This is a genomic window from Marinagarivorans algicola, assembly GCF_001292705.1.
Taxonomy (GTDB): domain Bacteria; phylum Pseudomonadota; class Gammaproteobacteria; order Pseudomonadales; family Cellvibrionaceae; genus Marinagarivorans; species Marinagarivorans algicola.
Genome location: NZ_LGAK01000024.1, coordinates 1 through 57,671, shown reverse-complemented (window position 1 = coordinate 57,671; position 57,671 = coordinate 1). Strand labels below are relative to the sequence as shown.

Genomic DNA, 57,671 nt, shown 5'->3' with positions numbered 1-57,671 from the left:
AATTGCTGTTAATAATGAGAGATATTGCTCATTATTTAATAGAACGTCAGAGCTTATGACACATCTCAAAAATAAGCGTAAGATAGATACATAGTAGTGGATATATTATTCACTTATAAGATCAAAGGTTATTGAATAACGTTTGATTACACGACAAAATATGACGTAAGACATGAGGTTAAAGCGTGTCAAGTTGCGCTCTTATTTTAAACAAATGATGCTGTATATTGGGATAAGTCGTTTGCTTATAGTTAAACATAGCGAGCTCTAATAATTATTTAGGTATTTATGCTGTATAAAAAATTATCATTTTGACGTATATAAAATTTATTTTTCAAAAACCTGCGGTATCTTAAACTCAATAAATTTCAAACTGAAAAAATAAAATTATCTTTACTTTAAATAATCAGTTCGAATTGCGATAAAAACCAACTAAATAATCTTTTAAAAATATCATCGACATAATTTATTTTTAAATACTATTAACTTATAGATAAAAGCCATAATTGTTACTGTTTTTTATATTAATTGTTACAGTTTTTTATAAGCAATTAATATAGGGTACACCGCTAACATGCGAATACTTACAGCTATACAATCAGCTTATTTGGCTAAGGATACAATAATGAAATTTACTAAAACTTTAATCGCTGCCTCATTTGCACTGACTTCGACACACAGCTTTGCTGCCGCCTTTCAATTGGCCGAACAAAATGCCTCAGGCCTAGGCCGCGCTTATGCTGGTGAAGCCTCTTCTGCAGACGACGCTTCTGTTGTTGCTCGCAACCCAGCACTAATGACATTATTCACCGATAAGCAATTTAGTATCGCCGCCAGTAGTGTTATGCCTGATGTTAGCCTAAAAGGTACGGGCACCAATAACGGCATGGATGCAAGCGTATTAAACGATAGCAGTATTGCACCTAGTGCTATTATTCCTGCGGCGTATTTTACTATGCCTCTAAATGAGCGAGTTGCATTGGGCTTTGGAGCATTTTCTAATTTTGGCTTAGCCACTAAGTTTGATAGTGATTATGCAGCAGGTCAAATTGCTGGCGAAACTGAAATTGTCACTATCAATATTAATACGAGCGTTGCCTACAAAGCCACTGAGCAATTAAGTGTTGCTCTTGGCTTAAACTATATTTATGCCGACGCGAAAATTATTCGTAAATTTGGTGCGACCAATACTGGTATTCCGGCATCTGCAGATGCCGTCAACTTGCAAGGTGATGACACAGGCTATGGCTTTAATGTAGGTTTAATGTATCAACTAGACGACAATAGTCGCTTTGGTTTTCATTACCGCTCAGAAACAGATATCACCTTTACAGGCGATTACTCAAATCAATTGCCCACAGCTGTAACGCCACTCGGCCTCAACGGCATGGCTGTATTACCCGGCCTTGTCAATCTATCATTACCCGCTATTGCTGAAGTATCTGGCTCTCACCAGCTTAATGAAGCGATAGGCGTGCACTACAGTGCCCTATGGACAGGCTGGAGCAGCTTTAAAACATTAGAATCAGAAATCACACTACCTTCTGGCGCTAAAGCTATCGCATTCAGTAAAGACGAAAGCTTTTCTAATGCTATGCGTTATTCAATTGGTGCAGATTACCAATACAGCCCTAAACTATTATTGCGCACCGGTATTGCTTTTGACGAATCACCGGTCTCGCAAGAGCACCTATCTATCTCAATCCCTGATACAGATCGTTTTTGGCTATCATTTGGCGGTAACTATGCAATCACCGAGCATTCAAACTTTGATTTAGGCTTGAGCATAATACGCGGAAAAACACAAAGATTTAGTGAAGAGGATAACATCGGTAACGAATGGTCCTTCCAGTCAAAAGGCCATGCATTACTGTTTGCCGCACAATATAACTATAAGTTTTAGGCTATCACATAGACGCTCCTAGCGGGCGTCATAAAAATTGTATTGCACCTCTATACCCCACGCATGACCCAAGGAGCGTTAACCTATTAACGGTTTAACGCTCTTAATTGTCTTCTATTTTATCGTCATCCTCATTATGCTCTACGTAGCACGCCTAGCATTCCGCACTACACGCCGCTATGCTGACAGGTAAATACTCACAGCTATAGCCACCGATTTTAGCGGCAGGCTCAATTGAGCCGAACGACACAAGACACCGAATAACCCACTCAAAAAGCAGCCCACCGCCGGGTCAGTAGATGCCAAATAAACAATGATATAGCTCAAGATCGATAAAGGTCATACAATGAAATGCATCATCGTACAGCTTCATATAGACAAAAATACTCGCTACACACTGAAAAACTGCCTGCAGGCTATTCGCGCCATTGGCCGATACCCTGAAGTAGAGCCTGAAGAAGACAACCCTAGTATTATCAATCTCAACTTTTTTACCGAAGATGCTGTCATTTTTTGGGCTGATTTCCAACAAAAAATACTCAATAGTACGCCTTGCGGTGATTGGCTCAAAGAAGTCGCCATTGTGGTGTGCGAAGGCGAATATGGCTGGAACGATGCACTATTATTGGCGCACTATGATGACAGTGAAAAACTCGACCTACTCTAACATTATACGCTGCACACCCGCTAGCTACTCACCCGCTAACTCCCCACCTAATACCCGCAGCGGCCATCGCGTGTAAAAGCCAGAGCAGGTATACACTAGAAGCGCCTCTCACTTGGCGCTAAACTGACGCACTAGAGGTCACTATTCAAGTTACCGCAATATTTTTATTCATTATTTGGAGTACGCTTTATGTCATCTGCTGTTCGCTCTTTTAGAGGTATAAGCCCTGTTCTCAAGACGGGTGTCTTTATTGACCCGAGTGCCGTGGTAATAGGCGACGTGGAGCTCGGCGAAGACTGCTCTGTATGGCCTTGCGCTGTCATTAGAGGCGATATGCACCACATTCGCATAGGTGCGCGCACCAGTGTGCAAGATAACGCCATTTTACATATTACCCATGCCAGCGATTTTAACCACAAAGGCTGGCCATTAGTAATTGGAGATGACGTTACCATCGGTCATGGCGCTTGCCTGCATGGCTGTACAATCGGAAATCGAGTATTAATTGGTATTGGTGCAACAGTACTCGATGGCGCCGAAATACCCGACGAAGTTATGATTGGTGCCGGCAGTTTAGTACCACCAGGCAAAAAATTAGACAGTGGCTTTTTATATATGGGTAGCCCTTGCAAAAAAAGCCGCCCACTAAAAGATAGCGAGCGTGCCTTTTTTAAATATTCGGCACAAAACTACATTACCCTAAAAAATGAATATTTAGCCGAAGATAAAAGCTAGTTGCACCATGCTTACATTATTTGCCCGTAAGCACAGAGCAGCGCATAATATAAAGCTAAAGCATAATGAAAAATATTGAACAAACGATGATAACCGTCAATATTCATAGCTTTTAAATTATGCCGCTATTTTATAGGCGGCATAATTTTCTCTAAAAAGAATAACCCAAAGTTAGCGCAATATTATTAACGGTATAGGCTTGCTCTCGATTACCACCAAACGTAACATCAGCCTCCATCATGGTATATTCAATGGCCACACTCATTTCATTGCTAACCATAAACTCGCCACCAAAACCAAAGTAAAAGCTATTGTCCTCATCACTCGCGTATAGAGTATTGTTCATATATTGAGCTTCAGCATCCCAAAACATGACGCCTACTTTGGCATAAATACTCGCTGTATCACCAACAGGTATTCCACCTAACACACCCACTGAATATCCCTCAAGGCTTAACCCATCGGTGTGCGACCCCGTATTGTCTGCAAATAGTTGCTCGATTTCGCCTAAATTATCATAGCGAAATTCTGCTGCAAAATTTTGATTAAAGCGCAGTAAGCCACCTAGACCATAACTTGTCGCCGAGTCATCAAAAGCATAATTGCCATCACCAAATTCATGGCTAGCACTACCAACGCTAGCAAATACCTTGAGCTGTTGCTCGGCGTAAGAGGTTGCAGCCATAACACTCATAGTGGATAGCGCTACACTTAAACAAAGTACTTTTTTCAATTTCATTATTTGAGATCTCATTAATAAATTCACCTGTTATCAAGCACTAACAGCTTACACATGAGCGCTCAATTACGCTCAGCAAGACTGCTCTGTATAACGGCATCATCTACTAGTAAAACTTAACCTTAGCTTAATTTAATACTAAGCAGTGCTTACGCAAACGCTTGACCACTTCAGTTATACTCATCAGTGAGTATTTGAGCGCTCACTTGTAAGCGCGTGAGCTAACTGGGTATACATGAACGTAATTTAGGCGCTCGTATAAATGAATTTACCGTAGAGTATCTGAGCGCCTTTATGATCATCGCCAAAATATTGGCCTACATCAACCGTAATATAAAATCGCGGGTGTATCAGTATTTAAAATGGCTATTTATTACGTGGAGGATTGCCATAAATCTTTTCAGCTCGATTAAACAATACCCAAGAGGTAAGAATATATTTATCGTTAGATTTAGGAATGCAACCTCGATGCGTATGAGTAAAGTAAGCGGGTGCTATCACCATATTGCCCTTTTTCGGCTCAATTTTTCGCTGTTGATAAAAAAATTCTGTCTCACCGCCGTCTTCAACATCATTGAGATAAAACATAAAAAGTAATATGCGATGTAAAGCTTCATTATGACCAGCTTGTGGATACACTTCACTATGCCAATAGGGATAACCGCCCTGATCGATGGTATATTTTTGCGCTTGAATATCGCCCAAACGCAATAACTGACCCATCAGTATACGCAATTGTGGCTTACCCACTTCAGCAAAGTTATCTACGGTTAAATCAACTGGGGCTCCCGTATTAGGATGATAAACTTTTAACCCAAAAGCACCAATTAGAATAAAAAAATGCTCTTCAAGATAGTTTAATAAATGATGGGCAGTAACAGTTTGGATATGCCTAAGTGGTTTTGCATAATTAGCATGCGTATTCAAGTAGAGGTCTTTGCTATTTTTTTTTGCGAGGTCGATACCACCGCTGGTGAGCCCCTGCTTTAAATGAGGGCTTTGCTCAAACATATCGATAAAATCATCACAAAATTCAGAACTCAAAGCACCATTATACACTCGGATAAAGTCCGTCATTTTTACTACCACTCATAATTATTCTACATCAAATTTATTATCAATGAGCCATCCAAAAGATGCATTATATAATTTTTTTTATGATGGTAAGCGTCACACAATCTACCACAATCCGCACCTTCAAAAATGCTGCATCACTGGGTACTCAGTAATGATGCCAACAATACTTGTAATACTAGCGCCATATACTAGCGAACAAGCCGTAGCATCGCATACCAGTGACTCTGACGACCACACTTTGATTTTTAGCCCGTCTCAAAAATCGCAAACATCAACACTGGCACACCATAAAATAGTAGAATACCCCCTCAACCATGGACTCTATAAAGGAGAGTAACCAATGAACACCCAAGTATTAGTGGGCTTACTCGCATGTGCTGCTCTGGCCGGTTGCGACGGCGCTGAAGCGCTATGTGATGACCAAAAATTTGATTGCACGCCAAAATGTGATACGCAAAAATTTGACTGTACTCCTCTTGGCAGCAGCCAAATCAGCATAAGCAGTGATGCCTCTATCAGTAGTACTGCTGCTGCCAGTAGCGTCGATAATATCGACCCTTACACGGCAAATAGCAGCTCTGAGAGTGCATCGAAGGTTTCAAGTGAAGCGAATAGCAGTGCAAGCTTGCCCAGCCCCCCCTTATCTATTGCCTCGGAATGTTTTATCGAATTTTCACCAGGCGACAGTACTTATGCGCAATGGAATAGCAACTGCACATCGTATAGCCGCGAAGCCTATGACGACCCTTACTCGCCAGAGCCTATTGCGTTTTATAGCCGCTATGTAGAATTCACCCTAGATAGCATCGAAGACCTTGGCTTTAGTGCTTTTGGTGGTAACTCTACCTACCTCTACCTTTTAGATGCCGTAACCGGCGATGTCTTAAAATCGGACTATAGAGAGCTAGATGTATCCGCGATAGAAGCAGGTCACTATGTGTTAGAAATTTCTGGCGCCAATGTAACAAGCTTTACTCTAGATTCGACAAAAATTGATTTTGGTACCCCTGAGTGTTATTTACCTCTCACTGTAAACCAAAGCGTTGCCACGAGTTGGCGCCCAGAATGCACCTCTAATATTCGGGATTATATAGACCCTTACCAAGAGTCAAATGCAATCGCTCACCGTGCACGCTTTTTTAACTTTGAAATAGAAGATAACGGTGATGTAGAAATACAAGTCGATAGCGCAGCACAGTATTACATGTACCTTTACAGCGGCACTAACGATGCCACGATCCCGCTTTATTCTGGCTCAAATGATAAAGCAGTTAGCCTGGAACCGGGCTCTTATACATTAGAAGTAGCCACCTATAGTAAAGATGATGTGGGTGAATTTAACGTACGCGTTGAGCAACTTGATTCAAACCAACAATGCGAGCAAGCCGCTATATTTAACAGCACACTAGCTGGTGGATGGATTGGCAATTGCCTCAAAAAATCAACATTCACTAATAATGACCCCTATGCGCCGAGCAATGATAGCTATGCCCGCTATTACGCAATAGATTTAGACTCCCCCAGTGATATGCAGTTATCTCTGAAAACCGAGAGCTTTGGTGCTAAAGCTTTAGCCATCTATAACAAAGGTGATCTCCATACACCTATTGAGTTTAATTCATCTGATTTTTTACGTACATTAAATATCGACATTCGCCTAGAGGCCGGTGAATATATTATTGAGACCCTAAGCAATGATCTTAAGCAATATCAAATACGTATTGATCAACTAGATTCAACAACAAGCTGTGAGCAATCAATAGAGCTAAACGTACCTTATCAGGGCTTAAGCGACTCAGGCTGCCCAATGGCTCTGCCGGTCACCGATAACATCGACCCGTACGCACTAAATCCCAATGGTTATGTGAGTAATCGCTTTAACTTTTCACTGATGGAGCCACAGGCTTTATCGGTCAGTACACGAGGCGATCTAAGCTCCAATCCGTTTGCGCTCTATCGTAGCCTTCCGGGTAGCGAACCCTTAATTATTGCTGCTAGGCCAACAGATTATTTTAGCTCTCCATCCACTGTGAAAAAAGCTCTCGGTAAAGGTGATTATTTTGTAGATATTTGGGTTGACAATAACAGCGCGCCCCGTAATTTCGAGCTGAATGTTAATACAACAAATAACTCAGAATGTGAAAGCTTTTTACCTTTATCAAAAAATATTAGCACTCAATTATTTCGCTTTTGTAACAGCATTCAAAAGCCGCGTGACACCTCAAATGACGACCCTTATACCTTCAATAATACTGGGTACTTTTATAGTCAGCGCTTTACCTTTGCGGTATTAGAAGAGGGTGAATATCAGCTCGATATTAATGGCAGCTTTAGGCCTGAAGTCTATTATTGGCCAAGTAATAAAAATGAAGACGTGACTCGTGTGACCGGATCGCAAATTTTAATGGATTTAACGACTGGCTATTACACTATTGAAGTGACCTCTGAAAGCTCAGATGTGCTCGGTTCGTTTACTATTAAAGCCACTAAACCTTAGCTTAAAAGGTTATGACAATAAAAAGGGCCACCCTAGGGTGGCCCTTTTTATTGTCGGCTTGCTTGTCTATATAGATTTTTTGCTGCTTTATATTTTGGGTAATACCTGAGTATATTTTGTAACTCCGCCTTGCAGCGATCATATTCTTTTTGCTGATACAACCATTGCGCTAATTTAAAGCGAGCCCCGATATGATAGGGGTTAATCATTAAAAACTGCTGTATATTATCTATTGCGCTTTGCGTATCTCGATTTTGCTCATAAGTAATAACAGCATAGTCGTACCGAGCGCGCTCATTATAGGCATTAATGTTTATCGCTCGCTCTAGCTTTAGCGGGTCATATTCTTTCTTCCCTTGATAAGCCAAGCGCTGTGATACAAAGCTTGCACAACTGAGCGCCATTAAAAAAATAGCAGTTACACACATAAGGCATCTAACACTCGAAACTAACGGCAAGACACATAAAGGCCTTGCTGGCACTTGAGCTAAGGCGCCTATAGCCGCAAGCAATATTAAGCCAAACCATAAGCTACCTGGGTTTGAAAATACCGCCGAAAATAATGCATTAAACAATAAAGCCAGTATTGCTATGCAATAGGCTGGCGCCCAATAATTACCCCTAGCGGTATCACCATTAGATACCCACACAGATCGCACTGCAATAACGCCAACCCAAATACCTAATATTAAAAAGAGTACGCCACCTAACCAACCTATTTCACTGGTTATTTTTAATAAAAAATTATGCGGCGTTCTTAATATTCTACGCTCACTAACAAACGCAGAAGCTTGAGAGGTGCCCGCCTTAGCGTACAAGGGGTGGATATATTCAAAATTATTTAAACCAACACCTAGAGGGTTATCGGCAATCATGATTGCTGTATTTTTAAACATACCCACACGGTTACTAGTAGCCCTATTAAAGCTACTCGCACTCACCGTTCGCTCTAATTTTTTCGCTAAATAATCACCTTTAACCCCAAAATATTGCACAATAAACACCGCACAAAGCAAAACACCTAGTAATGCTACAGCCTGCCAAGCCTTTTGCTTATGCTTTAACAAAAAGACAATAGCAAGCAATACAATTGCCCCAGTCAAGCCCAGCAAAGAGGCACGCACGGCAGATTCGGCCAAAATAAGGGCGCTCGCCATTAATAAAATAAGGCTGCCGTACCTAATCCATCCAGTATATTTTATGGTGCCCAAAAATAATAAAGGAATCCAGAATATGTACACTTGCCCTGCATGATTGATAAACCCTAAAGGCGTATAAGCGCCATGACTATAAGGCAAGCCCAAAAGATATCGCTCAATAACAAGTACTACAAAAAAACTACACGATGATGTAAAAGCCACCCAAAAAGGAAGATCGCTATAAGACTCTAGTTGAATATCTTTAATCAAAAAATACAACGCCACTGCCAACACGCTATATCTCAAAAAAAGCTCAATAGCAGCGCCAAAATTAGGCGCCCAAAAAACACTCAAACCACAGAGTATTAATACACTCAAGCATAAGCAGCCTTTGATATGGAGTGTAATATTGGCTCGCTCAATCACTATACGTACAGTAACAAATATCGACAACGCGACATCTAGTAACCACCACTTAGGTGCATCATGCTGATAGTACAGCTGGCTATGGTGTACCGTACTCACCAAAGCACTAAAAAAACACCAATAAAGCAACCAAGGCTTTGTAAAGCACAATGATTTCATACCAGCCATAACCTTCGACATAACTTTTCCTTTTTAAATAATTGGCCTGGCCTTAATGGCTACCCAGTAAAACATAGATAAGTGAGTATATAAAAAGAGCTAGCAACTCTTTTTTACGCATACCTCACAAATGCAAGCCTGCGGCTGGCCAAAATCATTAGCATTAGGCACTTGCAATAATAAAGCGGTTGAGAATTTTAACTCAGGGTTAAAACACCAGCAACTTGCATCATTTTTACCGCAAGCAACTTCGGTCATTTGGGCGCAATGATTATTATTGCCGCATAATGGGCACTGACTAGGCGTTTTTGATGGTACTGATGTGATTTTCATGCGAGGGCTTATACTTTTGCAATAGCTGCTGATAGAGGGAGTATTATTGATCAGTACTCATGCAGCAACGTTTATATTTTCTGCCGCTACCACACAGGCATGGAGCATTTTTATAGGGTTTTATAGCCTGCTCAATAGCAGCAGTATCTTGTGCATAAAATGCAGATAGTGCGGCATATACTTGCGGGTGCTTTTCTTTAAGGAGCTTAGGTCGCTCAAAAAAATACTCAGAGGCAACAGCAAAAAATTCTGCTCGATTGGTCGCCCCATAATCGGGAATATTGCTTGTACCTTGTATTATTTCTTCTACTTTAATTTTGACCAGCTCAAACCAAGGAATCGAAAACGCATGCGCTTTTAAGCGCTCGGGGAAGCCATCACATTCACCATCGGCCATATCAATAAGGTGTACAAATTCGTGAATGCCTACATTTTGTTTATCTTGGGCATTGGCAAAACCGGCGTGTAAATCGGGCCGGCTAAGCACTAATTTACCCGCCATAACGCCAGTACCTACCATACCTGTAATACAAGAATCTGGCTGATTAAACTCTAAATTAGCATTAAAAGCCTGCGGTAATAAATAGACCGAAACTAAATTAAAATAATGCCATTTGGGATAAGCCCATACGGGGATAATGGCACTCGCCGCCACCAATAAACAATCTTCATTGGTGACGGTCAAACCGCCACCTTCAACGCGGATCGTTTGCAAAAACAGCAACACACGGTGCTCAAATATTTTTTTATCACAGTCTTTTAAAGTACGATAAAAGTCAACATTATTGTGTAAATAATCACTCCAATCACTGTGCCATTGCATTGTGATAGGCTTGCTAGATAGCCCTAAAAAGCTCGCTATTTTTTGCCAAAGGCTTCGCCACATACGTCTACCGCACTATTGATACCGGTTTTGCGCTATTAGGGTTCACATAATAACGCCACATCTTAGTGAGCATATCGCTTATCACACCCTTAAACCCAGTATAAAATATTAAGTACAGCCTATACGCGCTTACCCACTAATAAACCGCCCCACACTACCGCACGATCACCGTTGCCGTCTTTCACCTCTGAACTATGACCGCGCACACTGTAACTGACGTAATAGCCACTGGCAAAAGCTTTTGTAAAGCCTAGCCAACCCTCAACAATCACATGGTGCAATTCACTCCCGCCATAAGTCACAACAGAGTCTCTAAATTGCCCTTGCAAAAAGACGTTGTAAGCACGTGCCTTAACCGTGGCGCCGCCCCAAAAAAACCATTCGCTATGGCTGCGATTAATGCTGGCTGATGATTCGGCGTAGCTCGCAATTTCGGGACTAAAGGTTTGCCATTGCGAATTGATTTTGCCTGTTCTAAAACTTAAGCCCCAGCTCGCCTCGGTGATATAACCTACCGATGCGGTTTGAGTTTGACGAAATTCAGTATTGGGAGTGCCTACCTTTAACAAGCGCTGGCGTGATACTAAGTAACGTAACGTAGGCTCACCACCCGAAGATATTTGATGATCCCAGCCCCCAGGCGTATCGCCATTTAAGATATCGTGGGTTGTACGCTGCACTTGGCCCACCGCTTGTAAACCTAAAATGCCGTAAGTCAACTGTGTACGCAATAATCCGCGACCATCGGCGCTCATTTTTTGCATATTCGTACTCATATAAACCAAGCTCGCAAAAGGCCGGTCATCGTGGTTGGGTGCGCTCTGGGTAATATTTTCGGGCGTAAAACCATACAAACCAAATTCAACACCACCACAATCGCCTTTTTTATTAGCACCGTCTAAACCTACCTGACGATTAAACCAAGCCAACGGGGTATGACTATTGCGCTTTAACAAACTGGGTTTGGCGTAACTAAAACTCAAGCCATAGGTATAATCTTGGTCGCGTCCAATAGGGACAAATAAATCGTTCTCATACGTAAACCCCCAACGCGCAGTATCAGTCGGCATTTGAGTTGGCAAGGCTTCTGGTGTTGCGATTCTTGCCTCTTGCGCTTGCGCGGTATGACTTAACACTACCCACATAAACAACATAGCCGCAAGCACTAGACGCGCAATAATGACCGATGCCGCTGTAGGAGTAACGTTGGCGGTTGAGTGAGGGGTTGAAAAGTACATCATTTACATCCATTACTGTTGATTTAAAATATGACCAGTCGTCTTTATTTATTACGTAAAAAATGACCAGTCGTCTTTAAAAAATATGGCATAGAATAGTGGTGACTTTAGCTATCATCTTATGTCACTCATCGAATGCGTATTACTTGTAACCTTGTCCATCGTAATTATTTGCAGCTTGCAGCGAAACCAGAGGCACCTAAGCATAGCGCTATGAGCACTGACTGGGCTGCAGACCCACTATATACACCTATGAGCAAGCCAATACCGCAGCTTGCATCACCAAAAATGCCTGCAAAGGCTTACAGGATTGCGCCGCTTTTGCGCGCATTAAAGCGCCTTCCCAGCCATTAAACAAGAACTCAGCCATTGTGTTGGCATCATGCAACGCATTAATTGTGCCGTCTTGCTGACCTGCCTTAATAGCCTCGGCTAGCATAGCAGTTAGGCGGTTAAGCGCTAAGTCCAGCGCCACTCTTATATCATCAGAAGCATCGGCCATTTCTTGGCACATGTTACCCAAAAAACAACCCTGCTTAAATTCATTATCTGTTGCGCAATCTAAATTGCCGTTAAAAAAATGGGTCAAGCGCTCTGTTGGCAAGAGGCTAGTATCTTCTAAAATCATCGCGGCATGCTCACGCTCTTCAGCACTGGCATACTCAATCGCCTCTATGGCAAATTGCTCTTTACTCTCAAAATAATTATAAAAAGAACCTTTAGGCACGCCCGCAGCATCAACAATATGTTTTACGCTAGTGCCGTTATAGCCTGTTGCTTTCATAACCTCCATGCCGGCCAATAATATGGCTTCTTTTTTATCTTCACGCTTATTCATCGTATAGCCCTCTCGCTATCGCGTTGAGCCTTCACTGGCTATTTTAGCGACAGTGTTGGCTTTTATATACCCACTATAATATGACCGGTCGTCTTAAATTGCAACTGCTATTATTGCCTTTATGTGCACGCACATCACAAATAATAATATACTGGTTACTCACTGCCAGCTAGGTGGCATATAAAATTAGCTCATCACTATTTAATTAAGGCGCCCTCATGGACTACCAAGGCACTATTCGCTTCACCCTCCTCAGTCAAAGTAACGACGAAGTCACCTCAAAGATGCCCGTAGAAAAGGGCATCCTCAACCCTTTTGGTATTGTTAACGCAGGCGCTATCATCTGGTTTGCCGATGTCACTGCGTCGGTTCTACTACTTGAAAATAGCAATCCCCAAGAGGGAATGAAGGGCTTTCCACTAGCGATAAACATCAACGCCAATCTTATTGGAAACGCCAAAAGCGGCAACTTTTTTGCCACTTCTACCTACGTAAAGAAAGGCCGTACCGTGAGTGTTGTACACACGGTTGTCACCGATGAAAAACAAAATATTATTGCCGATGTCACCACCAATCATGTGTTGACACAATAGCCCATAATATCGCACGCAAAGCAAGGCTTGGACTGCGCACATTGAAAAGCGCTGAAGATTATTGTAAAAGCCGCACATCATATGGTGTGCGGCTTTTACATAACGCATTAATACTACGCTATTTTCGAATACCTTCTACCGATAAAAATAACTCAACCTCAGAAGCCGAAGCACCTAAGCTTTTCGTTAAGTCCATACCAAAATCTTGAGGTTTAATAGTAATACTGCCTTCAAAGCCATGACGATATCCACCCCAAGGGTCACTACCACCGCCAATATGCTCAACAGCAATTGTAATTGGCTTGGTTACACCGTGTAAGGTTAAGTTACCGCTTAAATCGGCTGTTTTTTCGCCTGTTGGTTTATAGCTCGTACTTACAAATTTAGCACTGGGGAAGGTACCAGTATCTAAAAACTTTTTGCCACGTAAGTGCTTATCGCGCTCAGCATGCATACTATCGATACTGGCAACATTAATATCTACAGTGACTTTATTTTTAGTGGGATCTTTAGCATCATAAGTAAATTCACCACCAAACTCATTAAAGCGGCCATACAACCAGCTATAACCTAAATGCTTAATCCTAAATTGTACAAAGGCATGCGCACCTTTTGTATCAATCACATAGTCATCCGCGAGTGCACTAGGCATTATTGCACTGGTAGCTACCGCGAATGCCAATGAAGCCGCGACAGCTTTGACTTTGTTATTGCTCTTTTTAGCTAGCGTTGATACTTGATTATTATTTAAAAAATTAAACATAACGTCTCCTCAGTATAATTAAAAAATCAGTAACTATTTAGCCAAAGCGATAATTAGTTACAACACGTTTTACCTATTTATTACAAAATCATATTTTATCGATTGGTGCCCAGCATTCGTTTTAGCGTATCATCTTTATCATAAAAATGATGCTTAAGGGCACCTAGCGCATGCACACTCGCTAAACCAATAAGACTAAAACCTGCAATAGCATGTACTTCACCTGCATAGTCTTCAAGATTGGTAATGCCACTCAGCGTAGCAGGAATCGCTAACACATTAAAAACATACAGCGGATCCCCCTGGGCAGTTGTAATAAGATAACCACTCACAAACATTACAAATAATACAAGTAGCATAGCGTGATGTACTACTTTCGCCATAACCTTTTCTTGACGCGAATGCTGAGCTAGCGCCAAAGGCTTAGCTGACACTGCGTACCAACTCATACGCACTAGTGTGAGTAGCATTAACATAACACCAAAGCTGCGATGTAAATCGGGGGCGGTTTTGTACCACTCATGATAATAGTCCAACTCAACCATCCACACTCCTACCACAAAGAGCCCAATAACGGCTAACGCACTCAGCCAATGAATAGTGCGACTCAACCAGCCGTAGTGCGTTGTGCTGTTTTTTAGTTGAGCTTTATGGCTTGGCTGGGGTTGATTGTTTAGCACGGCAGCACTCCAATATTTAAAATTAACCTGCAAACTATAACGCACATATTAAAAATGGCTAACGGCTTGCTGAATCTGTAAAGCGATATCTTTATTCGTGACTGTTTGAGTGGCTGCATCAAAGTGATCAAAAAATGACGCAACACTCACACTCGCTTTCACATCAGCCGCAAAGTAAGTCGCTGATGCCAACGCTTGAGCCAATACATTTTTAGCGCCGCCAGGGCCTGGCGACGTCGCTAATAGCACCGTAGGCTTATTATGAAACACCGCACGATCAATGCGTGACACCCAGTCAAATAAATTTTTATACGCTGCCGTGTAAGTTCCGTTATGCTCGGCATAAGAGACAATAATCGCATCGGCACTTGCCAATTTTTGCGAAAAAGCCTTGGCCAAATCAGGCTGACCCAAAGCCGCTTCACGCTCTACACTAAACAGCGGCAGCTCATAATCGTTGAGATCCAACACCTCTACCTCAGCATTCGACACTAAACCGGCGGCATAGGTGGCTAGCTGCTTATTAATAGACTGCTGACTAGAGCTGGCAGCAAATGCAATGACTTTCATAATAAACCTTATCTGTGAAGAGGAAGTTGGGTTGCGGGCTGCGTACACCCAGTGAACATTACCTAACCCTTGACTAGTCTACTGTGACTATGGATCATGGAATTGTGTTGTTGACCATATTATGCCCCTAAAGATTCATCCAAATGGTCAATATTTTTGCTCAAACGTATCAAAAATTTAAACCTTTCAGCTCACTCAAGCTTTTTATAATGGCTACCTACATTCAAACATCCACAATAGATTAACATCAATAATAGGTGCACTATGGGCTTACTGGTTAACGGGCAATGGCAAGACAAATGGTATGAGAGCAAACACGGTGCGTTTGAACGAGAAGATGCCATATTTCGGCATTGGGTAAGCGCAACAGGGGAAGCCGGGCCAACAGGCGCCGCCGGCTTTAAAGCAGAGTCAGGACGATATCACCTGTTTGTATCACTGGCCTGCCCTTGGGCACATCGCACGCTTATTTTCCGCGAACTCAAGCAACTGCAAAAACACATCGGCGTTACCGTGGTTGACCCTAAAATGCTAGAGCATGGCTGGGTTTTTTCTGAGGTTTCAAAAGATAACCCCCTACCCAACTTACACTATTGCCATCAGGTCTATACTGCCGCCAAAGTCGATTATACCGGCCGCGTCACTGTTCCTATTTTATGGGACAAGCAGCAACAAACAATTGTTAGTAATGAATCATCCGAAATTATTCGCATGCTTAATAGCGCCTTCAATGATGTAACAGGTAACTACGATGATTACTATCCAAAGGCACTACAGCCTAGTATCAATCGTATAAATACCTTGGTCTATAACAATATTAACAATGGTGTTTATCGCGCAGGTTTTGCCACCACGCAGGCTGCCTATAGCCAAGCCTACCATCAAGTTTTTGAGGCGCTTGATTACATTGAAAGCCTTCTAGCAAATCAGCGTTACTTAGCTGGCCAGCAAATTACCGAAGCCGACTGGCGACTATTTACTACGCTGATTCGTTTTGATAGCGTTTATTTTGGTCACTTTAAAACTAACAAACGATCAATAGAAAGCTATCCTAACCTTACCCATTACGTTCGTGAGTTGTATCAGTACCCAGGCATAGCCGGTACGGTCAATTTTGACCATATCAAAACCCATTATTACTTTAGCCATAGCCACATTAATCCAACGCACATTGTGCCCGAAGGGCCGTTGATTGATTATACGCAAGCCCACAATAGAGCGGGCCAGATCAACTAAGGACGAGACAGAAATACATTAGCCAATAATACTTGTTTTATTGTAACTATTCAGAGGTCCAGAGATCGGGTCAGAGGTCAGGAAATCGCGCGCCAATGAATCATTTACTGGACCGCTCAAGCCATCCGTAGACGCTATATAAGCGCTCCCGGCGCTTATATAGCCAGAAAATATCCTATCAGGTGAATTTTTTCAACTTAGCTGAATAGTGACGTTTTCTGCTTCCTCGACTGCGTTGCTCAAAGCATCACATGCTCGGTCATACATCCCTTCGAGCACCTCCCAGAGACAATAGAACTCTACGCTTGGGCAAGCTATTATTATCTACCCCCTAAAACTGCACTAGGCGTTCGAGGTAACAATTAGATGTCAATGCAGCAACAAATCAACATTGAGAAGTAGGCTGCGTCTGTGTGTATTCTTCAATAATTAGCCACTGACCAGAAGGAGACTTTTTTACCATCATATAATATCCGGCATCCCAGTAGCATTTACGCTCAACATAACGATTGGCTTTAATCTTAAACGCATTATCTTGGGCTATCACTTCAACTTCTTGATAGCGGCTAATATCTTGAGTCAATTTTGCGACTGGCATTATTTTTGATATTAAGCTTTTCCACTCATAACCCGATACTGCCATTTGACGCTCTAAGCCATGAGGGTGTTGCCTAAAAAAAACTATTTTTGCATCGTCGGCGTAGAGGTTCGCCACTGCTGGGTCAAAATTTTCACCCAATTCAACAAATCGTTTGAACAGCGCTTCAGGCGTACTAAGCTCAGCTGAGAGAGCATGACAAGACAGTAAGCTTAAAGTCATCATTCGTAAAAAAAATTTCATCACAAAATTCATCCTTTTTATAGCGTTAAATGAATAGCGGCCCTTTGATTAAAGTTAAGCGCAACGTATGCGCTTTTTGATTAACCAGCTATTTTAGGACCTCCCTGCAACAGCAAAATCCCATACAGGTATGGCATATTGACGCAGGAGTCAACCCTTTATAGCATCTACTGCGTCACAGTAAGGTCATCGCCATATTAAACACTTTGACGCCAAAAATATACTGCCTTATAAAACCAAAAGGGGAGCTAAAAGCTCCCCTTTCACAAGAGATTAACGATCTAGGCCTTAGGCTCGGTACGGTCAAGCAAATAAATACCGTCATTTTCAATACGAATTATTTTTTGCTTGTACAACCCCCCGATGGTTTTTTTAAATGCTTTTTTACTCATTTTAAACATTAAGCTAATTTGCTCAGGATCTGACTTGTCATGTACAGGCGCATAACCATTGTGCCGCTTTAAATAATTGAGAATAATGTGAGTGTATTTATCGCGTGTTTCTTGGCCGCCTTGTAGTGTTAAATCTATTTTACCGTCAGGGCGAATGAATTTAATGTATCCCTTAATGGCTTGACCAAAACTTAATCGCTGAAAAACCTCTTCTTTATACAAAACGCCCCAGTGATGATGATTAATAATCGCCTTAAAGCCTAAATCGGTTGTATTGGCGACAATTAAATTCACTGCCTGCTTAACGCTATAACCATGCGGCTTATCTTCCTCTACAAACTTATCCACTTTAGAGGAGGCCACAATACGACCATCGGTATGATCGATATAGGCACGCACCAAATATGAGCGACCTACTTCCATCGGTCTATGCTGCTCAGCAAAAGGAACCAACAAATCTTTATCTAAACCCCAATCTAAAAAAGCACCCACACTATTGCTGTCAATAACCCTTAGCAATGCAAATTCACCTACACGTATTTTAGGCTTTTGTAATGTGCAAATAGGGCGATCATCAGAATCTAAATAGATAAAAACCGCCTGCGTATCACCAACCGCCAGCCCTTTAGCGCCATGCTTATTGGGCATGAGTACCTCACCTAAATCATCGGCATCAAAAAAGGCGCCAAAGGGTGTTATTTTGGTGACGCGAAGTGTGTGATGCTGGCCAATAGTGATCATACAAAGTTCTCAAATTTTATGAATGTAGTCCCAAACATTATGTAACGCAACGACATAAACCGTTTAGCATCGTATAGCTAATGCAAACAATTCATCGCTAATCCATACTGATTAACTGGACATAGATTTGTGGATTAAATATTTTAGCGATAAAAGTATGGTAAGGCGGTGCATCCATTGCTAGTACAGCAATCACTATCGCTAATGCCAGTGCCGTTTTGATATTATTGTAATCAAATAATTTAATCGCTGTACCAAACGAGCGCTTAACTGAGACGTTCATAAAATCTACCGAATAGATTTCATCCAATAGTAAATGCAATAGAAAGCCAAAACTTAAAAAAGCGCCTAAAAACCAACTCGTGGTGGCCGTATAGCCTAGTTTATAGCTCGCCCAGGTTAATAAAAGGCCAGCAGCAATGCCAGCTAATAATGAATGGCAAACACCGCGGTGTATTGTAAAGTGTTTGAATAGGTTACGCACAACAAATTGCATGGCGCAATACACCAAAAAACACAGCCCCCATACCCATACAATGGGAATTTTGTACACGCTATAAGCAATCGTGCTAGCACACGCGAGTAACGTTAAAATACCAAATAATATACCTAAACTGTACGAATTATCGGAGTCGATATCGGGCAAAATGCCGCCAATAGTGCCAGCTAGCCAGCACATAAAAGCCTCTTTAAAACTGAGTGTCTGAGTCGCTAGTAAAGCCGTACTCGCCAAACCGCTCCCAACAGTCGCAAACTGGATATGAGTTTTGAAATTGGCCATTATTACCTCTAGGTAGCCATAAAATACATGGCTAAGTGTACAGGTATTTTAAAGCCATTACCTTAATCTACAGGCCCATAACGATACAAAAAGACACTGGCAATATAGACACTTAGGGTGTTCCGAATGTATTGTTATCCCGAATGTATTGCAATCACTGACTCAGGCTTATATCCCTTAGAGGCTATATCAAAAATACCCCATCCGCAGTAGCTCAAAATACTCTGCGATAGCACCCGCACTCTATGACCAAAACAAATTATAAGGCCATCAAAGTCATCAGGGGCTTGAATGCGGCGAATTCAGCACCAGTGTAATAACGGCAGTATCTTTATCACCAACCCCGCAAGGCTTGGTGATATCCTTATTAGCGTACTCTGAACAATGTTATTCTGAGCAATGTAAAGGGCGTATAATAAACAAGAACACCCATAGCGCAACGCATACATAGTACAACGCATACAGCCATCCGCTGGCGAGCGTTTACACAGTTGGAGCATTCCGTCTTCGAGGTTGCCAAGTCATCGATATTGCCAAGATCATTAAGCCCTAGTTTTTCTCGGTATTTGCCGGCCAAAAACCTGCAATATACAAATCAATTAACTTCGCCAGCTTCTATCAAATACTGGCGTTATTTATTATAAAAGGTGAATAATCATGGCCAAAACAGCCCTTAAAGGTAACCCCGTTAATACCAACAGTGACCTTCCTTCTGTAGGTTCACAAGCCCCTATGTTTAGTCTCACCAAAGTCGATTTAAGCGAACTCAGTAGCAGTGAGCTACAAGGCAAGCGCGTGATACTCAACGTATTTCCCAGTGTTGATACCCCCACCTGCGCACAATCGGTACGCACCTTTAATGAAGAGGTCAGTCATTTAGCCAATACCGTTGTTTTATGCATATCGCAAGATCTACCCTTTGCGCTAGCGCGCTTTTGTGGGGCTGAAGGCCTAGATAACGTTGTATCAGCTTCTGCCTTCCGCTCTAGCTTTGCTGAAGACTTTGGTCTAAAGCTCCTCGAAAGCCCGCTAGCCGGTCTTACTGCTCGCGCTGTCATTGTACTCGATGAAAAAGGGAGTGTGTTACACGCCGAGCTCGTTTCAGAGATCGCCGAAGAACCCAATTATGAAGCGGCAAAAGCCGTGCTTTAAGTATTCATGCACTCGCCTGTTTAACCTTAACACACCGGTATAAACAGCCGAGCCCAATACGCATAAGCTTTAGATGTATACACAAGCCAAAACACCCGTAAAATAGGTGTTTTGGTTGGTTATTGCCCTACAGACTAAACAATGCTTAAGTTGGATGCTTTTTTTTGGCAAAATGACCGCTATATTCATAAGGTGTTTTACACCACTGGGCACCATACTCCATGTCTTCAGATTCCCACTCAAAAGCTATACCTCTCAAAGCCAGAGCCACTGCACTCTTTGTTCGCTTGGCTATTACCCTTGTAGGACACCTACCTTTAAGCTGGGTCCGAAGCTTAGGTGCTGTATTAGGCCGTATTTCACTGCTATCCAAGAGCCGAATGGCAGTAGCTACCCGGCAAAATATTGCATATTGTTTACCTGACTTAAGCCCGCAAGAGCAGCAAGCTTTAATCGCTGCCAGCCTAAAAGAGACCGGTAAGCTAGCCCTTGAAACCGCTGTAGTGTGGGCGCGCGGCAATGACTGGGTATGTCGCCATATATTAAACGTGGAAGGCCGCGAGCACTTAACAAGTGCTATAGAGCGCAAGCAGGGTGTACTCGTACTGGCTCCGCATATTGGTAATTGGGAGGTCGTTAACTATTTTTTAGCCAGCTGCGGTGACGTCACGAACATGTATCAAGAACCCAAAACTGCAGGGATGAACGACATACTACAAGACTACCGCACCCGCTGCGGCGCCACCTTAGTCCCCACCGACCGCAAAGGTTTAATGACAATACTCAAGGTATTAAAAACAGGCGGAATTTCAGGTATTTTACCCGATCAAACCCCTAAAGAGGATAACTCAGGTATATTTGCACCGTTTATGGCTCAACATGCCTTTACCATGACCCTGGCACACAAGCTAATCCAAAAAAGTGGCTGCTTACCATTATTTGTTTATGCCGAGCGTGTCAAAGGTGGCTTTAATATTACGATTCGCCCAGCACCCAGTCATATAACCAGTGACGATGAGCAAACAGCCGTCAATGCGCTAAGCGAAGGTATAGAGCAGTGTGTACGCGCCATACCCGCGCAGTACCAGTGGGAATACAAGCGCTTTAGAAAACGCCTAAACGATTCACCCAACCCCTATTCAACCTAGCACGTAAAACCCGTTTAAATTTGAGATGTACTATGGAACAACTGTTTGAAACTTTGCTATACCGCTCACGCTGGTTTTTGGCGCCCATTTACTTTGGCTTAACACTCGCTGTTGTTGCCTTGGGTATTAAATTTTTCCAAGAGGTTTTTCACCTGCTATTACATATATTAACCATGAAAGAGGCCGATATGATTTTGGTAATTCTCTCGTTAATTGATATAGCAATGGTAGGCGGGTTACTGATTATGGTGATGATGAGTGGCTATGAAAACTTTGTTAGCCGCATTGATATCAACGACGACGAAGAAAAGCTCAGCTGGCTAGGCAAAATGGATTCATCATCATTAAAGGCCAAAATTGCTGCCAGTATTGTTGCTATCTCATCTATTCATTTACTCAAGATTTTTATGGCATCAGAAAGCATAGATAGCGAAAAACTCAAGTGGTACGTCATTATTCATCTAACGTTTGTGGTATCGGCCTTTTTGATGGGCTACCTCGACAAAATTGGCCGTCATGAACCGCCACACACCACTGACATTGCTCCTATGCCAAACAAGCCCAAACCACATAGCAATACGACTGATTAACATGAATAAAGCAGCCCTCTCGCGGGCTGCTTACTCAAGTCAAACACCCTGCTGAGCCAGCCATTGCTTGAGCTGAGCCAAAGGTACAGCACCGGCTAATCTTGCCTTTTCTTTAGCACCCACAAATAAAATCAATGTAGGAATAGAACGAATATTCCAGCGCCCAGCAATGCTTTGCGCTTGCTCGGTATTGAGCTTAGCCAATCGCAACTTAGGCTCCAGCTCGGCTGCCGCTTGCTCAAAAGTCGGCGCAAAGGTTTTGCACGGCCCACACCAAGGGGCCCAACAATCGACCAACACTGGTACATCATTGTGGTTAAGCACCGCCGCTACGTTAGACGACGACAACTCAATAGGCTTCCCCTTAAAAACCGGCGTCTTGCACTTACCACATTTGGGTTTATCATCTAAGCGGTCGGTGGGTATTCTGTTTTTGCCATTACATTTTGCACAGGTAACGTGCGTCATTTGAACCATAGTAAACCTCTCATTAAAGCATTATTTTATCAGAGGCTACGCGCTTATTAAGCACGCTTACTCAACAAAAGCCCGCTCAATGACATAATGACCCGCATCGCCGTGGCGTACCTCTTTAAAGCCGCGCTCATCCAAAATGCCGCAAAAGTCTTTTAGCATACTAGGGCTACCGCACAACATAAAGCGATCATTCTCGGTATTAATCGGGGGTAAACCTAGGTTTTTTTCTAAGGCTCCTGTGGTTAATAAATCGGTTAGGCGGCCTTGATTTTTGTAGTGCTCACGCGTCACGGTGGGGTAATACAATAATTTTTGCTTAACCTCATCACCAAAAAATTCATTGTTTGGCAACTCATCAGTAATAAAATCGGCATAAGCCAGCTCATCGACATAGCGCACGCCATGGGTCAGTATAATTTTATCGTATTGCTCATACACCTCAGGGTCCTTAATGATACTCAGAAAAGGTGCTAAGCCCGTGCCTGTGGCCAATAAATACAAATGCTTACCCGGCAATAAGTGATCTGTCACCAAAGTCCCGGTCGACTTACTATTCACAAATATCTCATCGCCAGGCTTAATTTTTTGCAACTGCGAGGTTAGCGGGCCATCGGGCACTTTGATGCTAAAAAATTCAAGCTTATCTTCATAGTTAGCGCTAGCAATAGAATAAGCGCGCAACAGTGGCCGGCCGTTTTCTTGCGGCAAACCAATCATTGTAAAATGCCCATTTCTAAAGCGAAAATCTTGCTGACGCGTGGTGCTAAAGCTAAACAGCGTATCGTTCCAGTGGTGTACTTCGGTCACAGTTTCAGTTAATAATTTAGTCATAATAGGCCTCGGCCTTCGTCAATAAGAGATATTCAATAGCGTTAGATTAAAGGTGTTTTTGTTAGTGGTAAAGCGGGATATTCCGGTTATAGTTATTGGTAAAACCAATAATGGGGAGCCTTATGCACTTCACACTGCGCCAACTTCAAGTCTTTACTACCATTGCCAAGCACCAAAACGTAAGCCGCGCAGCAGAAGCTTTAGCAATGTCGCAATCGGCATGCAGTGGCGCGCTTAAAGACTTAGAGCGGCAATATGATGCCCAGCTATTTGAGCGTATAGGCAAAAAATTATCGCTCAACAGCTTAGGTGCGCGTTTGCGCCCACAAGCCGAGGCATTATTAGATCGCGCAACAGAGCTAGAGCGTGAATTTATTAGCCACAAAGAGGCCGCCCATGTAAAGCTTGGTGCCACTCTCACTATTGGCAACTACTTGGCCGTACCCTTAATCCAACAATTTATGGCGCAATACCAAGGCAGCGCCACATTACAAGTCGCCAACACTCAGCATATTGCCAGTAAGCTATTAAGCTTTGAGCTGGATATTGGTTTGATAGAAGGTGAAATAAACCATCCCGATTTACACATTATTCCATGGCAACACGATGAACTGTGTTGCTTTAGTAGCCCCAACCACGCTTTAGCACACAAAAAAAACATCACCGATAACGACCTAATTCATGCACAATGGATATTACGCGAAAGCGGCTCAGGCACCCGCCAAACCTTCGAACGCGCCATGCAAGGCTTACTGCCCAACCTCAATATCCTATTAGAACTACAGCATACCGAAGCCATTAAACGCGCGGTCAAAGGGGGCTTAGGTATTGCCTGTTTATCTAAAATTTCATTAGAAGAGGCATTCCATCATAAAACTCTCGTACCGCTCAACGTAAAACACCGCAACTTTTCACGCCGGTTGTATGTCGTGGTCCATAAACACAAATATCAAAGTATGGGAATAAAGCAATGGCTGGAGATGTGTGGGGTTGGGTGATGTGTTTCTTGACAGTTAACTCGCGCCCAATACTCAAAACCGATTATTGTGTCATGATGCAAGCGTAACTATTTGGCCAAGCTGACAAACCTCACCTAATAGAGCGCTGATAGATAATTTCTGAGAATCTAAACACCTATGTAGCGCCCATGGAGCGCTAGATAACGCTGTCATTGCGCCTTGGCATCACTGATCAGGCAACTATGGCCTTTCACTAAGGCCACAAACGCCAAAAAAATTAATTTTTAATGCGTTTTAGCTATATCGCTGATGGCTTAAATCATAGGGCCACAGGATATAGCATGCTGTAAGGTTGATGAAAACGTTTCGCTGGTTAAACAAAGGGCTCTATATAAGCTAATCTTTAATAAGCAGGCAATGTAACGCAATTTTAACCATGGCGGTTTGTTTGATTATCTGGCACTGCTAGCTAAGCTAGAAAAATCATGACGAGATGGCAGGTTTTTCGATGCTCGCTACCTGCAAACACACCTTATAAGTAAGCCATATTACTTAGTAAGCTGTGTTTATGAATGTACTCATCAGTGAACCCTGTTGATCAGTGGACTATGTTGGTAAGTGGACTATGTTAATCGGCTGGCGAATCAGTAGGCGCGGGTTTTTGGATCGTTATATGTATGGTGTCGGTATCGCCGTATTACGGCCATTGCTCTTGATGCTGATTTGCATCGGCCCCCATCAGGCTGTGGCTTTGGCCACGCAAGCGGCCTTGGATACTGCCATTGAGCAACATATGGCACCGTATGCCGAATTTAAACATATTCAAATTTCTAACTATACCAGCGACCAAACAAATATTGGCTCCATCACCGCTATGGTACAAGATACCAAGGGGTTTTTATGGGTGGGTGGCGAAAACGGTTTAGCACGTTACGATGGCCATAATGTCTTGCTGTATCGTGCTGATAACCACAACAGTATTGCCGGCAATTATGTACAAAGCCTTGCTGTAGATGAGCGCTATGTGTGGGTAGCTACGGTGACAGGTATTAGCCGCTTTGACCTCAATAGTGGTGTATTCACGAACATATCATCGGCGACCAATACCCTACCAAGCAACGACGTCACCTCAATAACACGTTACAAAAATTGGATCTTCGCCGGCACAACCGAGGGCCTTTCGGTATTGGATGCAGATACCTTAAAGCAACAAACACCCGCATTTATACGCAAGCTACCGGCATTAATTCATATTCGCTACGTGTATGTATACGGTGATGAACTGTGGCTGGGAACCAGCCATTTAGGCCTTATTCGCGTGAACTTATTAACCGATGAGGTCAGCTATTATAGTCCCGACCCTAAAGATCCAAAGGCGATTGCCCACCAAGATGTGCGTGGTATTTACTCGCCAGATGGTGTGCATTATTGGCTAGCCTCTCTCGGTGGTGGCTTAATACTATTTGATAGCATACAGAAAAAATTTACCCAATATGCAGCGCATGCCAGTGCCGATAAACCTTTTGTCACTAATGACGTATGGGGGGTATTTGGCGATAGCAAAGGCTATATTTGGGTGGGTACAGACAGCGCAGGCTTGTGGCGTGTGAATTTAAAAACACAAAAAATAGAAGGCTACATTCACGATTCTAGTGTTCCAGCATCTATCGATAGCAATAAAGCACGGCTGGCTTTTGAAGATAAAGATCATAATATTTGGGTGGGTAGCTTTTCGGGTACTTTGAATTATTACTATCGCGGTTTTGATCAAATTAAACATTTTCGCAAGCGTAATCGCTTTCACAAAGGTCTGAATGATAATGCAATATTATCGATTCATCCTGCGCAAAATGGCCTGTATTGGGTCGGTACCGAAGGCGGACTTGACTTACTCGATCCACACCAAGGTAGCGTCACAAGCTTTAGTGCTGATACCGGTGCCACACTAAAGGCCAACCCCGTATTAGCACTAGAAACAGATAGCCAAGGCTATTTATGGGTAGGTACATGGGGCGGAGGGGTTCAGCGCTATAACCCCAAAAATGGGCAATGGCTGAGCTTAATGAATCACCCCGATCCCACCAAAAGAATCAGCAACGCTTATATCTGGGCACTCAAAGATGATGGCAAAGGAAATTTATGGGTAGGCACTCAAAAGCGAGGCCTGTTCAAGCTTCATTTAGCTACCGGCAACATTAAGCACTACCCCTTTAATGCCATGGATGCCGGCGGTATTGTCGGAGAGTTTGTTAGGGATATTACCTTAGATAAACATGGCAATGTGTGGGTGGCGAGTCTTCACGGGTTGTCGCGTTATCGCCCAGAAAGTGACGATTTTGATATCACCACACATGATCCCAATAACACTAACAGCTTAAGCAGCAATCAGTTAATTGCTATTACAGCACACTCTAATGGTGATATGTGGTTTGCCTCTCGCTCATCAGGTATTAGTGTATACAGCCCCAGCACCAAAACTTACCGCCACCTAAGCGTCAAAGAGGGCTTGCCTAGCCCAGCGGTGAGCTGCATCGTTGAAGATACCCTGGGTGATGTATGGGCCGGTACCCCTTCGGGATTAGTGCGTATTAGCGCTGATTTTTCACAGGTGCATGTTTATCGACAAGCGAATGGCTTAGCTGGCTCTAATTACAATCGCAACGCCTGCTATGTCGACCCGCAAGGTCAAGTATGGGCTGGTAGCAAAGAAGGTCTAAGTATTTTTGAGCCTGTTATATTAGAGCAAACGCAAAAAGCCAGTCATACTGTGTTGTCGGGTTTGCGCATTAACTATAGCCAAGCTCAAGCCAATACCTATTGGCAAACGCAAACGCAGTTACCTCAAGCACTGCACTATCAGCAAAATTCAGTGAGCTTTGAGTTTTCGCTCAATCAATTTCACTTACCGCAGTTTAATGAGTATCGCTACCGACTACAGGGTTTTGACACGGCTTGGCAAAATATTAATCGAGGCAACTCAGCCATTTATACCAATTTGGACCCTGGGCAATATACCTTTGAGGTCAAAGGTAAAAGCGCCAATGGCCAATGGGGCGATACGACAACGGCTATTCGTTTTAGTATTAACCCACCACCTTGGCGGCAGTGGTGGGCTTATTTACTGTATGCTAGTTTTATAACGGTTGCTTTTGCGGCGTACCGTAACTATATGGCCGTGCGTGCGCGCAGCCTAGTATATCAACAGCTCTCACAACAAGATCAACTGACTGAACTCCCTAACCGCTTAGCTTTAAATCACCGTATTGACGATTGGCTCAAAGCCGGAAAATCATTTAGCGTGATTATTATTGACTTGGATTTTTTTAAAAAAATTAATGATACTTATGGACATGAGGCAGGCGATGTCATTCTGAAGGCATTCGCAAAAATCGCACAATCAGAAATTCGAGATTGTGATTTATTAGGACGCTGGGGCGGAGAAGAGTTTTTAGTGTTATGCGACAGTAGTAATTTGGGAACCGTTAAAAATATTGCCGAGCGCATCCAAAAAAATGTCGCCATGCAATCATTTCTTTATTACCACCAAACCATCGAACTGACCATTAGTGCAGGTTGCGCCGTACGCGAACTCGAAGAAAACTTTACCGAATTATTCCATCGTGCAGATCAGGCTTTATATTTTGCAAAAGAAGGCGGGCGCAATTGCGTGATGGCGGCTTAATCTTGAATTGTACAAACCACTAGCATGCCTGCGTGCAGTACAGTCCCTTTGTACTTCCTCTCATCCCCTCTTACCTGCACGTCTTACCTGCAGTCTTACCTGCAGTCTTACCTGCATGTCTTAGCTGCATGTTTAGCTATGCATCTTCTTATACATCCTTCAGCGCAACTGCGCGAGCACTACGTCACCGATACAAACTCGGATTAACATCCAAGACAATTATTGTAATATTTATATATATTTGTTATTAGCATCATTTTTTTATTCCGTCACTTCATCCATTTAAGATTTTGAGCAGTAACAGCTTTTACATGTGACTGCTTTAAGCTGCGCATCACTCTTTTACATAATACTAATAACTCATGGCATACGTCTGGAGGAGATAAAAATGAAGACTCTCAGTTATCATACAACCCCTAAGTGTAAAATAGATGGCTACTCAAACACTGCTAGGGCCTTAAAATTACCCGCAATTGCTGCTTGTACACTTCTTTTAGCGGCATGCGGTAGTGATAACAATAACGGTAATAATAGCAATGTATCTTCAACGCCTGCCCAACAATTAACTATTTTTGATATAGCGGCAGACGACGAGCGTTTTGATAGCTTAGAGTTAGCATTAACCACCACAGGTCTAGATGCAGCGCTCGATAACCCTGATGCAACCTATACCGTGTTTGCACCTACCGATGATGCCTTTGAAAAATTAGGCGAGACACTCAATACTTTATTATCAGACCCTGATACCTTGTCAAATATTTTGCAATATCATGTCATTGATGGCGCAACGATTAACGCAAATACCGCTGTCGGCCTTGCTGGCAATACGCAAGAAATGCTCAATAAAAATAATATCGCCATCACCTTGCAAGGTGATGATTTGTACATTAATAACGCCAAAGTAATTATTACTGATATAGCAGCATCAAACGGTATTATTCATGCCATCGATACCGTGATTACACCGCCTGCGCCCATTAATATTGACGGTACCATTATTGATGCGGCCGTTACTACCCCCGAATTGTCAACGCTAGTCAGCGCTATAGAGGCAGCAGGCCTTGTCGATTTACTCAGTGACGAAAGCAAAATGTTTACAGTATTTGCGCCGCTAGATTCCGCTTTTGACAAAATAGATGACGATGCTCTAAGCGCATTACTAGCCGATAACGAAGCATTAACCGACGTACTGACATATCATGTTATTAGCGACAGCGATGTAGACTCCATCACTGCATTGAGCTTGTCGGGCAAAATGGTCACCATGGCTAACGGTGATGACATTCATATTATGATGAAAGATGGCAAACTCTTTATTAATCACTCAGAAGTTGTGACGAAAGATATCGTCACTAAAAACGGTACCGTACATTTAATTGACACCGTCCTGATGCCGCCTGTAGGCTCAATTACTGATATAGCCGCTGCCGATGAGCGCTTTGAGACATTAGTCACCGCATTAAAAGCAACCGAACTGGATAAAGTTTTAGCCGACAAATCAAAAGTATTTACCGTGTTTGCGCCTACCGATGATGCCTTTGATAAATTAGGTGAAGAAACTATTAATGCATTACTAGCAGACACCGATACTTTAAGTAATATTTTACTCTATCACGTAGTACCTGATGCCAATGTAAATGCTAAAGCAGCACTGGCAACTGCTGCTGCAGGCGAAACGGTTACCATGGTCAACGGTGGCGATATTAGCCTAACAGTGGTTGACGGTGAGCTTTATATTAATAACTCTAAAGTTATTATTAACGATATTATGGCCGATAACGGTATTATTCATGTCGTTGATACCGTAATTGTACCGCCTAAAAATATCTATCAAACCGCTATTGATGCCGATGTGTTTGGTGTACTCTCCGAGGCGTTAATTGCCGCCGGTGTTGATGAAGAAAAAGCGAATGCAGAGGCAACAAAAATTGTATTCGAAGCCACTGAACTCACCACTGTACTCAGCGATGAAACTGCCGTTTACACTTTATTTGTACCTACTGCTGAAGCGTTTAGTGCGCTAGGCAACGAGGTACTGAATGATCTCGCTGAAAATCCTGAGAAGCTAAAAGATATTTTGCTATACCATACGGTCGCTGGTGCAAAACTCAATGCAGCCGATGCTATTACTGCTGGCAGCACTGAGGGCGGTACAGATATTACAATGGCAAATGCAGCGGGCAATACCGCAAAGATTGAGCTTATCGATGAGATGCTCTATGTAAATGACGCTAAAGTAGTCACCACAAATATTCAAGCAAGCAATGGTATTATTCACTTTATTGATAAAGTTATTTTACCTGCAGCACAATAATTTTTTATAACCACAAAACTATACAAAGCGCAATCCTCCGCGATTGCGCTTTGTATTATGCACTTAAGCTAATATGGCTGCCACTGGCACTGCTAGTAATATCAACACGTAATGCCATTTGCTCTTTTAGTTCACTCACATGGCTAATAATGCCAATCATTTTACCCGAGTGCTGTAAGTCAATAAGCGTGTGTAGTGCTAAATCTAAGGCCTCTTGATCTAAACTACCAAAGCCTTCATCAATAAACAAAGCGTCAAGCTGAATACCACCAGCATAGGCTTGTACCACATCCGTTAAGCCTAGCGCTAATGCAAGTGCAGCTAAAAAAGATTCGCCACCACTTAATGTGGCTGCGCTACGAGTTTTGCCCGTGTGATTATCCTCTATTAATAGATCAAGGCCCGAGGCACCACCGCCTTTAGTGCGCTCCAAATTACGCAATAAACGATAACGCCCCTTACTCATTGTGATTAAACGCTCACTTGCCTCAATCAATACGTCATCCAATAACACACCGAGTACAAAGCGCTGTAAGCTAATGCGTTTCCCATTTTTGCCACTTGCACAATCGGCAAGTGTCCCCACTAAGCGATGCTGCTCTTCGAGAGCTGTAGATTTTTTAAAAATATTTTTAAGTTTTGTTAATGTTGATTGTATTTGATCGATTAGACTTTGTTGCTTTTGCCAATGGCTAAGCTGTACGTTATAGCGCTGGCTACTTGTTTGGGCAGCAGTTTTTAAGGCTTGAATATCAGGCGGGGTTTTATCTTTTAATTTTTGTATTTGCGCTTTGATAATCGCTTGTAAGTCATTAGTGTTTTGATCGTAATGTGTAATTTCAGATGCTAGGGCATATTCTTGCTCAGCGGTTAATAATGCGTTATTAAAAGCATCCGTATTTTCAAAACCATAACGATTAAGTTGTACTCGCCAATGAGCCTTCGCTTCATTTAATTCGGCGAGCTGCGTATCACAATTATTTTTTAGCTCGGCGGTTAATTGTTGCTTTTGAATCCATTCTGTATGAGCCTTATCAAAGGCCTCTTGGCTTTTTTGTTGTTGCTGCTCTAGGGCGGAAATATTTAGCTCTAGTTGTTTTATATTATTGGTGAGAAGGGCTTTATCGCGTTGCTCTTCAGGTATGGCTTGCTCTAATAGCTTTAATCGGTCGTGGGCTACTGCATAGCTGGCTTCTGACTGGATTAATAATGCCTGCTGCTCTTTTAGTGCTTGTTGATCCTTATTAAGTGATTTTATCCAGCTGGCTTCGCGCTCGGCGAGTTGCTTTAAGGTAACCTCGACGTCTTTTAATGCTTTAATATCATCGGTAATTTTTTTGCAGGCTTCGCGCAGTTGATGAATATCAGTATGGGCTTCACTCGCTAACAGTTGCGCTATTTCGTGCTGCTGTTTGGTTGCGTTTTTATGTTCTGTGTTTAAGCGGGTCAATACTAGATTATGCGTATTGAGCTGTGCATTGGCGTTTTCGAGCACTTGTTTTTGCTGTTTAATTGCTGCCACATCGACTAAGGTATCGTCTGTTGTATTGGCAGGCTTAGGGTGATTGGTCGAGCCACACACCAAGCAGGCGGCATTAGGCTGCAACTGCTGCGCTAAAATAGCCGCTTGCTGGCTGTGCCATAAATACTCGAGTTGTTGTAGCGCTTGGTTTTCATGATTGCAATTATTTTTAGCTTGCTCAATGGTGGCGCTTAGCGGGCCTATCTGGGCATTTAATCCTGCTATAGCCTGTTCTAATTCGTCACGTTTTTTAAGCCGCGTGCCTAACTGTACTTGGCGTTCGCGTTCAGTTTTTAGGGCGGGTAATTGCGCTAAACTATCTTTTAAATTCGATGTCGTCTTTCTGTTTTCGTCGATGGATTTTTCGTGTTGGGCGATGGCTTGGCTAAGTGCATCACAGCGCTGTTTATTTTGAAGGGTTTGCTCGGTGGCCGTTGACGTGTTGGCTTGCGCTTGGTGTAGTTCATCGATTTTAGGCAATAATGCGGCTAATACGCGTAGTTGCTCTTGTTGCTGGGGTATATTTTGTGCATCAATAGTGGCTTGTTTAAGCTGTGTTTGTGCATGGAGCATAGTGCTGTGTGCTTGTTGCAAGCCTTGCTCTTCCAAAGTTAAGCGCTGCTGAGCCTGTTGAGTTTTATTATTAATAAACTCAAAATTATTGTAATCGGCTTTAATTGCTTTAGCCTGCTCACCTTGCTTTAGGGTGGATTTTTTAAGAGAAAATTGTTCTTTTTGATCGAGTAGTGCATCGAGCTTTTTTTGATCTTCGGCTAATTGATCAAACTCTTTTACTGTGTTTACCGCTAGCTCTAGGTTTTTTTGCTGTTGGTCGTGATCCTTTTTGGCGGTATCTCTTGCTTGCTCTATCTCGATTAATAAGCGCTGCTGATCTTGCCAATATTGCTGCAATGCATCGGTATCGTTAGCTTCGTAATCGGCTAAAAGGTTGCTGGTATCGTGTTTGAGTAATTTATATTGAGAGTCAACTTCTTTGGCTGCCGCTTTAAGCTTATCTTCTAATTGCTTGTAAGTATGAGTTTGAAAGAGGGTGCTAAAGATTTTTTCACGATCGCCAGAGTCGGCTAATAAAAAGTCACGGAATTTACCTTGGGGCAATATCATAACTTGGCGAAACTGCTCTACGGTTAAACCCATTAATTGGGTGATGTACTGAGTGACCTGATTGGCTTTTTTAGCGGTAATAATGGTTTCTTTGTTGTCTTCAATAAGCCATAAATTAGCTTCGGTTTGCTGTAAGGTGGTGCCTTCGCCGCGAGCTTTGTTGCGCTCTTGCTGAGGTATGCGCTCTACGGTGTACTGTTTGCCTTTTATTTCAAAGGTTAAAGTGATTTGGGTGCGTGTTTCGTGGGTGGCGTGGTCGCAGCGCATTTGGGCGGCGTCGCGGTCGCTACCGCTGGTTTGGCCATACAAGGCAAAACACATAGCATCTAGTAGCGTACTTTTGCCCGCCCCAGTAGCGCCATTAATTAAGAATAATGGGTTTTTGCCTAACTGGGTAAAATCTAATACTTGCTCGTCCGCAAAGGGACCAAAAGCTTGAACCGTTAGCTTCAATGGCTTCATGCTTCACCTCCGGTTTGCTCATGATGTATTTGGTCGAGCAAGTTGGCGATGTATTTTTTTTGGCCGTCATCCATCATTTCGCCTGTCGCTTCTTTAAAAAAGTCGGCAAACATCGCTTGCTCGTTATGTTGTAGTGCTTTATTAGCGTGCTGTGTACCGTGACTATTTTGCAAAAAGGTCTTTTCTAGCTGTAACACATTCGGATAAACCGTACGCAACTTAGCCATCGCATCTAATAATGCATGCTTATCGGTAAGAGTAATGGCTAAAAAATTACTACTGTGCGGATCATTTTGGCCTGCAGCCATTAATGCATTCATCTCACCCTCTAAGGTGCGCATATTGCGTAGCGGCGTCAAAGGCAGCTGCGTTATAACAGGGGGCAGGTCTATGCTCAGCTCGACCAATGTTACCGCCTTGTTATGCCGCTCTTCCGAAAAGCTGTACTTGAGCGGCGAGCCGCTATAGCGAATATGCTCGGCGCCGCGTTTTTGTTGGCCGTGTAAATGGCCCAGTGCAACATAGTCAAAGGCTTTCATAGGGCCTGCACTCACGCGATCAGCACCACCAATAGCCAGTGGCCTTTCCGAGTCACACTCCTGTGCGCCATCAACAAAACAGTGGCTGAGCAAAATGCGAAAGTCTGTGTTTTTTGGCGTTTCAAGTATGCGCTGCACTAAGAAGGTATGGGCCTCATCAAATGTTTTAACGGGTATATCAAATTGCGAGCGAACCTGCTCAGGCGCATGGTATGCAATGCCATAAAACTCAGCGCCGTGCCCTTTGGTATCTGTAAGAGTGACCGCCTGGTTGCTATCTTTAATGTTGTGAAAGATATGCAAGTTTTGATTGGACAGTGATCTGGCCCCAAAAGCTAAGCGCTCAGCACTGTCGTGATTACCGCTAATCAGTATGACAGGGATATTGTGTATTTGTGTGAGGCGATGAAGGGTGTCGTCTAACAGCGTCATAGCTGATGACGGCGGTACAGCCCGATCAAAAATATCACCGGCAATAAGTACCGCATCCACCTGCTGATCGGTCGCATAGGCGATTATTTGATCCAATATAAACGCCTGATCCTCTAATAAAGACACATTATGAAACACCCGCCCAAGGTGCCAATCTGAGGTGTGCAGTAATTTCATCAAAAAGCCCGCCTATTGAGTGTTATAGAGGATGGCAGGCTAGCGGGTGTTAAGGTAATGGGCAAGTGAATCACGTATTAGGAGCTAGGAATTAGCGCGGTTTAAGCCGCTGCGTTGCTTCTTAATACATTTCTCACTAGCATGCCCCTTTAAAGTGACTCACTTCTTTTATTTTATTATCCATTAGAGCCCGCTATGACTTTGCCTAAAATGTTTAAATCACCCAATACGCTCATGGTGCAAGGCACTACCTCTGATGCTGGCAAGAGCTTAACTGTGGCCGCGATTGGGAGGATTTTATATCGGCATGGAGTTAAAGTTGCTCCTTTTAAACCGCAAAATATGGCACTAAACAGTGCGGTAACAGCAGCCGGCGGAGAAATTGGACGCGCACAAGCGGTACAAGCTTTAGCGTGTGGCCTTACAGCGCATGTTGACATGAACCCTGTCTTATTAAAACCCAATAGCGATAATGGCTCGCAAGTGATTCTATTAGGCAAGGCTGTTGGCAATATGAAAGCAGGAAACTTTAATCGCAAAAAAACAACGCTGTTACCCCACGTACTCGCAGCTCATCAGCGCCTTAGCAAGCAATATCATGCGGTCGTGGTCGAGGGCGCGGGTAGCCCAGCAGAAATAAACCTACGCCAAGGTGATATTGCGAATATGGGTTTTGCTGAAGAAGTTGATTGTCCAGTAGTCATAGTGGCTGATATTGATCGTGGTGGGGTGTATGCTCATTTATATGGTACCTATTTATGCTTGAGTGATAGCGAAAAAAAACGTGTTGTTGGCTTTGTGATTAATAAGTTTAGAGGTGACCAAAGTTTACTAGCACCAGCCAATGATTGGTTGACGCAAAAAACCGGCGTACCTATTTTAGCGGTCATCCCTTACATTCCTGATTTATATATCGAAGCCGAAGATGCAATAGATACCCAGCAAAGTACTAAAAGTGATGAGTGTTTGAATGTACATGTTGTGGTATATCCACGCATCTCTAATCATACCGATTTTGATGCCCTACGCTTACACCCTCAAATTAACTTAACTTATGTACGTAACCCGCAAGAAGCGGCCGATAGCGATTTAATTATTTTACCTGGCAGTAAAAATGTACAGGCTGATTTAGCTTGGCTTAAAAGCCAGCAGTGGGACGCTGCGCTCAATAAACATTTACGTTATGACGGCAAAGTATTGGGGATTTGTGGCGGCTATCAGATGCTAGGTAAAAGCCTTAGTGATCCACAAGGTATTGAGGGGCAAGCAGGCTTATGCAGTAATGGCCTAGGTTTACTCGATTTACACACCACCTTACACCCCGATAAAATCTTACGTAATGTGAGCGGCCACTGCTTGTACACTCAAGCCAGTATTAAAGGCTACGAAATACATGCAGGGCAAAGCAAAGGGGGCGCTCTCAACAGCCCTCTGTTTAACTTACGTCATGATAACGGCGTAGAATGTGCCGAAGGAGCAATGAGTGAGGACGGACAAATAAAAGGCACCTATTTACATGGAGTGCTAGACAGCCAAGAATATTTGCAAAGCCTACTCACTTGGTGTGGCATTGCACAGGCACAAACGTTTGATTACGAAAAATACAAGTTAGAGCAGCTTGATTATTTAGCCGATGAAGTTGAAAAAGCTTGGTCGTTTGAGGCGATATGTGAACTATTAAAGTTAAGCACTTAAAGAGATGGCAACAACGTAATAGATCACAAGGAAAAATAAGTACCCCATCAGCACCCTGTTGAGCGGTTTTTTTGGGTTCGGCTGAATAGTTACATAATTACAATATTTATTCGATTATTTTGTCATCGTAATCACTAATAATCTCGTCGCCATTCCAAAGAAGCTGAGGTTTTACCTGTACTGGCGGCGGTGCTGTTTAAGCGCACCTCTTTGGTCACATCAATTTTTAAGTTACCTTGCCAAGGTTGTGCAGGGTTTGAGGAGCGTTCTAGCTCTAAATAGACGCGTTCGTTTAAATATTTACCTACACCCACGTTAACTCCACCGCCATCATCTGCGCTATCTTGCCCTATGCGTAAACTATCAAAGCCAAGTTTTTCACGGGTAGTATTGAGTGGGTCAAAACTACTGCCATTACTAATAGTATTAATGGCGCGGGCCAGGCTAATAGCTTCTAATGGCGAAATATTTTGAATCGAATCGCCAAATAATAATCGCGATAGAATCTCTTCTTGAGGAAGAGCTGGAACTGAGCTTAAATCCATTTTCACTTCGTCTTCAGTCCCAGATACCACTAAAGTAATTTCGTGATCACCTGTATTATAGGTGGCAGGAATATTAAAATTAAAAGACTCATTACTGAAGCGTGCACGCCCTTCGTTAAGCGTGAGAGGTTTTTGCAACAGTTTTATCTCCCCGCGCAGCGTTTTAAAATTGCCAGCGACATTAGGCTTAGTGGCAGTGCCATTCACAATAACATTCCCTGCAAGTTCGGCAGTTAAACCTCGGCCACGAATATAGGCCTGTTTTTCGATGCCTACATTAATGTCTAAATTAACATCCGGTAAAGCGCTTTTTTTCGTTTTAACAAGATCTTCTTCGCTGTACACTTCTTTAACTTTGAGCTTGGGGATACTCGCTGCAAGGCTAGTATCAATGTTGATTTCGAGCGGGCGCACCTCTAATTTACCCACCACATCAAAACCTTTCATGCCGCCTTTAATGTTCACATCACCACTGACCGAGCCGCTCACATTGGGCGTAGTAATGAGGTGGGCATCGTTTGTATGCACGGTTAAATCAACCGCCTGCTGGCTGTTGGGTTTGCTCCAGTCAATATAACCACTGCCCTTAACTGTGCCACCTTCACCGTCACGGGCAAACGCTGTGACCAAATCAATACGCTGCGCGTTGGCTAAAGCGTAAACTTGTATTTCACTGAGTACAGTACCCGTGGCCGCTTGCCTAAAATAACCATTTTTCAATAATAACTCGCCAGTGGCAATCGGGTTTTGCGCGGTGCCGTCGATCGTAATGTCAGAGACTAACTCCCCTTGCACTACAGTTTGGTCAGTGTCTAAAAATAACTGGAAAGCACTGGTATCGACATTGGATTGAATACTGCCATAAGTCGGAATATCACCCCCGCTCTGGTTCAGCGCAAAATTAAGGTAGCTATGCCAAGGAATATTAATGGCAATTTGCCCAGCCGATGTTTTATCGAGGGTAAAACTTGAGTCGACAATTAAATCCGTATTTTTAGAGTTAATGTTGGCATGCCAAATTAAAGGGACTTCGGTGCGGTTATTGGTGCTGTCACGTACGGCAATCGTTTCACCGTACGACATAAAACCCACCAGTTTAGGTGCAGTATAACTACCGGTAAGCCGCAAACGGGCTTCGGCACGACCTTCGCCAATCGGAATATCAAGCACTTTGAGCAACTGCACCGGTAGTCGTGATACCACTAAACGTACATTATTGTCGTGTGCGCTGATATGCCCTTTTAAAGTAATTAATGGTTTGGTAAAGGTAGCCAGACGTAGATTTTCGATATCGATAGTCATTGTTTGCCAGTTGCCAATTTGCGTACTGGCGGCTAATTTGAGCTTAAAAGGCAGCACTTGGTTTTGGTGCTCATACCCTCCTTGAAATAAAGCATCAATACTAGCAGCGGGTGCTTTAAGTGGGCCGCTGAGCTGCCAGTCGGCATTAACAACGCCCACAATACCCGGTGGTAAAGGAAGATTATGCTTGTAAGCCATAGCAGGCGATAAGTGTTTTATCCTGCCTTTCAGCTCGGTGGCATTGCCACGCCAATCGGCGATGCCATTGAGTGTAATAGTCGCGTTTTCGATCTCGGCGGTAAGACTGTGAATATCGGCTTGTGTTGTGGTGGCATTGGCGCTGCCGTATAGGGTAAAGGGTGTCCCTTGATAGCGCCCCAAAATATTAACGTCGGTAATAATTTTAGGCTTAGCCAGTGTACCGCGTATTAAACCGCCGATCCGCTGGGCGTGTACACTTAAAGGCTGAGGGATAAATTGAGTGATGCTGGCGGGCAAAATTGCACGCAGGGGTTTATCGCGTAAATGCGTTAACGTGAATGTCAGCGCGTGCGGCTGGCCTTGGGTATGCAGCCGGCCTTTGACGCTTAATTTGGCCTCGCCTAATTGCGCCTTTAACTGCTCAACTTGTAAGGTGCTGGGGCTTAGCTGTAGTTGGGTGTTGAGCGTGATGTGTGTTTTTTTATAGCCAAGCTGGCTTTTCAGTGCGATATGGCCGCTAGGCAAATGTTGAGTATTCCAATCCCACGTTAATTCGCTTTGAGCGTTAAGTGTGCCGCTAGCAAGGCCAGCTACCCAAGGTTTAAGCAGGATTAAGTCTAGGTCGTTAATCGCTAAATCGAGCGCTAATTGCTGTTTGTTGATACTGCCACTCAGGCGATGGGTTTGGTCATTAACAGAAACGTTTAAACCCGACAGCTTAATATGCTGCAAAATAGGGTCAATCACCAACGCCCCATCAATATCAATGCGCTGCTCAAAAACGGGCGCCGTTAATTGATGCAGTGTGATGTTGATGGGGGCGTTAGCATGCGCGTGTGTCGAGGTTAAGTTGATGCTCGCATTGACCGGCTGTGTCGCAGGCAGGCGCATAAGCTGCGCGACCCAGCCGCCAGCACGGTGCTGTAACACCCCCTGTACACTCAGTGTATTGGCCTTTTGGCTGCTGCCTGTTAATTTCAGCAGCGGTGTGGGGTTGCCAGCTTCGCTGAGCGTAAGCGCTAAGTGAAGTGGGACTGTCGTAGCGGTCTCATTGTGTGGCAGATTACCCGATTGAGCAGTGTCGATGGCAGGCCGGTTTTGGCCAACGGCTGAGTTTTCTGTCCATTGCGGTGCCCAGTTAATGGCGATTGACCCTTCGACTTTAAAGCGCACATTCTGTGGAATTCCTAAGCCTTGCGTGATGTTATTCGATTCCGTTTCAGGCTTAGGTTTATCTTTTTCAGGCTTATCTTTTTCAGGTTTAGACTGATCGTCAGATTTAGGCTTATTATCCGTATCGGCAGGCGAAGTAGAGCTGGAGGTATTGGATGCTGGCACCTGGCCATAAATGCGATTAGAGGGTTTGGGGAGCTGCCAATGATAGCCCTTAATTTGTAAGCCGTTCATAGCAATACGCTGGATTTTTACCGGCGGAATATTAGGCACTTTGACGGTTATGTTTAAAGGGTCTTTGCGGGTTGTAGGCGCGGTTTTTTTGGCTGGCCGATAAAAGACTACGCCTTGCGTGTTGAGCTCGCGAATGTGTAAGCGCTTTTGTATCAGCGATGACAGGGCAACATCGAGTACTGCGCCGCTGATCTCTAGTGTGGGTTTGTGGTTTTGGCTGATGAGCACATATTCGATCTCTAGACGATCGAGTGTGGGCCAGCGCGGGTTATCGATCACCACGGCCAATTGCTCGCTTTGTACAAACATAAGCCCATGCTTTAACCAGAAAAGTCGGCCGGTTTCAGTCGCTAAGCTCACTAACACGCTGATAGTGACGAGCAAGGCAGTCGCCAGTAAAGCCAAGCTAATACGCAGGCTACTGAGCAAAAAACGTTTTAAGTAAGTCTTTACTAACATCAAAAGGCTTGGCCTATGGCTATATAGAGCTGAATACTGTCATCGCCTTCGCGCTTATCGAGTGGCGTGGCAATATCAATACGAAAAGGAGCAAACGAAGTGTGATAACGCAACCCTAAGCCGGCGCTCCATAAATAATCATTACCCATTTTAGGGGCCTTATCCGCATAAGCATAGCCACCGTCGGCAAAGACGGTAATGCCTATGCTTTGAGTAATGCGACTGCGTATTTCAAAAGACACTTCGCTAAAAGATAAACCACCCAAGGGCTTAATACCTTGGGTGTCGGAGTCTATGAGCTCTGGTCCTATGGGGTCGGTTGTCGGGTCTATTGCTGGGCCTGTAGCGCGGGTACTGGTTTCGCTAATACTTTGATAGCGGTAGCCGCGCACCGAGCCGCCACCCCCCACATAAAAGCGCTGGTCGGCTGGCACATCGAGTAATGTCGAGCCATCAATAACACCCACGGCCATACGCATAGCAAAGGTGGGCTTAAATGCCCATTGTTTTGCTGTGTGGTAAACGCTGCCGGCGAGTGTATGACGCGTAAACTTGCGCCCTGTGCGGTATAAATCAATAAAGGGCTCTACTTGCACCCCCGCTGCCCAGCCACGTGTGGGGTTAAGCGGGTTATTGCGCGCACTGTAATCTAGGCTCGCGGGTATACTTAACAAGGCAAAGTCTTCAGGGTTATCAAATTCGGTCACTCGGCTAAAAGTAATATTAGTCCCGATATTGGCAGATAAGCCATGGATCAATTCGCGTTTAATATTAGCACCCACCTCCCCTTTAAAAATATCGTAAGCATAAGGCGTTTCTTTGGCGATAACAGCCGTAAGGGTTAAACGCTGTTTTTTGCGCTTAAAGTGCGGAAAAATCAGCTCGGTCTCTATGCTTTGCGAGATTTTGCTGAGAATAAGATCAGCCGTTAATTGCTCACCGCGGCCCATTAAGTTGCGGTGCTCCCAACCGGTAGAGACCTTCGTTTTAATGTCAGTATCGTAACCTAATGCAGCATTAATACTACGCTGGTTACGCTCAGTTAAGCGAAAGTCAACAGGGACTTTGCCGTCTTCTATCGGCCCAGCTAAGGGCTCGGCATTGGCCAATAAGTTGGTTTGAATCAGCTGTAAGCGCGTGCTATCGAGCAGCCGAGGCTTAAAGCATTCACCCTCTTCAAACCCTAAGAATAAATCTAGGTAGCTTTTTTGGATTGAGGTGTGGCCGACATAGCGTGCTTTACCAAACACCACTTGGGGGCTGGGTTTGAGTGTAAAAATGACACGAGCGCTTTTATTGATATGGTTAATCGTCGCCTCATAACTCACGTTAACCTCGCGTAAGCAGTGCTCATCGAGTACCCATTTTTTTATATTCGCTAAACTATCGAGTACCGCTTGGGCAATCACAGGGTCACCCTCTTTGATACCCACCACTTCTTGCGGTGGCAAGGTCACATTGCTGGGCCAGTTAAACTCGATGGTCGCTAAGGTAAATTGTGGGCCTGGATATATTTGATGAGCGACTTGCCCACGAGCATTTTTACTTTCTATTTTGGCCGCATAATACCCTTGGCTGCGCAAAAACGTGTACAGCAGCTCATGATCGTACTTAGAGGCTGTACGCAAAGTAGAAGCTCGTTGGTATTTGCTATTTGTCGCGCGTTGCTCGCTCAGTGTCGTCTCGGCCAATTTTTGTAACCCGGGCTTATTGGCCACAAAAATCACAAAAGGGTGTTTAAGACCAATCAGTTTAGTGCCTGGAATAGTGGGCGTGCCTGCTGCCACACTCAGTGCTGAATATAAGAACCAATAAGGGAGTGTGCACAGTAAGCACAGTTTTGCCGCGTGGCTTAAGGTGCCGCGCTCGATGAAGCGCCGTACTGCGGTATGACTAATAACATTCAAGTCAGGTGTTGCCTCGTTGTATAACGTTAACGGTGTTAGGGCGCGCAGCATAACAAGAATCACCCGACATTCTGTAGCGCTTTTGTTAGCATGCGGGGCATATTAACTCTCTCTCTTTTAAAGTAACTCTTTGGAACCCTTTATGACCTATTTTGATTGCGTAGTAATCGGCGGCGGCGCAGCTGGTTTAATGTGTGCGGCACAGGCCGGCTTACTCGGTAAAAGCGTAACAGTACTCGATCATGCCAACAAAGTAGGTAAAAAAATCCTAATGTCCGGTGGTGGCCGCTGCAATTTTACCAACTACTTTGTGGAGCCTAGCAACTATCTCAGCACTAATCCGCATTTTTGTAAATCAGCACTGAGTCGCTATACCCAGTACGATTTTTTAGAACTCGTGGGTCGCCATCAGCTCGCTTACCACGAAAAAACACTAGGGCAGCTGTTTTGCGACAACAAAGCCAAAGATATTCTCAATATTTTGCTCGCTGAATGTGAGAGTGCCGGTGTACGTATTGCCACGCAGTGCAGTATTCATAGCGTTGAGCGTATAGAGCCGCAAACCGGTAGTGACCACATTACCGCAACAATACCCACATCAACCACATCAACCACACCAACACCAACACCAACACCAACACCAACACCAACACCACCAAGGTATGAGCTGAGTACAAGCCAAGGTACTGTGCAGTGTCACTCTTTGGTGGTTGCTACAGGCGGGCTGTCTATTCCTACTATGGGAGCAACCGGCTTAGGGTACGACTTAGCGAAGCAGTTTGGTTTAAAAATAACCCCCAAACATGCCGCTTTAGTACCCTTTACTTTTAAAGGGTCTTTGCTCGCGCTAGCACAAAGCCTTGCAGGGGTAGCGCTGCCGATAACGATTGAATGTGAAAATGCAAGCTATGGCCACCAAAGTTTTAAAGAAGCCCTGTTATTTACTCATAAAGGGATCAGTGGCCCAGCAGTCTTACAAATCTCTAATTATTGGATGCCCGACGACACTTTAAGTATCAACTTTTTACCCGATGACGATTTGGCTGCGCAGCTGGCACAGTGGCAGCAAGAGGGCCAAAAAGCCGAGCTTAAAACGCTATTGAGCCGGTTACTACCAAAGCGTTTTGTTCTAGCGTGGCTAGCCTATGACACTCAACTAGCCAGCTTAGCCGAAAAAACAGTCATCCAACTGACCCCCAAAGAGGTCGCCGCGCTGACGCAAGCTTTACATCACTGGCAGTGCATACCTGCCGGCACCGAAGGCTATAAAACCGCCGAAGTGACGCGCGGCGGTATCAATACCGATGAGGTTTCATCAAAGACCTTTGAGGCAAAAAAAGCCCCCGGTTTATTTTTTGTAGGCGAGGTCCTAGATGTAACTGGTTGGCTAGGTGGCTTTAATTTTCAATGGGCGTGGGCCAGCGGCTATTGCGCAGCACAATATGTTTAAAGTCAGTTTTCAGATTTGGGGTTGACTCGACTTCAAATAACGCATGCCATTGTGGGTTATGATGACAGTAGTGAATAATGAAAGAGGTACAGCACAATGAAAGATATGATTCTAGAAATATACGCTTTAGGCGTATGCTTTTTTACCGTCGCTTGTTTTATGCTTTTATTTGGCTTGATATTGTGGGACGGCATTGAACTATCGGCACCGGAATTCACAATCAATAACTACGATTATGAGTGTCATCAATCTGATGAGGCCTATAAAGAATGTTACGAGACGCACCACAAATATATACGCCAAGACGCGCCCGAGACCTTCCCAGTAGGGCAAGCACTCAGTAGCGCTCGAATCAAGTCCTATGAGAGGGTCATTCAATCTGAGCGTAGACGAGCGCTACAAAGCTTGGTGCAAAAGCTCATCATATTGCTGATCAATGCGCTCATCTTTTTGATGCATTGGCGACTGGCTAAAAACGCTCGTAAACACAACGTATAACCCTGACGCACAGCATATAACGTATCAATAGTGACGCTTATTGTTGAATCGTTAAGCTTTGGTGCACAAGTGGCTGCCACCATCGCGGTGTTTGGCGCGGGGCTTTTAGACTAATACTTTCACCAAATATTGGGGTAATAAGTGTCACTTGTTCTGCTTGGGCCTGAATCAATGCTCGCTCAAGCGGCTCGTACCAGTCGTGTAGTGCCAAATCGAACGATGCATTGTGAACAGGCATCATCGCCTTGCCTTTGACATCAAGATGCGCCTGCACACTTTGCTCAGGTAGCATATGAATATCACGCCAAAGCGCATTGTAAGCACCTGTTTCAATTAAGGTCATATCAAAGGGCCCTAAGCGTTCACCAATATCTTTAAAACCTTTAAAATAACCTGAGTCGCCGCTGTAAAAAAGACGAGTATTGGCCCCTTTTATCGCCCACCCTGCCCATAAGGTTGTATCCTTATCCAAAATGCCCCGCCCCGAAAAGTGCTGTGCAGGGGTCGCGGTGTAAGTATGAGATCCAATAGTTGTGGCCTCCCACCAATTGAGTTCAGTAATTTTTGAATGCGGTATACCCCACTCCCTAAGACGCTCACCCACTTTTAATGGCGTGATGAAGTGCGCTACTTTTGCATTAAGTGTCAAAATACTGTGCTTATCGAGATGGTCATAATGGTCGTGGCTAATCAGTACAGCAGCAATCTCAGGTAGCGCTTCTAGTGCTATAGGTAGAGGATGAAAACGTTTAGGGCCGGCCCATTGCACTGGTGATACACGCTCACTAAAAACTGGGTCAATCAAAATAAAGGATTGATCTAAGTAAACAAGTGTTGTCGAGTGCGATAACTTTATCACTTGATCATCACCTTGAGCTCGTATGGCGGCGATAGAGACCGGTTGCACCGGAATACTCGAAAGTGGTGCAGCCTCATTGCGATCGGCCAGCGCGTAAGCCTTAATCACTTTCAACAAAGAGCTAATAGACGCTTGATAATGAATATCACTATTGCTAAAGCGTACCACGGCTGGCCGTAGCTCCATAGCGACAACAACGATCACCACAGCCGCGCCGATGAATAAACGGGCATTTTTCATATTAACTCCAATAGATTAGGTAGGCTCTTAGGCCAGCCTTAAAGTGTCTCTGAGGTTTGATACTGAGACCGCGATTCATCTCAACACTCTCTTCAATAAGCATATTGCGCTGTGCAGCTTATATAGCGTGCGAAAAAAGTAAACCACTGGTGTAAAATAGCGCACAAACCACTCATGTATTTTCTCTCGATGAGTTTATCCCTTACACCAGGAGTAACTATGCAAATCAGTAGTAATTTTGATGCCGGTAATATTGAAGTGCTTGATTGCACACACGCTAATGATATTCAACTGGCTATCCGCAAAGATAACCAATCGGATTTTTATCAGTGGTTTTATTTTAGGCTCACCGGTGCACAGGGCCAGCCTTGCACGCTTAAAATCACCAATGCTGGCGGCGCAGCTTATGTGGGTGGTTTTAAAGACTATCAGGCAGTTGCCTCTTATGATCGTGAAAATTGGTTTAGAGTGGATACTCAATTTGACGGCGAGACGTTGAGTATTGATCACACACCGATTACCAATAGTATTTATTTTGCTTATTTTGCGCCTTACTCGATGGAGCGCCATGCCGATTTAATTGGCTGGGCAAGCACCGACTCAAAAGTTATGTATGAGCGCCTAGGTGCCACGCTAGATGGCCAAGATATGGATCTACTGATTGTGGGTGATCAAGAGAAGCAGAAGAAAAATGTCTGGGTTATTGCTAGACAGCATCCAGGCGAGAGTATGGCCCAGTGGTGTATTGAAGGATTTCTTGAGCGCTTACTCGATGATGCTGACCCTGCTGCCCGTGAGCTACTCAATCAGGCCAATGTTTATGTTGTCCCTAACATGAATCCAGATGGCAGTCGTCGAGGGCACTTGCGCACTAATGCGGTAGGTAGCAATCTTAATCGTGAATGGCAAAATCCTAGTGCTGAAAAAAGCCCAGAGGTGTTACATGTATTAAATAAAATGCATAGCACAGGTGTTGATTTTTGTTTGGATATGCACGGTGATGAAGCGCTACCCTACAATTTTATCGCCGGTGCCGAAGGTATTCCTGCATGGAATGATTATAGACAAGCCGAACTCGATTTTTATAAAAATGAATTAATGGCTAGTAATCCTGATTTTCAAATTGCCAAAGGCTACGATGTAGCACCAAAAGGAACGGCGAACTTAACCGTATGTACTAATTTTATTGCACACACCTTTAATTGCCTATCTATGACATTAGAAATGCCTTTTAAGGATACTATTGAATCGCCGAATGACGTTGAAGGCTGGTCACCTGCACGCAGCAAGCATTTAGGTGCATCAAACCTTGGGGCTATATTGAGATTTTTGCAGCGCTGAAACGCTATAGGTTGTTGAACGTAAAGCCTCAGCCATCGGAATAGTCCTATTTATGGTGGCTGCTTATATCAGTATTGCCACCTGCACAATAAAAAAGGCCCTGTAGATAACTGCAGGGCCTTTTTTATTTAAGGTTATTTTTGAAACTGCGCACAATAAATGTAATATGCCTGCCGCCTATATATTACCAAGTGCAATATGCCTCGATCTAAAAAATTCAAAATAGGGCTATATTAAATAAAAAATAGAGTAAAAATTGAAATATCGTCTAAATTTATAAAGCAAACAATAAGTACTTAGCTGTCATTATATTTTTTCAAAGGTAAATCGAGAATAGCCGCTATTATGTAATCCGTGAATGATATGTTTATAAATAGTAACTACATGGCAATTTTTTTGCCTAACTGTATCGCACTATAAATACACTTTGTGGCCCCGCATTCACATTCGACTATACTTGACTCAGCTTCACTGAATGTCCGTAAATTTTTATGCACTTCAGAGTTGAATCTAGGCAACAATACCTACCTCAATGAATCGGTAAGAAAAAATGCCATACAATCTACATTTTTGAAGGTCGGCATTATTGATAAAAAATATTCAAGAGACTTTACTACCTAATGATCTTTAAGGCTTATATCGCACATAACGACACTGGTAATGAGCAATTATTGGTGTTTTACACTCCGAACAAACATGACTACGTATTGATGTAGATCGTGTTGCTTAAGGAATTTTATATGAAAACTCATGTGTACTTGGCGCCTCTTATTTTTTTTAGTACTACAGCGTTAGCTGATATCGCGGTAGTGGTTCATCCGTCGAATACAAATACCATGAATGAAAAAGTCATTAGCCGTGTTTTTACCGGTAAGGTTAAAGTATTTCCAGATGATAGTCGTGCCATACCCATTAACCAAACAGCATCAAGCCCTCCGGCTAATGAGTTTAATAGAAAAGTACTGCGTAAAAGTGCTAGTCAATTAAAAGCGTATTGGTCAAAGCGTTTATTTACAGGTAAAGGTAGGCCGCCTCAAGAAGTCAGTAGCGATGCTGATATGGTTGAGTTGGTGGCCTCTAATCCTGAGTTTATTGGTTATGTGGATGCGGATATGGTAACTGATCAAGTGAGGGTAATTTCTACTTTTAAATAGTTATAGGCGCTAAGATTAGCTGTCCCGCTTACATCCTATTGAGGGATAACTATTCAGCCAAGCTGAAGCAATGAATCTGATAAGGGTACTGATGGATTGTTTTCTGGGCATTGACGCGTCGGGCCTTGCAGTAACAGTAAGGGTTAGCCAATGATTCATTAGTAGCCAATGTCAGTACCTCTGACTAGCTGCATTTAGGATAAAAAATTTTAGAGTCAACAAAGGAGCTAATATTGCGCCTTTGTTGACTCTAATTACCGTGTTATGAATGATGCTTATGAAGCACAATCGTTAGGCATACCCCAAGGGCCAATAAGGCGCGCACTAAATTTATCGGTAACAGCATTGACTGATGCCACAAAGTCACACATGGCTTGCTTGGGTGTGTCGCGCTCAGGTTTTTTGGCGATTTCTTTAAATATATCACGTATGGTATTGGGGGACTCGGCTTGTAAAATGCGGTACATCATGGCAGCAACCAAATCATGAGGATTGTAGCCTTGGCTCGATCCCGTAATAAAGGTTTCATGAAACTTTAAGGTGTCGTTTTCCCACTTATTAAGGCGCTCTAATAAGCGGCCTGGCGTTGAGCCTGTTGACTCTAGTGTGCTATTGCCGCCTAGGCTATGCATACAAATGCCTGCCATGGTATGTGGCATACCAGCGCTCCAGCCTGTTTTTGGCCAAATACCTTTTTTGTAAAAAGGTTCGGCACGACCGCCACGGCCCATTTCATAATAGAGTATCCAGTGAGGTAAGACGCTATTGGGGGCATTGGCAGCACTGGTTGCATAGCCTCTTGAGGCTTGCGCTTTTAATTTGTTACCGCACCCAGCCGCATTAACTGTACCGCACAACATGGGGCTAGCATCAACAACGGCCAAGACTTTTTTGGAGCCAAAGTTCGCATCATTTTCAAGATAGGCTGCACGATCAAGTACTTTTTCATAGAGCCCATTACACTGCTGATACCACGTCAGCCAACGGTCGGCATTTTCTTGCGAGACATCATCCCAGGTGTAATAAACAATTTTGTCTAGGCTCCAGGCATGCTCAACAATGGTACCGTTATTAAATGATCTAAACGGTTTTTTACCATGGTATGTCGCTTTGGGCTGAGGGGCTGAGGCACTATCAATAATCGAGAATTTAAGCGTTTTGGTAGTATCTGGCGTGCCATTAGCGTTAAATTTTTTATAGGCCGATATGTTCACAGTAAAATCGCCTTGGCCTGCAGCCCAAGGATTGTAATCTTTAATATCGGGTCCTTGGCCGGCAATAGAAAAAGGCGCACCATTGGTAATCAACGTCGTATTATCATTAACGTCATATTTTACCGAGCGTGTTGCTGAGCTAGTAATCGCCTCAATACTAATAAAGCGATTGGGTAAAGCGGCTAAATCAATTATCTGGTCGTCAACTATTTCGGCAATCACTTGATCGGTGACCGCATCAATTAAGTTAACGGTCACTATATTCGCTAAAGCGGTAGTACAGCCGGTTGAATCAACAGGTGTTTCGCTGGGTGTTAAATAGCATTTATCATCACTATTATTAACTCCGTCTTGGTCATCATCGGCTGTAGCAGGAGCGAGGCGAATCATTTTAATACCGGCGACACTGGCATTATTTTTAAGTGTTTTAAACTCAATATTAACCACCTCGTCTTCAATGGCTAAAAAACTAAAAGCTTTTGTAAAAGCAATGTTTTTACCGCCAGCTGTAGCATGGATATCCAACTGTTCGAGAACCTTATCACCTTCAATGAAGACATCTTGCAAGCGTTGATTATTGGCATCCCAAAACGTTTCATTAAACAGCAACTCGACGGTATAGCTCGTTTCGCCCTTAACAGGAATGGCATAGGTAAAATTACCAAAACGTAAGGAATTAAAAATAGGGTCGTCTTGGGTATTGGCAATGGGTTTATCTTTAACAGAAACAGAACCGTTTTTAAAATGAGTATCAGCGGCGTAAAGCGTATTATCATTGCCATAGTACAACGCACTGCCAGCGTTAATACCAAAGGCTTCTACTGCAACCATTTGAGTTATCGCACAACCGCTGGCATCTACACGGCTATTGGCCGGTGTTTGCGGGCAAAGATCTTGCGCATTAGCCACTTGGTCTTGATCGATATCTAATTGTACTGCCGAGCAACCCAGACTATTCACCATGGCTTGTGGAGCAGTATTCGGGCACTCATCAGCAGGGTTTAGAACACCGTCTTTGTCTGTATCTGTATCAGGGGTAGGCGTTGGCGCTCCCGGCTCCATGACTAACACTGGACAGTCAGGGTCTGTTGTCCCTGGCGGGCAGTCATTGACGGTTGTAGAGGGGGTCGACGAGCCCCCACAAGCACTTAAAAGACTAATGATTGTGAGCGTTAATAAAAGATGAAACAAACGATTAAAAATCATGGTACGGCTCTGCTCAATAAATATTTTTGCATTATATGAGCCTGCATGCGGTGGCGAACTCAACTTGATCACACATTGCACAATGCTTTTTACCGGTAAGCGTTATTTGTAAATTATTGAGAGGCACGTCTAATTGCAGCCTAGACGTAAACGATTTAACACACATTAGTCAGTAAATATAAACGACCATCAAAAAAGGCCCGATACAGAGCATATCGGGCCTTTTTAATGGCTGGGTTGTTGTGGGTATATTGCAGTGTTACACCACAATACCCCCTGTGCCGTAATTGCCGACTTGGCCGCCACCAACGCTCGACTCTAGACCGAGTAAAGTAAACACATCGGCAAATACGTCGGTATGTGAGTTGGTGACACGCTTAGCACCCGCACGGAAGCCATTAATACCCGAGGCAACAGTAATAGGGCCATGACTTGAAAGGTGGTTAATACCTTCACCCATTTCACTGATCACACAAACCACGGTATCTTTAAACAGGTCTTCTTGCTTCAGTTGAGCAATTAAATGTGCAACGCCTTTATTCATATAAGCAAGAATATCGGGTAGTGCTGCAGGGTTACCGTGGTTACCACCGTTATGATGATCTTGCCCTGCGTTTAAGGCAGTCACGGCATCAGCGGTACCATCGTTAGGCTTCCAGCTTGCTTGTGTTTCACTAAACTGAATTGAACACACGTTGGTTAAACCACACTTAAGTGCTGCAACTGCTACATCAGCTTGTGCTTTGTACTCGGTGAGTGCTGAGTTACCAACAGGCGAAACCGAGGGCGCACCACAACTGCCACCGCCAGTACTACCGCCAGTACCACCGCCACTTTGACTGGCTAAAAACTCATCTTGTTTAGCTTGTGCGCGTTTTTGCAAGCGCTCAACCGCAGCGCGATGATTAGCGAGCTTGCTTTTTTCATCTTGCCCAAGCTTACGCTCGAGCGCATCCAGTGCCTTCATGTTCGCATCGTATGCCGATAAGCGGCGCTGAAAGGCGCTAGGGCCAGAGTCGCCCGGGCTTGGTGCTGCAGGGGTATCACGGAAAATACTAGCAATCGCACGCTGTGAGTTCCACTCGCGGGCTAACGGGCTACCTTTCAAGCGATCAATACCTGCTGTTTGGCTACCACTGGTTGGCTCTGTGCCGGCGTTATCACCCGAGAATACACCTAACTGTAATGATCTAAACGGCGTATTGTTGCCCAACACATTAGAGGCCTGCACGTTCACACTGTTAGATTTAACGTCTTGACTGTTGTATGACGATGCGCCTGCCGCCAACCACAAGTTACCGTGGTTGCCTGGCATGCTAATGGTCATTTCTAGTGCGGCCACATCGCTCGCGTGAGGCGCTAAAGGTTTTAGCGCGGTCGAGTTTATATTAACGGTTCCACCACCGCCGTAAGCGTCCTCTGGCTTACCATTGGGGTGGTAAATTAAAACAAACTTTTTGTCGGCCGTTGCAGCTTGCGCATAACGACTGCCTAAAATGGCAGTCGCGAGCGGCGAAGCGCGTAAAAAGGCACTGGGTAAACCGCACTTGCCCATGTTCTCGAGGAAACGGCGGCGGCTACTGTTTAATGCTTTAGTCGTTCTTTCTGTAATTTTATTCATCATTAAATCCCGTTATAGCCTTAATTTTGAAGCTGCGAAGCGTCAATAGAGCGACGCAGGCGAATCAGGTCAAGAGTACCGACTTTACGGTACACGTTTTTGGGGTTATTGGTGCTATCGAGCTCAGCGACTAAGTCTTGCTTGATACAAGCATAGGCGTCTTCTTGTTCTTCGCTAAGAAGGACTTGCTCATCAATCGCGCCGTTAGCTTGCTTAGAGTAAGCTTTTTTCTCGATAGGTAAGTGAGTTAACCAGCGGAAGGTATTGGTAGCCAAACACTCTTTAACAGCCGGTAAGTCAGCCATTTGCTTGCCTAAATCTTTGGTGCCGGTAAAGGCAAAAGATTCACTTTCTGTGCCGGGCTCTACAAAGCCAAAGAGCGTACCGGTGTTATCAACTGGTAAGTTAGCCACACCAACCCCGTTAGCTTTTACGCCATTTTGTACCGTGCGCGGTAAGCCATAGGCATCAAAATCTTCTAAACCAAATAATGGGTTAATAATGCGCTCATGGCAGCTTTTACATGCGGGGTAGTCGGTTTGGCGCTCAAAGTATTCGCGGCTGGTTAAAGTACCTGCTTGGAAGTCACTTTGGATGGCAGCTAAAGCTTGCTCGCGCTGTTCTTTAAGCGCTTCTTGTTGGTCAGCCGGTAAAGTGATGTTATTCGGTGGTGGCACAACATGACACAGCATCAGCTCACGGACCTCGACGGCGCGAATAATAGGGCGAGTAAAGGCATCAGAGGCTGTACTCACCATAAAGGCACCAGAGGTTAAAACACCACCGCGCTCTGTGGTGGTGGTGACCGCCCAGTCATTATTACCGTTACTGGGTGTGCTAACACCGTAGTACTGCGCCAAACGACGGTTAAGCACAGTTTCGTCACCACCATAAAGATCGCCAAACGGTACACTGTCATCATAAATAACGCGCTTAAAGGTCTCGCGGACTTCGCGAGCCATATCCGCTTTAATATTAGGCGTTAATTTGGGGTCGAGGCGGGTTGCACCTAATACGGTATCGGCTAAGAACCATGTCGCACCAAAATTACCGGTGTGCTCTTTACCGCGTTTCGTCTGCATAAGACGATCAATTTGGGTCAAAATTTGCGCTTCAGTATTGAGCTTATTATCGCGTGCAGCATTGAGCAATGCATCATCAGGAGTCGAGCCTGTATACATATACGATAATGCAGTTGCGAGCTCGTAGTTAGTCAGCACGTAAGCATTATTGTCTACAGCATTAAGTTTGCTTGAGCCATCGGCAAATTGGCCAATATTCATGTTTTGTGCTTTTGCTTGCGCAACAGGAATACCGACTTCTGACTTGTACACAAAGCTTGGCGACGAGATGGCAGCATAAAAGGCAACTTCTAGTGCGGCATCACCGGTGTACTCAGTAAAAATAGTATTAAACTCTGCCTTCTCTTCATTCGTTAAAGGGCGACGGTATAGTTTCTCGGCTTTATTTAAAAAAGCTTGCTTACAGTTGTCGCCACAGCTGGCTTGCTGTTTGGTTTTTTGCGCGGCAATAATCGAGAGGTTCTCGGCGGCGGCCATAAGCTTGTCTAGGCGTGTTTCTTCGATACCTACCGAGGTGTTTACTGAGTAACGGCTTTTGCCCGCTGCACCACTGGTGTATTCATAAGAGTCTTTAAAATCGCTTTCGCTTATTAAATTTAAATCGACTAGTGAGTTTTTAAGCTCTAATACGTTTAATAAACGTGCGGTTCTTAAACCGTAGCTCAACTCATTAGCATTACACGATAAAGGCGTAGTGACTGTTTTGGCAATTTCAAGCATCCAAGCGGCTGTATCTAATGCGCAGTCATCGATGCACTTATTGGCACCACCTTTTGGCATGGTATCGGCGATAGAGGTCACTAAGCCGTCAAAACCTTTGGCTGCAATGACAGAGTTGATATTAAAATCAGCACCGCCGAGGGCGGCAAATACGCCATTCTCTTTGTAGGCATGGCAAATTTGACAGGTATGCTGCGCATAACTGGCTTCGCCGGCAGCAAGATCGGCATCAGCCGGTGTAACGACAGCCGGTGTGCTACTAGCGGCTACGCTGCTTGAGCTAGGCACTGGTGCTTGGCTGCTACTCATCGCAACAGATGATGAGCTAGGTGCAGGTGTACTTGAAGCAGGTGCACTTGAAGTAGGAGCACTGCTAGAAGAGACCGCCGGAGTACTAGAAGCCGGCGCGCCTGTTGGCTTAAGCTCGAAGTAGTTAAGGTTTATCGCGCCATCAGGGAAGCTAGCGCGAATAACCGCGTTAGTGCCATTGATAGAAATATTATTAATGCTAACGTTGGCATACATATCCCAGCCATTGTTAGGCGAGGTAACGGTGCCTACCGCATTGCCACCTACAGTAAAGTCAATACGCTTACCGTCTAAGCCCGATGAAGTACGTGCGACTAAATTATACGTGCCAGCGACTAATCCCGTTACATCAAACTCTAGCCATTCACCAGCAGCGGTATAGCCTGCGGCACAGGTGCCGTTATTATCGGTGGTATTGACCAAGTCAAAATCACCTTGGCTACAACGACCTGCAGTGGCGCCTTCGCGCATGGCGTCAGCTTCATTGAAGCGATCATAATCTTGCGCTTGAACACGTACGGTTGTAGCCGCAGATACCGAGCTAGCAACAGCTGAGCTGACAGGTGCCGGGGTGGAACTTACCGGTGCAGAGCTGACCGGCACCGGTGTAGAGCTAGAACTAACAGGCGCTGGGCTAGACACGGGGGCTACAGAGGAGCTAGCAATGGGCGGATCTGTTGGGTCTGTATCTGAAACACAAGCTGCAAGGCTAGTTGCAGATACAATCAGCCCTGCGAGTTTGGCCATACTGGGTGAAAAAATGGGTCGCATAGTGCAATGCCTTTTTTATCTATAGAAACAAGTGATACACGGTGTGGATACGAGAGTGCGCAAGCATTCAATGCCTAAACAGTCATCGCAACTTAATCCTTGGGTGCTTCTGGTTATACTGTAATGTTTGTACCCTCACCACCTATACGCTCTTATTATTTGTACGCTGATGCATAGTCTGTGATGGGTATTGTTAAATTGGGTATGAGTTACTCGCTAGAATACAACTCGGTTATAATTTAACCAGCAGTACAATCAAAATATGAGACATAGTACAAAATACAATAAGATAATCAATCAAAAAAAGAATACCCTCCTCAGTATGAGGAAAAATCAGTATTCACTCTGTGTGATCTAAATTTTGTCGCCAAAACCACGTACAATTGCCACCCATATTTTGCTATTGATGTTCTCACCATGCTACGTATTAACCAATTAATCCTCCCTTTAGATCATACAGAGCAACAGCTTAACGATGCTGTACTTGCACTTTTAGGTATAGAGCAAGAGCAATTACTGAGCATCAGCACGTTTAAGCGTGGCTTTGATGCGCGACAAAAAAATACTATCAAACTGATTTATACCCTCGACGTTGATACGCTAGCCAACCAAGCACTGCTTAAAACGTTTAGCGAAAACCCTAATATTAAAGCCACACCCGATATGCAATACCGCCCGGTGGCGCAGGCGCCCGAGTCACTCGCTCAGCGGCCAATCGTGATTGGCTTTGGCCCGTGCGGGCTATTTATTGCACTAATTTTGGCGCAAATGGGCTTTAAACCCATTGTTTTAGAGCGTGGTAAAGATGTCAAACGCCGCACCAAAGACACCTGGGATTTATGGCGCGGGCGCACTTTGCATAAAGAGTCTAATGTGCAATTTGGCGAAGGGGGTGCAGGCACTTTCTCTGACGGCAAACTGTATAGCCAAATTAAAGATAAGCGCCATCTAAGCCGCAAAGTGCTCAGGGAGTTTGTATTAGCCGGTGCGCCCGCAGAAATTGAACTGATTAGTAAGCCACATATTGGGACTTTTAAGCTGGTTAAAATGGTTCAAAACATGCGCCAAACCATTATTGAATTAGGCGGCGAGATTCGTTTTGACCAAAAAGTAGAAGACCTAATCATTGATAAGGGTCACATTAAAGGCGTCACCTTAGCCAGCGGTGAGCAATTATTGAGCGAGCATGTGGCAATTGCCGTTGGCCACAGCGCCCGCGATACCTTTGAAATGTTAGTGGCCAATAATGTACACATAGAAGCCAAGCCCTTTTCAGTCGGCTTTAGGATCGAGCACCCGCAATCGATGATCGATGATGTGCGCTTTGGCCCCAGTGCAGGTAACGCGCTATTAGGGGCAGCTGATTATAAATTAGTACACCATTGTAAAAACAACCGCACAGTCTATAGCTTTTGTATGTGCCCAGGTGGCACGGTGGTGGCCGCTACTAGTGAAGAAGGCCAAGTGGTGTCTAACGGTATGAGCCAATACTCGCGCAACGAGCGCAATGCAAATGCCGCCATTGTTGTCGGCATAGACCCAGCCACCGACTATCCAGGCCACCCATTAGCAGGAATTGAGCTACAGCGTAAAATAGAGCGCGCCGCTTATGACTTGGGCGGGCAAAATTATAATGCACCGGCGCAATTGGTCGGCGACTTTTTAAAAGGCTGCCCCTCCACCCAATTAGGCGATGTAACACCCAGTTACCAACCCGGCGTTACCTTAACCGACCTTGCACCACTACTGCCCGACTTTGCCATTGCAGCCATCCGCGAGGCGATCCCAGCCTTTAATAAAAAAATCAAAGGCTTCGCCCGCGAAGATGCCATTCTAACCGCCGCCGAAACCCGCACCTCCTCACCTATTTGCGTAAAGCGTGATAACGATACCTTGCAAAGCATTAGTACACAGGGTTTATACCCCGGTGGCGAAGGCGCAGGTTACGCCGGCGGTATTTTATCGGCGGCAGTCGACGGTATTAAAGTGGCCGAGGCCATGGCTTTAGCGATGACGACCAAATACGCAGAAAACTAAAAGGCATTATAGCTCTGATCATTTCGCCTTTATTCATGCAAACCTTTAATTCGCTATAATCGACGAGCAATACAATGAACCACACGTTAAATGAAGAGCATATTTCCTGCCCCTATTGCGGTGAGTGCCTCAGCGTTTTAATCGACTCACAAGATGCCGCGCAAGAATATATTGAAGACTGCCAAGTATGCTGCCGGCCCATTACGTTTTTGATTCATGAAAGCATTAATGGTGATATTAGCGTCACTGTGCACAGTGAAAACGACACATTTTAAAATGCAAAAATATCTAGCAAAATATCTAGGACACCCGAATCTCTAAATTCTACCGGTTGCGCGCTGGCCTTGGGGTATGATTGGGGTGTCCTCAATTATCTGCCATCGCTGCTGGTAGTGTTGCGGTAAATATAGGTATTCGAGCGGTCGGTGGGGCAAAACGGCTCTATCATTTTACGTCAGCTGCAAATGCTGCAGGAATTTCAAACTCCGGCGTTATTCATGGGAGTAACGGATTGAGAGCGCTATATGGTCAAGGCGTTTATGCCTCTGCTTTTCGCTCGGCTGGATATGCTCGTGTTCAAGGAGCAGTATCAACTGAAGCGATGTTTACACTAAATGGCAGTCGAGCTGTAGCAACGCCTTTCCCTGGAACCTTCCGAATACCTGACTCTGCTGGTTTGTAGTGGTGTGTTGATTATGAAATATATTATTTTTATTGGAGTTTACATTCTATGTATATTAGCTCATGGAGTGATTTTTAAAACAGAAGAAATCTCATTTTTGGAGTCGATTAGAAAATGGCAGCTGCTGTGGGTAGCCTACTTTGTTTTGTCCCATATTGTGACGGACCAAGTAACAAAGCTGCTTAGCGCTAATAAAACACGGTAGTATCAAAAAGAAAGCGAAAGCTTAACTGCCTTAGCGGCTTTTTTATTGCCTGCTGTTAAGCCGACTGTTGCTGTTTGATCAGAGCAGAACTTGCAGAGAAGAACTTGCAGAGACACTCACCC

The 57,671-nt window shown here is 44.0% G+C and carries 43 protein-coding genes; 20 read left to right on the top strand and 23 right to left on the bottom strand.

Annotation, left to right across the window (positions count from 1 at the left end; genetic code table 11):
- Nucleotides 1–625 precede the first annotated feature (625 nt).
- The 3 genes from AC438_RS09845 to AC438_RS09835 all read left to right on the top strand — a co-directional run bounded on the left by AC438_RS09845 (nt 626) and on the right by AC438_RS09835 (nt 3,305).
- Nucleotides 626–1,903: an outer membrane protein transport protein gene (locus AC438_RS09845; RefSeq protein ID WP_053981088.1), complete on the top strand. Its 1,278-nt coding sequence runs from the start codon at nt 626–628 to the stop codon at nt 1,901–1,903.
- A gap of 346 nt (nt 1,904–2,249) precedes the next feature.
- Entirely contained in the window at nt 2,250–2,570 is a 321-nt protein-coding gene (locus tag AC438_RS09840; protein ID WP_053981087.1) for a hypothetical protein, read from the top strand.
- A gap of 189 nt (nt 2,571–2,759) precedes the next feature.
- On the top strand, nt 2,760–3,305 hold the full coding sequence (locus AC438_RS09835; protein WP_053981086.1) for a gamma carbonic anhydrase family protein: 546 nt from the start codon (nt 2,760–2,762) through the stop codon (nt 3,303–3,305).
- A gap of 151 nt (nt 3,306–3,456) precedes the next feature.
- Here AC438_RS09835 and AC438_RS09830 read toward each other — a convergent pair whose 3' ends face one another.
- On the bottom strand, nt 3,457–4,044 hold the full coding sequence (locus AC438_RS09830; RefSeq protein WP_053981085.1) for a porin family protein: 588 nt from the start codon (nt 4,042–4,044) through the stop codon (nt 3,457–3,459).
- A 366-nt stretch (nt 4,045–4,410) separates the two neighbouring features.
- Nucleotides 4,411–5,121 (bottom strand): 2OG-Fe(II) oxygenase, encoded by a 711-nt coding sequence (locus AC438_RS09825; protein WP_053981084.1) that lies wholly within the window; start codon nt 5,119–5,121, stop codon nt 4,411–4,413.
- A 340-nt stretch (nt 5,122–5,461) separates the two neighbouring features.
- Between AC438_RS09825 and AC438_RS09820 the strand changes: the two genes are divergently transcribed.
- Nucleotides 5,462–7,618, top strand: a complete 2,157-nt coding sequence (locus tag AC438_RS09820; protein ID WP_053981083.1) for a hypothetical protein — start codon at nt 5,462–5,464, stop codon at nt 7,616–7,618.
- 47 nt (nt 7,619–7,665) lie between these two features.
- Here the strand turns inward: AC438_RS09820 and AC438_RS09815 are convergent, their stop codons facing one another.
- From AC438_RS09815 to AC438_RS09795, 5 genes are all read right to left on the bottom strand, one after another.
- Nucleotides 7,666–9,363 (bottom strand): O-antigen ligase family protein, encoded by a 1,698-nt coding sequence (locus tag AC438_RS09815; RefSeq protein WP_053981082.1) that lies wholly within the window; start codon nt 9,361–9,363, stop codon nt 7,666–7,668.
- Nucleotides 9,364–9,441: 78 nt separating this feature from the next.
- Nucleotides 9,442–9,675, bottom strand: coding sequence for a cysteine-rich CWC family protein (locus AC438_RS17430; protein WP_053981081.1), 234 nt, complete (start codon nt 9,673–9,675; stop codon nt 9,442–9,444).
- A 43-nt stretch (nt 9,676–9,718) separates the two neighbouring features.
- The gene (locus AC438_RS09805) at nt 9,719–10,561 is read right to left on the bottom strand and encodes a zinc-dependent peptidase (RefSeq protein WP_053981080.1); all 843 of its coding nucleotides are present in this window, start codon (nt 10,559–10,561) and stop codon (nt 9,719–9,721) included.
- Nucleotides 10,562–10,680: 119 nt separating this feature from the next.
- Nucleotides 10,681–11,802, bottom strand: a complete 1,122-nt coding sequence (locus AC438_RS09800) for a lipid A deacylase LpxR family protein (RefSeq protein WP_082354079.1) — start codon at nt 11,800–11,802, stop codon at nt 10,681–10,683.
- A 247-nt stretch (nt 11,803–12,049) separates the two neighbouring features.
- Nucleotides 12,050–12,637, bottom strand: coding sequence for a TetR/AcrR family transcriptional regulator (locus tag AC438_RS09795; protein ID WP_053981078.1), 588 nt, complete (start codon nt 12,635–12,637; stop codon nt 12,050–12,052).
- A 218-nt stretch (nt 12,638–12,855) separates the two neighbouring features.
- On the opposite strand from AC438_RS09795, the gene AC438_RS09790 reads away from it, so the two are divergent.
- The gene (locus AC438_RS09790; RefSeq protein WP_053981077.1) at nt 12,856–13,230 is read left to right on the top strand and encodes a PaaI family thioesterase; all 375 of its coding nucleotides are present in this window, start codon (nt 12,856–12,858) and stop codon (nt 13,228–13,230) included.
- Between the two features lie 118 nt (nt 13,231–13,348).
- Here the strand turns inward: AC438_RS09790 and AC438_RS09785 are convergent, their stop codons facing one another.
- The 3 genes from AC438_RS09785 to AC438_RS09775 form a co-directional block, all read right to left on the bottom strand.
- Entirely contained in the window at nt 13,349–13,993 is a 645-nt protein-coding gene (locus AC438_RS09785; protein ID WP_082354078.1) for a YceI family protein, read from the bottom strand.
- Between the two features lie 95 nt (nt 13,994–14,088).
- On the bottom strand, nt 14,089–14,673 hold the full coding sequence (locus tag AC438_RS09780) for a cytochrome b (RefSeq protein WP_053981107.1): 585 nt from the start codon (nt 14,671–14,673) through the stop codon (nt 14,089–14,091).
- Nucleotides 14,674–14,721: 48 nt separating this feature from the next.
- The gene (locus AC438_RS09775) at nt 14,722–15,243 is read right to left on the bottom strand and encodes an NADPH-dependent FMN reductase (protein WP_053981076.1); all 522 of its coding nucleotides are present in this window, start codon (nt 15,241–15,243) and stop codon (nt 14,722–14,724) included.
- A 264-nt stretch (nt 15,244–15,507) separates the two neighbouring features.
- Between AC438_RS09775 and AC438_RS09770 the strand changes: the two genes are divergently transcribed.
- A complete protein-coding gene (locus AC438_RS09770) occupies nt 15,508–16,479 on the top strand; it encodes a glutathione S-transferase family protein (RefSeq protein ID WP_053981075.1) in 972 nt (323 codons plus the stop codon).
- A 385-nt stretch (nt 16,480–16,864) separates the two neighbouring features.
- On the opposite strand, the gene AC438_RS09765 is transcribed toward AC438_RS09770, so the two are convergent.
- The 3 genes from AC438_RS09765 to AC438_RS09755 form a co-directional block, all read right to left on the bottom strand.
- A complete protein-coding gene (locus AC438_RS09765; protein WP_156317056.1) occupies nt 16,865–17,323 on the bottom strand; it encodes a hypothetical protein in 459 nt (152 codons plus the stop codon).
- Between the two features lie 278 nt (nt 17,324–17,601).
- Nucleotides 17,602–18,453: a CvfB family protein gene (locus tag AC438_RS09760; RefSeq protein WP_053981073.1), complete on the bottom strand. Its 852-nt coding sequence runs from the start codon at nt 18,451–18,453 to the stop codon at nt 17,602–17,604.
- A 97-nt stretch (nt 18,454–18,550) separates the two neighbouring features.
- On the bottom strand, nt 18,551–19,234 hold the full coding sequence (locus AC438_RS09755) for a metal-dependent hydrolase (RefSeq protein WP_053981072.1): 684 nt from the start codon (nt 19,232–19,234) through the stop codon (nt 18,551–18,553).
- 657 nt (nt 19,235–19,891) lie between these two features.
- On the opposite strand from AC438_RS09755, the gene tpx reads away from it, so the two are divergent.
- The 3 genes from tpx to AC438_RS09740 all read left to right on the top strand — a co-directional run bounded on the left by tpx (nt 19,892) and on the right by AC438_RS09740 (nt 22,124).
- On the top strand, nt 19,892–20,386 hold the full coding sequence (tpx, locus tag AC438_RS09750; protein WP_053981071.1) for a thiol peroxidase: 495 nt from the start codon (nt 19,892–19,894) through the stop codon (nt 20,384–20,386).
- 221 nt (nt 20,387–20,607) lie between these two features.
- Nucleotides 20,608–21,534: a lysophospholipid acyltransferase family protein gene (locus AC438_RS09745; RefSeq protein WP_053981070.1), complete on the top strand. Its 927-nt coding sequence runs from the start codon at nt 20,608–20,610 to the stop codon at nt 21,532–21,534.
- Between the two features lie 32 nt (nt 21,535–21,566).
- A complete protein-coding gene (locus AC438_RS09740) occupies nt 21,567–22,124 on the top strand; it encodes a TIGR00645 family protein (RefSeq protein WP_082354077.1) in 558 nt (185 codons plus the stop codon).
- Nucleotides 22,125–22,163: 39 nt separating this feature from the next.
- On the opposite strand, the gene trxC is transcribed toward AC438_RS09740, so the two are convergent.
- Both trxC and AC438_RS09730 read right to left on the bottom strand, forming a co-directional pair.
- Nucleotides 22,164–22,601, bottom strand: coding sequence for a thioredoxin TrxC (gene trxC, locus AC438_RS09735; protein ID WP_053981069.1), 438 nt, complete (start codon nt 22,599–22,601; stop codon nt 22,164–22,166).
- A gap of 57 nt (nt 22,602–22,658) precedes the next feature.
- A complete protein-coding gene (locus AC438_RS09730) occupies nt 22,659–23,432 on the bottom strand; it encodes a ferredoxin--NADP reductase (protein WP_053981068.1) in 774 nt (257 codons plus the stop codon).
- A gap of 122 nt (nt 23,433–23,554) precedes the next feature.
- Between AC438_RS09730 and AC438_RS09725 the strand changes: the two genes are divergently transcribed.
- The 3 genes from AC438_RS09725 to AC438_RS09715 all read left to right on the top strand — a co-directional run bounded on the left by AC438_RS09725 (nt 23,555) and on the right by AC438_RS09715 (nt 30,387).
- Entirely contained in the window at nt 23,555–24,430 is an 876-nt protein-coding gene (locus AC438_RS09725; protein WP_053981067.1) for a LysR substrate-binding domain-containing protein, read from the top strand.
- A gap of 622 nt (nt 24,431–25,052) precedes the next feature.
- Nucleotides 25,053–28,073 (top strand): ligand-binding sensor domain-containing protein, encoded by a 3,021-nt coding sequence (locus tag AC438_RS09720; RefSeq protein WP_162230724.1) that lies wholly within the window; start codon nt 25,053–25,055, stop codon nt 28,071–28,073.
- A 388-nt stretch (nt 28,074–28,461) separates the two neighbouring features.
- Nucleotides 28,462–30,387: a fasciclin domain-containing protein gene (locus tag AC438_RS09715; protein ID WP_082354075.1), complete on the top strand. Its 1,926-nt coding sequence runs from the start codon at nt 28,462–28,464 to the stop codon at nt 30,385–30,387.
- 55 nt (nt 30,388–30,442) lie between these two features.
- On the opposite strand, the gene AC438_RS09710 is transcribed toward AC438_RS09715, so the two are convergent.
- Both AC438_RS09710 and AC438_RS09705 read right to left on the bottom strand, forming a co-directional pair.
- A complete protein-coding gene (locus AC438_RS09710; RefSeq protein ID WP_053981065.1) occupies nt 30,443–33,496 on the bottom strand; it encodes an AAA family ATPase in 3,054 nt (1,017 codons plus the stop codon).
- Nucleotides 33,493–34,644 carry an exonuclease SbcCD subunit D gene (locus AC438_RS09705; protein WP_053981064.1) on the bottom strand — a complete coding sequence of 384 codons (1,152 nt, stop codon included), beginning with the start codon at nt 34,642–34,644 and terminating at the stop codon, nt 33,493–33,495. Before AC438_RS09705 ends, AC438_RS09710 begins: the two co-directional genes overlap by 4 nt.
- A 195-nt stretch (nt 34,645–34,839) precedes the next feature.
- Here AC438_RS09705 and AC438_RS09700 point away from each other — a divergent pair, with 195 nt between their 5' ends.
- On the top strand, nt 34,840–36,339 hold the full coding sequence (locus tag AC438_RS09700) for a cobyric acid synthase (protein WP_082354074.1): 1,500 nt from the start codon (nt 34,840–34,842) through the stop codon (nt 36,337–36,339).
- A 134-nt stretch (nt 36,340–36,473) separates the two neighbouring features.
- Here AC438_RS09700 and AC438_RS09695 read toward each other — a convergent pair whose 3' ends face one another.
- Both AC438_RS09695 and AC438_RS09690 read right to left on the bottom strand, forming a co-directional pair.
- The gene (locus tag AC438_RS09695; protein WP_053981063.1) at nt 36,474–40,253 is read right to left on the bottom strand and encodes a translocation/assembly module TamB domain-containing protein; all 3,780 of its coding nucleotides are present in this window, start codon (nt 40,251–40,253) and stop codon (nt 36,474–36,476) included.
- Nucleotides 40,253–42,211 carry an autotransporter assembly complex protein TamA gene (locus AC438_RS09690; RefSeq protein WP_053981062.1) on the bottom strand — a complete coding sequence of 653 codons (1,959 nt, stop codon included), beginning with the start codon at nt 42,209–42,211 and terminating at the stop codon, nt 40,253–40,255. The genes AC438_RS09695 and AC438_RS09690 overlap by 1 nt, the downstream gene beginning before the upstream one ends.
- A 91-nt stretch (nt 42,212–42,302) precedes the next feature.
- Between AC438_RS09690 and AC438_RS09685 the strand changes: the two genes are divergently transcribed.
- On the top strand, nt 42,303–43,610 hold the full coding sequence (locus AC438_RS09685) for a BaiN/RdsA family NAD(P)/FAD-dependent oxidoreductase (RefSeq protein ID WP_053981061.1): 1,308 nt from the start codon (nt 42,303–42,305) through the stop codon (nt 43,608–43,610).
- A gap of 96 nt (nt 43,611–43,706) precedes the next feature.
- The gene (locus tag AC438_RS09680) at nt 43,707–44,108 is read left to right on the top strand and encodes a hypothetical protein (RefSeq protein WP_053981060.1); all 402 of its coding nucleotides are present in this window, start codon (nt 43,707–43,709) and stop codon (nt 44,106–44,108) included.
- A 37-nt stretch (nt 44,109–44,145) separates the two neighbouring features.
- On the opposite strand, the gene AC438_RS09675 is transcribed toward AC438_RS09680, so the two are convergent.
- Nucleotides 44,146–45,207 carry an MBL fold metallo-hydrolase gene (locus AC438_RS09675; protein ID WP_082354073.1) on the bottom strand — a complete coding sequence of 354 codons (1,062 nt, stop codon included), beginning with the start codon at nt 45,205–45,207 and terminating at the stop codon, nt 44,146–44,148.
- Between the two features lie 219 nt (nt 45,208–45,426).
- Here AC438_RS09675 and AC438_RS09670 point away from each other — a divergent pair, with 219 nt between their 5' ends.
- Together AC438_RS09670 and AC438_RS09665 are read left to right on the top strand one after the other, a co-directional pair.
- Nucleotides 45,427–46,548: a M14 family metallopeptidase gene (locus AC438_RS09670; RefSeq protein ID WP_053981059.1), complete on the top strand. Its 1,122-nt coding sequence runs from the start codon at nt 45,427–45,429 to the stop codon at nt 46,546–46,548.
- A gap of 740 nt (nt 46,549–47,288) precedes the next feature.
- Nucleotides 47,289–47,702, top strand: a complete 414-nt coding sequence (locus tag AC438_RS09665; RefSeq protein ID WP_053981058.1) for a type 2 periplasmic-binding domain-containing protein — start codon at nt 47,289–47,291, stop codon at nt 47,700–47,702.
- Between the two features lie 275 nt (nt 47,703–47,977).
- On the opposite strand, the gene AC438_RS09660 is transcribed toward AC438_RS09665, so the two are convergent.
- The 3 genes from AC438_RS09660 to AC438_RS09650 form a co-directional block, all read right to left on the bottom strand.
- Nucleotides 47,978–50,122: a malectin domain-containing carbohydrate-binding protein gene (locus tag AC438_RS09660; protein WP_156317054.1), complete on the bottom strand. Its 2,145-nt coding sequence runs from the start codon at nt 50,120–50,122 to the stop codon at nt 47,978–47,980.
- 259 nt (nt 50,123–50,381) lie between these two features.
- Nucleotides 50,382–51,746, bottom strand: a complete 1,365-nt coding sequence (locus AC438_RS09655) for a DUF1552 domain-containing protein (RefSeq protein WP_082354072.1) — start codon at nt 51,744–51,746, stop codon at nt 50,382–50,384.
- Between the two features lie 17 nt (nt 51,747–51,763).
- Nucleotides 51,764–54,625: a DUF1592 domain-containing protein gene (locus AC438_RS09650; RefSeq protein WP_053981055.1), complete on the bottom strand. Its 2,862-nt coding sequence runs from the start codon at nt 54,623–54,625 to the stop codon at nt 51,764–51,766.
- A 417-nt stretch (nt 54,626–55,042) separates the two neighbouring features.
- On the opposite strand from AC438_RS09650, the gene AC438_RS09645 reads away from it, so the two are divergent.
- The 3 genes from AC438_RS09645 (at nt 55,043) to AC438_RS16815 (ending at nt 57,344) form a co-directional block, all read left to right on the top strand.
- Nucleotides 55,043–56,662, top strand: a complete 1,620-nt coding sequence (locus tag AC438_RS09645) for an NAD(P)/FAD-dependent oxidoreductase (RefSeq protein ID WP_053981054.1) — start codon at nt 55,043–55,045, stop codon at nt 56,660–56,662.
- Nucleotides 56,663–56,736: 74 nt separating this feature from the next.
- Complete coding sequence (locus AC438_RS09640) at nt 56,737–56,937, top strand: CPXCG motif-containing cysteine-rich protein (RefSeq protein WP_053981053.1); 201 nt, start codon at nt 56,737–56,739, stop codon at nt 56,935–56,937.
- Nucleotides 56,938–57,017: 80 nt separating this feature from the next.
- Nucleotides 57,018–57,344: a hypothetical protein gene (locus AC438_RS16815; protein ID WP_156317053.1), complete on the top strand. Its 327-nt coding sequence runs from the start codon at nt 57,018–57,020 to the stop codon at nt 57,342–57,344.
- Nucleotides 57,345–57,671 lie beyond the last annotated feature (327 nt).

Coding starts and splice junctions, on each gene's coding strand:
- AC438_RS09845 (WP_053981088.1), top strand. CDS start 626: ATGAAATTTACTAAAACTTTAATCGCTGCCTCATTTGCACTGACTTCG.
- AC438_RS09840 (WP_053981087.1), top strand. CDS start 2,250: ATGAAATGCATCATCGTACAGCTTCATATAGACAAAAATACTCGCTAC.
- AC438_RS09835 (WP_053981086.1), top strand. CDS start 2,760: ATGTCATCTGCTGTTCGCTCTTTTAGAGGTATAAGCCCTGTTCTCAAG.
- AC438_RS09830 (WP_053981085.1), bottom strand. CDS start 4,044: ATGAAATTGAAAAAAGTACTTTGTTTAAGTGTAGCGCTATCCACTATG.
- AC438_RS09825 (WP_053981084.1), bottom strand. CDS start 5,121: ATGACGGACTTTATCCGAGTGTATAATGGTGCTTTGAGTTCTGAATTT.
- AC438_RS09820 (WP_053981083.1), top strand. CDS start 5,462: ATGAACACCCAAGTATTAGTGGGCTTACTCGCATGTGCTGCTCTGGCC.
- AC438_RS09815 (WP_053981082.1), bottom strand. CDS start 9,363: ATGTCGAAGGTTATGGCTGGTATGAAATCATTGTGCTTTACAAAGCCT.
- AC438_RS17430 (WP_053981081.1), bottom strand. CDS start 9,675: ATGAAAATCACATCAGTACCATCAAAAACGCCTAGTCAGTGCCCATTA.
- AC438_RS09805 (WP_053981080.1), bottom strand. CDS start 10,561: ATGTGGCGAAGCCTTTGGCAAAAAATAGCGAGCTTTTTAGGGCTATCT.
- AC438_RS09800 (WP_082354079.1), bottom strand. CDS start 11,802: ATGATGTACTTTTCAACCCCTCACTCAACCGCCAACGTTACTCCTACA.
- AC438_RS09795 (WP_053981078.1), bottom strand. CDS start 12,637: ATGAATAAGCGTGAAGATAAAAAAGAAGCCATATTATTGGCCGGCATG.
- AC438_RS09790 (WP_053981077.1), top strand. CDS start 12,856: ATGGACTACCAAGGCACTATTCGCTTCACCCTCCTCAGTCAAAGTAAC.
- AC438_RS09785 (WP_082354078.1), bottom strand. CDS start 13,993: ATGTTTAATTTTTTAAATAATAATCAAGTATCAACGCTAGCTAAAAAG.
- AC438_RS09775 (WP_053981076.1), bottom strand. CDS start 15,243: ATGAAAGTCATTGCATTTGCTGCCAGCTCTAGTCAGCAGTCTATTAAT.
- AC438_RS09770 (WP_053981075.1), top strand. CDS start 15,508: ATGGGCTTACTGGTTAACGGGCAATGGCAAGACAAATGGTATGAGAGC.
- AC438_RS09760 (WP_053981073.1), bottom strand. CDS start 18,453: ATGATCACTATTGGCCAGCATCACACACTTCGCGTCACCAAAATAACA.
- AC438_RS09755 (WP_053981072.1), bottom strand. CDS start 19,234: ATGGCCAATTTCAAAACTCATATCCAGTTTGCGACTGTTGGGAGCGGT.
- tpx (WP_053981071.1), top strand. CDS start 19,892: ATGGCCAAAACAGCCCTTAAAGGTAACCCCGTTAATACCAACAGTGAC.
- AC438_RS09745 (WP_053981070.1), top strand. CDS start 20,608: ATGTCTTCAGATTCCCACTCAAAAGCTATACCTCTCAAAGCCAGAGCC.
- AC438_RS09740 (WP_082354077.1), top strand. CDS start 21,567: ATGGAACAACTGTTTGAAACTTTGCTATACCGCTCACGCTGGTTTTTG.
- trxC (WP_053981069.1), bottom strand. CDS start 22,601: ATGGTTCAAATGACGCACGTTACCTGTGCAAAATGTAATGGCAAAAAC.
- AC438_RS09730 (WP_053981068.1), bottom strand. CDS start 23,432: ATGACTAAATTATTAACTGAAACTGTGACCGAAGTACACCACTGGAAC.
- AC438_RS09725 (WP_053981067.1), top strand. CDS start 23,555: ATGCACTTCACACTGCGCCAACTTCAAGTCTTTACTACCATTGCCAAG.
- AC438_RS09715 (WP_082354075.1), top strand. CDS start 28,462: ATGAAGACTCTCAGTTATCATACAACCCCTAAGTGTAAAATAGATGGC.
- AC438_RS09710 (WP_053981065.1), bottom strand. CDS start 33,496: ATGAAGCCATTGAAGCTAACGGTTCAAGCTTTTGGTCCCTTTGCGGAC.
- AC438_RS09705 (WP_053981064.1), bottom strand. CDS start 34,644: ATGAAATTACTGCACACCTCAGATTGGCACCTTGGGCGGGTGTTTCAT.
- AC438_RS09700 (WP_082354074.1), top strand. CDS start 34,840: ATGACTTTGCCTAAAATGTTTAAATCACCCAATACGCTCATGGTGCAA.
- AC438_RS09695 (WP_053981063.1), bottom strand. CDS start 40,253: ATGTTAGTAAAGACTTACTTAAAACGTTTTTTGCTCAGTAGCCTGCGT.
- AC438_RS09690 (WP_053981062.1), bottom strand. CDS start 42,211: ATGCTGCGCGCCCTAACACCGTTAACGTTATACAACGAGGCAACACCT.
- AC438_RS09685 (WP_053981061.1), top strand. CDS start 42,303: ATGACCTATTTTGATTGCGTAGTAATCGGCGGCGGCGCAGCTGGTTTA.
- AC438_RS09680 (WP_053981060.1), top strand. CDS start 43,707: ATGAAAGATATGATTCTAGAAATATACGCTTTAGGCGTATGCTTTTTT.
- AC438_RS09675 (WP_082354073.1), bottom strand. CDS start 45,207: ATGAAAAATGCCCGTTTATTCATCGGCGCGGCTGTGGTGATCGTTGTT.
- AC438_RS09670 (WP_053981059.1), top strand. CDS start 45,427: ATGCAAATCAGTAGTAATTTTGATGCCGGTAATATTGAAGTGCTTGAT.
- AC438_RS09665 (WP_053981058.1), top strand. CDS start 47,289: ATGAAAACTCATGTGTACTTGGCGCCTCTTATTTTTTTTAGTACTACA.
- AC438_RS09660 (WP_156317054.1), bottom strand. CDS start 50,122: ATGATTTTTAATCGTTTGTTTCATCTTTTATTAACGCTCACAATCATT.
- AC438_RS09655 (WP_082354072.1), bottom strand. CDS start 51,746: ATGATGAATAAAATTACAGAAAGAACGACTAAAGCATTAAACAGTAGC.
- AC438_RS09650 (WP_053981055.1), bottom strand. CDS start 54,625: ATGCGACCCATTTTTTCACCCAGTATGGCCAAACTCGCAGGGCTGATT.
- AC438_RS09645 (WP_053981054.1), top strand. CDS start 55,043: ATGCTACGTATTAACCAATTAATCCTCCCTTTAGATCATACAGAGCAA.
- AC438_RS09640 (WP_053981053.1), top strand. CDS start 56,737: ATGAACCACACGTTAAATGAAGAGCATATTTCCTGCCCCTATTGCGGT.